The organism is Streptomyces sp. NPDC055632 (assembly GCF_053618675.1).
In genome coordinates, this window is the sequence record NZ_JBSHHY010000020.1 from 1 (window position 1) to 57,671 (window position 57,671).

47 protein-coding genes, 1 tRNA gene, 1 rRNA gene and 2 pseudogenes (1 of these 51 running past the window's edge) are annotated in these 57,671 nt (G+C 73.2%); 29 read left to right on the forward strand and 22 right to left on the reverse strand.

Annotated features, from left to right (window positions below):
• A 5S ribosomal RNA gene (rrf, locus tag ACWGSR_RS23885) occupies positions 1-94 on the forward strand; the annotation flags it as partial.
• Positions 95-98: 4 nt separating this feature from the next.
• Positions 99-174, forward strand: a tRNA-Thr gene (locus tag ACWGSR_RS23890).
• Between the two features lie 96 nt (positions 175-270).
• Here ACWGSR_RS23890 and ACWGSR_RS23895 read toward each other — a convergent pair.
• Positions 271-2,916, reverse strand: coding sequence for a SpoIIE family protein phosphatase (locus ACWGSR_RS23895; protein ID WP_453568816.1), 2,646 nt, complete (start codon positions 2,914-2,916; stop codon positions 271-273).
• A 269-nt stretch (positions 2,917-3,185) separates the two neighbouring features.
• On the opposite strand from ACWGSR_RS23895, the gene ACWGSR_RS23900 reads away from it, so the two are divergent.
• The 10 genes from ACWGSR_RS23900 (at position 3,186) to ACWGSR_RS23945 (ending at position 18,155) form a co-directional block, all read left to right on the forward strand.
• Positions 3,186-8,666 carry a HAMP domain-containing protein gene (locus tag ACWGSR_RS23900; RefSeq protein ID WP_376240859.1) on the forward strand — a complete coding sequence of 1,827 codons (5,481 nt, stop codon included), beginning with the start codon at positions 3,186-3,188 and terminating at the stop codon, positions 8,664-8,666.
• Between the two features lie 332 nt (positions 8,667-8,998).
• On the forward strand, positions 8,999-9,673 hold the full coding sequence (locus ACWGSR_RS23905; RefSeq protein ID WP_366378064.1) for a response regulator: 675 nt from the start codon (positions 8,999-9,001) through the stop codon (positions 9,671-9,673).
• A gap of 136 nt (positions 9,674-9,809) precedes the next feature.
• The gene (locus tag ACWGSR_RS23910; protein ID WP_453568819.1) at positions 9,810-12,620 is read left to right on the forward strand and encodes a DNA translocase FtsK; all 2,811 of its coding nucleotides are present in this window, start codon (positions 9,810-9,812) and stop codon (positions 12,618-12,620) included.
• Positions 12,621-12,904: 284 nt separating this feature from the next.
• Entirely contained in the window at positions 12,905-13,732 is an 828-nt protein-coding gene (locus tag ACWGSR_RS23915; protein WP_376240855.1) for a helix-turn-helix domain-containing protein, read from the forward strand.
• Between the two features lie 91 nt (positions 13,733-13,823).
• Complete coding sequence (gene rimO, locus ACWGSR_RS23920) at positions 13,824-15,317, forward strand: 30S ribosomal protein S12 methylthiotransferase RimO (RefSeq protein ID WP_376240853.1); 1,494 nt, start codon at positions 13,824-13,826, stop codon at positions 15,315-15,317.
• Positions 15,314-15,976 carry a CDP-diacylglycerol--glycerol-3-phosphate 3-phosphatidyltransferase gene (pgsA, locus tag ACWGSR_RS23925; protein WP_453568821.1) on the forward strand — a complete coding sequence of 221 codons (663 nt, stop codon included), beginning with the start codon at positions 15,314-15,316 and terminating at the stop codon, positions 15,974-15,976. The genes rimO and pgsA overlap by 4 nt, the downstream gene beginning before the upstream one ends.
• Positions 15,973-16,674 carry a CinA family protein gene (locus ACWGSR_RS23930; RefSeq protein ID WP_453568823.1) on the forward strand — a complete coding sequence of 234 codons (702 nt, stop codon included), beginning with the start codon at positions 15,973-15,975 and terminating at the stop codon, positions 16,672-16,674. Before pgsA ends, ACWGSR_RS23930 begins: the two co-directional genes overlap by 4 nt.
• Before the next feature lie 94 nt (positions 16,675-16,768).
• The gene (locus ACWGSR_RS23935) at positions 16,769-17,152 is read left to right on the forward strand and encodes a helix-turn-helix domain-containing protein (protein WP_376240847.1); all 384 of its coding nucleotides are present in this window, start codon (positions 16,769-16,771) and stop codon (positions 17,150-17,152) included.
• A gap of 156 nt (positions 17,153-17,308) precedes the next feature.
• Entirely contained in the window at positions 17,309-17,779 is a 471-nt protein-coding gene (locus ACWGSR_RS23940) for a Dps family protein (protein WP_376240845.1), read from the forward strand.
• Between the two features lie 106 nt (positions 17,780-17,885).
• Positions 17,886-18,155: a hypothetical protein gene (locus tag ACWGSR_RS23945; protein WP_453568826.1), complete on the forward strand. Its 270-nt coding sequence runs from the start codon at positions 17,886-17,888 to the stop codon at positions 18,153-18,155.
• A gap of 83 nt (positions 18,156-18,238) precedes the next feature.
• On the opposite strand, the gene ACWGSR_RS23950 is transcribed toward ACWGSR_RS23945, so the two are convergent.
• Positions 18,239-19,054, reverse strand: coding sequence for an Fpg/Nei family DNA glycosylase (locus tag ACWGSR_RS23950; RefSeq protein WP_376240841.1), 816 nt, complete (start codon positions 19,052-19,054; stop codon positions 18,239-18,241).
• Positions 19,055-19,198: 144 nt separating this feature from the next.
• Complete coding sequence (locus ACWGSR_RS23955; RefSeq protein ID WP_453568828.1) at positions 19,199-23,848, reverse strand: Lhr family ATP-dependent helicase; 4,650 nt, start codon at positions 23,846-23,848, stop codon at positions 19,199-19,201.
• Between the two features lie 137 nt (positions 23,849-23,985).
• Here ACWGSR_RS23955 and ACWGSR_RS23960 point away from each other — a divergent pair, with 137 nt between their 5' ends.
• The 3 genes from ACWGSR_RS23960 to ACWGSR_RS23970 all read left to right on the forward strand — a co-directional run bounded on the left by ACWGSR_RS23960 (position 23,986) and on the right by ACWGSR_RS23970 (position 26,046).
• Positions 23,986-24,840, forward strand: a complete 855-nt coding sequence (locus ACWGSR_RS23960) for an AraC family transcriptional regulator (protein WP_453568830.1) — start codon at positions 23,986-23,988, stop codon at positions 24,838-24,840.
• A 145-nt stretch (positions 24,841-24,985) separates the two neighbouring features.
• Positions 24,986-25,741 carry an AzlC family ABC transporter permease gene (locus ACWGSR_RS23965; RefSeq protein WP_453568832.1) on the forward strand — a complete coding sequence of 252 codons (756 nt, stop codon included), beginning with the start codon at positions 24,986-24,988 and terminating at the stop codon, positions 25,739-25,741.
• Positions 25,738-26,046, forward strand: a complete 309-nt coding sequence (locus tag ACWGSR_RS23970) for an AzlD domain-containing protein (protein ID WP_125658941.1) — start codon at positions 25,738-25,740, stop codon at positions 26,044-26,046. The genes ACWGSR_RS23965 and ACWGSR_RS23970 overlap by 4 nt, the downstream gene beginning before the upstream one ends.
• A 35-nt stretch (positions 26,047-26,081) precedes the next feature.
• Here the strand turns inward: ACWGSR_RS23970 and ACWGSR_RS23975 are convergent, their stop codons facing one another.
• Entirely contained in the window at positions 26,082-27,011 is a 930-nt protein-coding gene (locus tag ACWGSR_RS23975) for a hypothetical protein (protein ID WP_453568834.1), read from the reverse strand.
• Positions 27,012-27,090: 79 nt separating this feature from the next.
• On the opposite strand from ACWGSR_RS23975, the gene ACWGSR_RS23980 reads away from it, so the two are divergent.
• Positions 27,091-27,285, forward strand: coding sequence for a DUF3046 domain-containing protein (locus tag ACWGSR_RS23980; RefSeq protein WP_030221389.1), 195 nt, complete (start codon positions 27,091-27,093; stop codon positions 27,283-27,285).
• A gap of 489 nt (positions 27,286-27,774) precedes the next feature.
• A complete protein-coding gene (locus tag ACWGSR_RS23985; RefSeq protein WP_376240867.1) occupies positions 27,775-28,902 on the forward strand; it encodes an AI-2E family transporter in 1,128 nt (375 codons plus the stop codon).
• 97 nt (positions 28,903-28,999) lie between these two features.
• Here the strand turns inward: ACWGSR_RS23985 and ACWGSR_RS23990 are convergent, their stop codons facing one another.
• The 4 genes from ACWGSR_RS23990 to ACWGSR_RS24005 all read right to left on the reverse strand — a co-directional run bounded on the left by ACWGSR_RS23990 (position 29,000) and on the right by ACWGSR_RS24005 (position 33,242).
• Complete coding sequence (locus ACWGSR_RS23990) at positions 29,000-29,779, reverse strand: cytochrome d ubiquinol oxidase subunit II (protein ID WP_453568836.1); 780 nt, start codon at positions 29,777-29,779, stop codon at positions 29,000-29,002.
• Positions 29,780-29,813: 34 nt separating this feature from the next.
• A complete protein-coding gene (locus tag ACWGSR_RS23995) occupies positions 29,814-31,118 on the reverse strand; it encodes a cytochrome ubiquinol oxidase subunit I (protein WP_453568838.1) in 1,305 nt (434 codons plus the stop codon).
• 138 nt (positions 31,119-31,256) lie between these two features.
• Positions 31,257-31,925, reverse strand: a complete 669-nt coding sequence (locus tag ACWGSR_RS24000) for a response regulator (protein ID WP_453568840.1) — start codon at positions 31,923-31,925, stop codon at positions 31,257-31,259.
• A 90-nt stretch (positions 31,926-32,015) separates the two neighbouring features.
• Complete coding sequence (locus ACWGSR_RS24005; RefSeq protein ID WP_453568842.1) at positions 32,016-33,242, reverse strand: sensor histidine kinase; 1,227 nt, start codon at positions 33,240-33,242, stop codon at positions 32,016-32,018.
• 143 nt (positions 33,243-33,385) lie between these two features.
• Between ACWGSR_RS24005 and ACWGSR_RS24010 the strand changes: the two genes are divergently transcribed.
• The gene (locus ACWGSR_RS24010; RefSeq protein WP_376240820.1) at positions 33,386-34,162 is read left to right on the forward strand and encodes an SGNH/GDSL hydrolase family protein; all 777 of its coding nucleotides are present in this window, start codon (positions 33,386-33,388) and stop codon (positions 34,160-34,162) included.
• A gap of 251 nt (positions 34,163-34,413) precedes the next feature.
• Here ACWGSR_RS24010 and ACWGSR_RS24015 read toward each other — a convergent pair.
• Positions 34,414-34,880: pseudogene (locus ACWGSR_RS24015) on the reverse strand (NUDIX hydrolase).
• Between the two features lie 242 nt (positions 34,881-35,122).
• Here ACWGSR_RS24015 and recA point away from each other — a divergent pair.
• Positions 35,123-36,256, forward strand: coding sequence for a recombinase RecA (gene recA / locus ACWGSR_RS24020; RefSeq protein ID WP_376240816.1), 1,134 nt, complete (start codon positions 35,123-35,125; stop codon positions 36,254-36,256).
• Between the two features lie 4 nt (positions 36,257-36,260).
• On the forward strand, positions 36,261-36,827 hold the full coding sequence (gene recX / locus ACWGSR_RS24025) for a recombination regulator RecX (RefSeq protein ID WP_453568844.1): 567 nt from the start codon (positions 36,261-36,263) through the stop codon (positions 36,825-36,827).
• A gap of 137 nt (positions 36,828-36,964) precedes the next feature.
• Here the strand turns inward: recX and ACWGSR_RS24030 are convergent, their stop codons facing one another.
• The 8 genes from ACWGSR_RS24030 to ACWGSR_RS24065 form a co-directional block, all read right to left on the reverse strand.
• Positions 36,965-37,390 carry a rhodanese-like domain-containing protein gene (locus tag ACWGSR_RS24030; RefSeq protein ID WP_453568846.1) on the reverse strand — a complete coding sequence of 142 codons (426 nt, stop codon included), beginning with the start codon at positions 37,388-37,390 and terminating at the stop codon, positions 36,965-36,967.
• 38 nt (positions 37,391-37,428) lie between these two features.
• A complete protein-coding gene (locus tag ACWGSR_RS24035; RefSeq protein WP_376240810.1) occupies positions 37,429-37,986 on the reverse strand; it encodes a cupin domain-containing protein in 558 nt (185 codons plus the stop codon).
• Between the two features lie 115 nt (positions 37,987-38,101).
• The gene (locus ACWGSR_RS24040; protein WP_311307652.1) at positions 38,102-38,188 is read right to left on the reverse strand and encodes a putative leader peptide; all 87 of its coding nucleotides are present in this window, start codon (positions 38,186-38,188) and stop codon (positions 38,102-38,104) included.
• 32 nt (positions 38,189-38,220) lie between these two features.
• Positions 38,221-39,933: an FAD-dependent monooxygenase gene (locus ACWGSR_RS24045; RefSeq protein ID WP_453568848.1), complete on the reverse strand. Its 1,713-nt coding sequence runs from the start codon at positions 39,931-39,933 to the stop codon at positions 38,221-38,223.
• A gap of 394 nt (positions 39,934-40,327) precedes the next feature.
• Positions 40,328-41,218 (reverse strand): amino acid ABC transporter permease, encoded by an 891-nt coding sequence (locus ACWGSR_RS24050; RefSeq protein ID WP_376240806.1) that lies wholly within the window; start codon positions 41,216-41,218, stop codon positions 40,328-40,330.
• A complete protein-coding gene (locus ACWGSR_RS24055; protein WP_376240864.1) occupies positions 41,215-41,889 on the reverse strand; it encodes an amino acid ABC transporter permease in 675 nt (224 codons plus the stop codon). The genes ACWGSR_RS24050 and ACWGSR_RS24055 overlap by 4 nt, the downstream gene beginning before the upstream one ends.
• Positions 41,890-42,009: 120 nt before the next feature.
• Positions 42,010-42,831: a glutamate ABC transporter substrate-binding protein gene (locus ACWGSR_RS24060; protein ID WP_376246077.1), complete on the reverse strand. Its 822-nt coding sequence runs from the start codon at positions 42,829-42,831 to the stop codon at positions 42,010-42,012.
• Between the two features lie 53 nt (positions 42,832-42,884).
• Positions 42,885-43,694 carry an amino acid ABC transporter ATP-binding protein gene (locus ACWGSR_RS24065; protein ID WP_376246081.1) on the reverse strand — a complete coding sequence of 270 codons (810 nt, stop codon included), beginning with the start codon at positions 43,692-43,694 and terminating at the stop codon, positions 42,885-42,887.
• 327 nt (positions 43,695-44,021) lie between these two features.
• Here ACWGSR_RS24065 and ACWGSR_RS24070 point away from each other — a divergent pair, with 327 nt between their 5' ends.
• The gene (locus ACWGSR_RS24070; protein ID WP_366378092.1) at positions 44,022-44,735 is read left to right on the forward strand and encodes a response regulator transcription factor; all 714 of its coding nucleotides are present in this window, start codon (positions 44,022-44,024) and stop codon (positions 44,733-44,735) included.
• Between the two features lie 18 nt (positions 44,736-44,753).
• The gene (locus ACWGSR_RS24075; protein WP_453568852.1) at positions 44,754-46,175 is read left to right on the forward strand and encodes an ATP-binding protein; all 1,422 of its coding nucleotides are present in this window, start codon (positions 44,754-44,756) and stop codon (positions 46,173-46,175) included.
• Here ACWGSR_RS24075 and ACWGSR_RS24080 read toward each other — a convergent pair.
• Entirely contained in the window at positions 46,154-47,152 is a 999-nt protein-coding gene (locus tag ACWGSR_RS24080) for a TAXI family TRAP transporter solute-binding subunit (protein ID WP_376246088.1), read from the reverse strand. The genes ACWGSR_RS24075 and ACWGSR_RS24080 overlap by 22 nt on opposite strands.
• Before the next feature lie 667 nt (positions 47,153-47,819).
• Between ACWGSR_RS24080 and ACWGSR_RS24085 the strand changes: the two genes are divergently transcribed.
• From ACWGSR_RS24085 to ACWGSR_RS24100, 4 genes are all read left to right on the forward strand, one after another.
• Positions 47,820-48,737 carry a TIGR03619 family F420-dependent LLM class oxidoreductase gene (locus ACWGSR_RS24085; protein ID WP_453568854.1) on the forward strand — a complete coding sequence of 306 codons (918 nt, stop codon included), beginning with the start codon at positions 47,820-47,822 and terminating at the stop codon, positions 48,735-48,737.
• A gap of 181 nt (positions 48,738-48,918) precedes the next feature.
• Positions 48,919-49,851, forward strand: a complete 933-nt coding sequence (locus tag ACWGSR_RS24090; RefSeq protein ID WP_453568856.1) for a LysR family transcriptional regulator — start codon at positions 48,919-48,921, stop codon at positions 49,849-49,851.
• 335 nt (positions 49,852-50,186) lie between these two features.
• Entirely contained in the window at positions 50,187-51,095 is a 909-nt protein-coding gene (locus ACWGSR_RS24095; protein ID WP_453568858.1) for a DMT family transporter, read from the forward strand.
• A gap of 75 nt (positions 51,096-51,170) precedes the next feature.
• On the forward strand, positions 51,171-51,743 hold the full coding sequence (locus ACWGSR_RS24100; RefSeq protein WP_453568860.1) for a LuxR C-terminal-related transcriptional regulator: 573 nt from the start codon (positions 51,171-51,173) through the stop codon (positions 51,741-51,743).
• Here ACWGSR_RS24100 and ACWGSR_RS24105 read toward each other — a convergent pair.
• The 4 genes and pseudogenes from ACWGSR_RS24105 to ACWGSR_RS24120 form a co-directional block, all read right to left on the reverse strand.
• The gene (locus ACWGSR_RS24105) at positions 51,728-52,372 is read right to left on the reverse strand and encodes a response regulator (RefSeq protein WP_376246103.1); all 645 of its coding nucleotides are present in this window, start codon (positions 52,370-52,372) and stop codon (positions 51,728-51,730) included. The two genes, ACWGSR_RS24100 and ACWGSR_RS24105, sit on opposite strands and share 16 nt — an antisense overlap.
• A pseudogene (locus tag ACWGSR_RS24110) lies at positions 52,363-53,370 on the reverse strand (sensor histidine kinase); the annotation flags it as partial. The pseudogene ACWGSR_RS24110 and the gene ACWGSR_RS24105, both read right to left, overlap by 10 nt.
• A 106-nt stretch (positions 53,371-53,476) precedes the next feature.
• Complete coding sequence (locus tag ACWGSR_RS24115) at positions 53,477-54,160, reverse strand: DedA family protein (RefSeq protein ID WP_453568862.1); 684 nt, start codon at positions 54,158-54,160, stop codon at positions 53,477-53,479.
• A 350-nt stretch (positions 54,161-54,510) separates the two neighbouring features.
• Entirely contained in the window at positions 54,511-54,918 is a 408-nt protein-coding gene (locus ACWGSR_RS24120; RefSeq protein ID WP_376246106.1) for a nuclear transport factor 2 family protein, read from the reverse strand.
• 151 nt (positions 54,919-55,069) lie between these two features.
• Between ACWGSR_RS24120 and ACWGSR_RS24125 the strand changes: the two genes are divergently transcribed.
• The 3 genes from ACWGSR_RS24125 to ACWGSR_RS24135 all read left to right on the forward strand — a co-directional run.
• The gene (locus ACWGSR_RS24125) at positions 55,070-55,651 is read left to right on the forward strand and encodes a TetR/AcrR family transcriptional regulator (protein WP_376246109.1); all 582 of its coding nucleotides are present in this window, start codon (positions 55,070-55,072) and stop codon (positions 55,649-55,651) included.
• 71 nt (positions 55,652-55,722) lie between these two features.
• Positions 55,723-57,246: a tRNA (N6-isopentenyl adenosine(37)-C2)-methylthiotransferase MiaB gene (gene miaB / locus ACWGSR_RS24130; RefSeq protein ID WP_366378102.1), complete on the forward strand. Its 1,524-nt coding sequence runs from the start codon at positions 55,723-55,725 to the stop codon at positions 57,244-57,246.
• 155 nt (positions 57,247-57,401) lie between these two features.
• Positions 57,402-57,671, forward strand: the beginning of a protein-coding gene (locus ACWGSR_RS24135; protein ID WP_453568865.1) for a class III extradiol dioxygenase subunit B-like domain-containing protein. The gene runs 438 nt beyond the window's last position; the window shows 270 of its 708 coding nt (coding positions 1-270); it begins with the start codon at positions 57,402-57,404; its stop codon lies off the right edge, out of view.

The window sequence follows — 57,671 nt, forward strand, 5'->3', positions numbered from 1 at the left end:
AACGCCCGGTTACATTCCGAACCCGGAAGCTAAGCCTTTCAGCGCCGATGGTACTGCAGGGGGGACCCTGTGGGAGAGTAGGACACCGCCGAACACCTGCCCTTTTAGCTCAGTCGGTAGAGCGTCTCCATGGTAAGGAGAAGGTCAACGGTTCGATTCCGTTAAAGGGCTCCAAAGAAAAGGCCCCCGCCACGTGGCGGGGGCCTTTTTGCGTTCCCTGGAAGAGAGCGTGCGAAAGGCACCTTCCCCGTGAGGGAAGGCGCCGTGCCGTCAGCGGTCGTCCGGCTCGCGGAGGCGCATCGCGAGGATGGCCATGTCGTCGGAGGCCGGGGCCTGGGCGAAGCGTTCGACCGCGCGCAGCACACGGGCCGCGACCGCGCCGGCCGTCAGGCCCGTACAGGTCTTGAGGACGTCGGCGAGGCCGTCGTCGCTCAGCATGCGGGAGCCCTCGCGGCGCTCCGTCACGCCGTCCGTGACGCACAGGAGGACGTCGCCCGGGTCGAGCGTGACCGTCTCCTCGTACAGCTCCAGGTCGTCCATGACGCCCAGGAGCGGCTGCGGTTCGGCCGCGGGGCGGACCGTGCCGTCCGGGCTGAGGCGCAGGGGCAGCGGGTGGCCGGCGCAGACGACCTTGAGGATCGCGGAGCCGTCCTCCTGCGGGCGCATCTCGCCGTAGAGGAGGGTGAGGAAGCGGCTGCGGGCGCCCTCGTCGAGGATCGCCGCGTTCAGGCGCTCCAGGACGGCCGGGCCGCCGAGGCCCTCGCGGGCCAGGAGGCGCAGGGCGTGGCGGGCCAGGCCGGTGACGGCGGCCGCCTCCGGTCCCGTACCGCAGACGTCGCCGATGGCGAACCCGTACGCGCCGTCGCTGATCGGGAAGAGGTCGTAGAAGTCGCCGCCGACCTCGTTGCCCTCGCCGGCCGCGCGGTAGATGACGTCGACCTCGACGCCCGGGATCTCGGGGAGGCCGGGCGGCAGGAGGCTGCGCTGGAGGGACTGGCTGATCGCCACGCGCTCCGAGTAGAGGCGGGCGTTGTCCAGGGCCAGGGCGGCCCGGCGGGACAGGTCCTCGGCGAGCTCCAGGATCTCCTGGCGGAAGTGGTCCTCGGAGGGCCTGCCGAGCGTCAGCATGCCGATGACCCGGTTGCGGGCCACCAGGGGCAGGACGACCGTCTCGCCGGCGACCGTGCTCGCCGTGGCCAGCGTGGTGTCGATGCCCGGCGAGAGCGGGCTCGACGGGTGGTCGAGGGCGTGGACCGAGGCGTTGAGCGCGGCCCGGTGGGCGGCGTCGCCCGGCGCGGTCCAGACCCGGGCGCCGGGCGTCGGCACCGGGTCGGGCGGCGTGATCGAGGAGAGCAGCTCCTTGAGGCCGTCGATGCGGTCCTCGTCCTCGTGGAGCACGTACGAGAGGTACGGGTCGGAGGCCTGGTCGGCGATCGTGTAGACCGCGCACCAGGTCGCGAGGGTGGGGACCGTCATCTGGGCCATCAGGGCCAGGGTCTGGTCGCGGTCGAGGGTGCCGGCCAGGAGGTCGGAGGCCTCGACGAGGAAGCTGAGGGAGCCGCGGCGCAGGCGCTCCAGCTCGCCGAGGCGGGCGGACTCCACGGCCAGGGCGATGCGGTCGGCGGCGAACTGGAGGCGGAGGGCCTCCTCGTTCGAGTAGCGGTTCGCGGCCTCGGCGGCCACGCCCAGGGAACCGGTGAGGCGGCCCTCGACCTTGAGGGGGACGGTGACCACCGAGCGCATGCCGGTGTCCTCCAGGAGCGGGACGGCTCCGGGGACGGCGGCCAGGTCCTCGTGGACGGCGGGCATCCGGGCGGAGCCGTACCGGCTGGCGCCGGTTTCGACCGGTACGCGCGCGAAGCGCTGGCGGGCGGCCGGGAGTCCGGTGGTGGCCCGTACCTCCAGCTCCGTCTCGTCGTCCGTGGCGAGGAGGAGGAAGGCGGCGTCGCCGTCGAGCATGTCGCGGGCGCGCTCGACCGTGCGCTGGAGCAGGCCGTCGAGGTCGTCGGGGGCCGGGGAGCCGATGAAGACCTCGAAGGGGTCGGCGGCGCGGTTCTCGGTGCCCGGCTCGGCCGCGGGACGCTGCGGGGTCTGCAGGACCGCCCGCTCGTGCTCGCGGACCAGGAGGCAGACCGTGGAGGGCTCGCCCTGGGAGTCGCGGACCCGGAGGTGCGAGGCGTAGACGGGGACGACCCGGCCGTCGGCGCAGCGGATGCCGTAGCTGCCCTCCCAGCGGGAGAGGCGCAGTGCCTCGGCGAGGCCGGTGCCGATGCCGGGGGTGTGGGGCCAGGCGGCGAGGTCGCCCAGGGGCTTGCCGGTGACCTGCTCGGAGCCGTACCCGAAGAGTTCCTCGGCGTCCTCGCTCCAGGCGGTGATCGCGCCGTTCCGGTCGATCTGGACGACGGCGACGCGGACGCGGCTGTCGGCGACCGGGAGGAGGGCGTCGGGCAGGACCGGACCGGCCGAGCGGGTGCCGACGGGGCGCTGGGGGAGGTCGAGGTGGAACCAGACGTGCTTGCGCGTGGGGGAGTAGTCGACGCCCCAGCGGTGGGCGAGGGCGGCGCAGAGCAGCAGGCCGCGGCCGTTCTCACGGTCGGGCGAGGCGAGGGTGCGGCCGCTCTGGACCGGGATCTCGCGCTCGGGGTAGCGGTCGGAGACCTCGACGCGGATGCTGTCGTCGGAGCGCAGGCAGAGCACGTCGGCGGCGGTGCCGGCGTGCACGACGGCGTTGGTGACGAGCTCACTGGTGAGGACGACGGCGTCGTCCACCAGTTCGGGGTGTCCCCAGCCCTGGAGGGTGTCCCGTACGAAGGCCCGTGCGGCCGCGACGGACCGCCCGACGGGCTCGAAGCTGGCAGTCGCCCGCGCGGTGATCACAGCACTCCTCGTACGCGTCTCGACGCCCGGCTCTGCCATGCTCGGTCTGTCCTTCCCACTGCCCGGTGGTCGTGTGCGCGCACCACACCGTCCCCGCCGGGCGGACCGGGGCGGCTGGACAGCCGGATGCCAGGTTACTTACCTTCGCTGTCCGAGCGGATGCCGGTCACCGCTGATTCCGTCCCTCGGGGGTAGGGACGCCGTCGAAGCTGCCGAACTGTTATCGCCTGGTTCGGCCACGGTGAAACACTGGGCAGGCTACCGGCAGAGCCGGAGCAGTACGGTCGACCCCTTTCGGGAGGGACACGGTGGAGTCTGGCACGGCGGCGCGACGCGGCGGAGGCAGCGGTACGCGCACGAGGGGCGGGCGTTCCCGTGGGGGGACGGTCCAGGTGGACGCGGCGGCGCTGGAGCGGTTGCTCTCCGCGCTGGTGTCCATGCGGGACGGGAACTTCCGCAGGCGGCTCACGGTGTCCGGCGACGGGGTCATGGCGGAGATCTCCGCCGTGTTCAACGAGGTCGCGGACCGGCAGCTGCACGTGACCGGGGAGCTGTCGCGGGTCCGGCGGGTCGTCGGGCGCGAGGGCAAGCTGTCCGAGCGCCTGGAGTCCGGGGCCAGCGAGGGGGCCTGGGCGGCGGCGATCGAGGCCGCGAACGCGCTCGTCGACGACCTGGCCCGGCCGGTGTCCGAGGTGGGACGGGTGCTCTCGGCGGTGGCCGAGGGCGACCTGGAGCAGCGGATGGACCTGCGGTCGGAGGGCGCCGACGGGGCGGTCAGGCCCCTGCGGGGCGAGTTCCTGAAGGTCGCGCGCACTGCCAACAACCTCGTCGACCAGCTGTCGGTGTTCGCCTCCGAGGTGACCAGGGTCGCCGTCGAGGTGGGGACCGAGGGCAAGCTGGGTGGGCAGGCGCAGGTGCGCGGGGTGTCCGGTTCGTGGAAGGACCTCACGGACTCGGTCAACACCATGGCGAACCGGCTGACGGCCCAGGTGCGTGACATCGCTCTCGTCACGACGGCGGTCGCCGACGGCGACCTGTCGCAGAAGGTCACGGCGAACGTGGCCGGCGAGATGCTGGAGCTGAAGAACACCGTCAACCGGATGGTGGACCAGCTGTCGTCGTTCTCGTCCGAGGTGACCCGGGTCGCCCGCGAGGTGGGCACCGAGGGCGAGCTGGGCGGTCAGGCCGAGGTGGCCGGGGTCGCCGGCGTGTGGAAGGACCTCACCGACTCCGTCAACACGATGGCGGGCAACCTCACCAATCAGGTGAGGGGGATCGCCGAGGTGACGACCGCCGTCGCCAACGGCGACCTGTCGCAGAAGGTCCGGGTCTCGGCGCGCGGCGAGATCGCGCAGCTCGCGGACACGATCAACCAGATGACCGAGACGCTGCGGACCTTCGCCGACGAGGTGACCCGCGTCTCGGGCGAGGTCGGCGCGCAGGGTCTGCTGGGCGGTCAGGCGCAGGTGCCGGGCGCGGCGGGCACCTGGAAGGACCTCACGGACTCCGTGAACACGGTCTTCCGGAACATCACCACGCAGGTGCGTGACATCGCGCAGGTGACGACGGCCGTGGCCAACGGTGATCTGTCGCAGAAGGTCACGGTGGACGTGGCCGGGGAGATGCTGGAGCTGAAGAACACCGTCAACACGATGGTGGACCAGCTCTCCGCCTTCGGTTCCGAGGTGACCCGGGTGGCCCGGGAGGTCGGCGTCGAGGGTCTGCTCGGCGGTCAGGCCGAGGTACCGGGCGCGGCGGGCACCTGGAAGGACCTCACCGACTCGGTGAACACGGCCTTCCGCAACCTGACCGGTCAGGTGCGCGACATCGCGCAGGTGACGACGGCGGTCGCCAACGGTGATCTGTCGCAGAAGGTCACGGTGGACGTGGCCGGGGAGATGCTGGAGCTGAAGAACACCGTCAACACGATGGTGTCGCAGCTGTCGTCCTTCGCGGACCAGGTGACCCGGATGGCCCGGGACGTGGGCACCGAGGGCCGGCTCGGCGGCCAGGCGCGCGTGGACGGCGTCTCCGGGCGCTGGCGGGAGCTCACCGACTCGGTGAACTTCATGGCCGGCAACCTGACCTCCCAGGTGCGGCAGATCGCGCAGGTGACGACGGCCGTGGCGCGCGGCGACCTGTCGCAGAAGATCGACGTGGACGCGCGCGGCGAGATCCTGGAGCTGAAGAACACCATCAACACGATGGTCGACCAGCTCTCCGCGTTCGCGGACCAGGTGACCCGGGTGGCCCGCGAGGTGGGCACCGACGGGCGCCTGGGCGGTCAGGCGCAGGTGCCCGGCGTGGCCGGCGTGTGGCGCGACCTGACCGACTCGGTGAACGGCATGGCCGGCAACCTCACCACCCAGGTCCGCAACATCGCCCAGGTCGCCACGGCGGTCGCGCGCGGCGACCTGTCGCAGAAGATCGACGTGGACGCGCGCGGCGAGATCCTGGAGCTGAAGAACACCCTCAACACGATGGTGGACCAGCTGTCGAACTTCGCCGAGCAGGTGACCCGGGTGGCCCGCGAGGTGGGCACCGAGGGCATCCTCGGCGGCCAGGCCGAGGTGCAGGGCGTCTCGGGCACCTGGAAGGACCTCACCCAGTCGGTGAACGGCATGGCGAACAACCTCACCATCCAGGTGCGGAACATCGCCGAGGTCACGACCGCGGTCGCCATGGGCGACCTGTCGAAGAAGATCACGGTCGACGCCCGGGGCGAGATCCTGGAGCTGGTGACGACCGTCAACACGATGGTCGACCAGCTGTCGAACTTCGCGGACGAGGTCACGCGCGTGGCCCGAGAGGTGGGTACGGAGGGCATCCTCGGCGGCCAGGCACGCGTGCGCGGGGTCACCGGCACCTGGAAGGACCTCAGCGACAACGTCAACCTGATGGCCAACAACCTGACCAGCCAGGTGCGGAACATCTCCCGGGTCTCGGCGGCCGTCGCCAACGGCGACCTGACCAAGAAGGTGACGGTCGAGGCGCGCGGCGAGGTCGCCGAACTCGCCGAGACCGTCAACACGATGGTGACGACCCTGTCGTCGTTCGCGGACGAGGTCACGCGCGTGGCCCGCGAGGTGGGTACGGAGGGCGAGCTGGGCGGCCAGGCCCGGGTGCCGGGGGTCTCCGGCACCTGGAAGGACCTGACCGAGTCGGTGAACTCGATGGCCGACAACCTGACCGGTCAGGTGCGGCAGATCGCCGCCGTCACCACCGCCATCGCCAAGGGCGACCTCACCAAGAAGATCGACATCGACGCGCGCGGCGAGATCCAGGAGCTGAAGAACACCATCAACACGATGGTCGACCAGCTGTCGAACTTCGCCGAGGAGGTCACCCGGGTGGCCCGCGAGGTGGGCACCGACGGGCAGCTGGGCGGCCAGGCCCGGGTCCGGGACGTGGAGGGCACCTGGAGCGACCTCACCGACTCCGTGAACGAGATGGCCGGGAACCTCACCCGGCAGGTGCGGGCCATCGCCGCCGTCGCCACCGCGGTGACCCGCGGCGACCTGAACGTCAAGATCGACGGCGTGGACGCGGCCGGTGAGATCCAGGCGCTCCAGGACAATATCAACACGATGATCGCCAACCTGCGCGACACCACCCTCGCCAACGACGAGCAGGACTGGCTCAAGAGCAACCTGGCCCGCATCTCCGGCCTCATGCAGGGCCGCCGGGACCTCGACGACGTCGCCTCGCTCATCATGAGCGAGCTGACCCCGGTCGTCTCGGCCCAGCACGGCGCCTTCTTCGTGGCGATGCCGACCGGCTCCGCCCACGGCGACGCCGAACTGGTCGGTGAGGGCGACGGCTCGTACGAGCTGCGGATGCGCGGGAGTTACGGGTACTCGCCCGGCTCCATGCCGACCTCGTTCCGGCCCGGCGAGACCCTCATCGGGACGGCGGCCGAGGAGAAGCGGACCATCCAGCTCAACGCGCCGCCCGGCTACCTGAAGATCTCCTCCGGGCTCGGGGAGGCCTCGCCCGCGCACGTGATCGTCCTTCCGGTCCTCTTCGAGGGGAAGGTCCTCGGCGTGATCGAGCTGGCCTCCTTCCAGCCGTTCACCCAGATCCAGCGGGACTTCCTCAACCAGATCGCCGAGCTGATCGCCACCACCGTCAACACGATCAGCGTCAACACCAAGACCGAGGTGCTGCTCCAGCAGTCGCAGGAGCTGACCGAGCAGCTCAAGGAGCGCTCGGCCGAGCTGGAGCACCGGCAGAAGGAGCTCCAGGGCTCCAACCTGGAGCTGGAGGAGAAGGCCGAGCTGCTCGCCCGGCAGAACCGCGACATCGAGGTGAAGAACACCGAGATCGAGGAGGCCCGGCAGGTCCTGGAGGAGCGGGCCGAACAGCTCGCGGTCTCCATGCGGTACAAGTCCGAGTTCCTGGCGAACATGTCGCACGAGCTGCGCACCCCGCTCAACTCGCTGCTCATCCTGGCCAAGCTGCTCGCGGACAACGCCGAGACGAACCTGACGCCGAAGCAGGTCGAGTTCGCCGAGACCATCCACGGGGCCGGTTCGGACCTGCTCCAGCTGATCAACGACATCCTGGACCTGTCGAAGGTCGAGGCGGGCAAGATGGACGTCTCGCCGACCCGGATCGCCCTCGTGCAGCTCGTCGACTACGTGGAGGCGACCTTCCGGCCGCTCACGGCGGAGAAGGGGCTCGACTTCTCGGTGCGGGTCTCGCCGGAGCTGCCGGCCACGCTCCACACCGACGAGCAGCGCCTGCTCCAGGTGCTGCGCAACCTCCTGTCCAACGCGGTGAAGTTCACCGACACGGGCGCGGTGGAGCTGGTGATCCGGCCGGCCGGCACGGACGTGCCGCAGTCGATCCGCGAACAGCTCCTGGAGGCCGGTTCGCTGCGCGATCCGGAGGCCGACCTGATCGCGTTCTCGGTCACCGACACCGGGATCGGGATCGCGGCGAGCAAGATGCGGGTCATCTTCGAGGCCTTCAAGCAGGCCGACGGCACGACCAGCCGGAAGTACGGCGGCACGGGCCTGGGGCTCTCGATCAGCCGGGAGATCGCGCGGCTGCTCGGCGGCGAGATCTTCGCCGCGAGCGAGCCGGGCCGCGGCTCGACGTTCACCCTGTACCTGCCGCTGAACCCGACCGAACTGCCCGCGCCGGGCCACGGCCAGGGCGCGCAGGACGGCGAGGACCCGCAGCAGGGCGCGGAGGAGGGGGCGGCCGGGGCCGTCCACCCGTTCCCGCACTTCCCGCCGGCGCCCGTACGCACGGAGGCGCGTTCCGGGGCCGGGGCGCTGTTCCGGCACCGGCGGAAGGCGGCCGCGGAGGCGACCGGCACGCGGGGCGCGGTGCCGGAGCAGACCGGGCAGCAGCCCGTGCCGGAGCGGGAGGAGCAGGAGCCGGCGCCGCGCCGCACCTTCGGCTTCTCCGGCGAGAAGGTCCTCATCGTCGACGACGACATCCGCAACGTCTTCGCGCTCACCAGCGTCCTGGAACAGCACGGGCTCGCGGTGCTGTACGCGGAGAACGGGCGGGAGGGCATCGAGGTCCTGGAGCAGCACGACGACGCGGCGGTCGTCCTGATGGACATCATGATGCCGGAGATGGACGGGTACGCGACGACGACCGCGATCCGCCGGATGCCGCAGTTCGCCGGTCTTCCGATCATCGCCCTGACGGCGAAGGCGATGAAGGGCGACCGGGAGAAGGCGATCGAGTCGGGCGCCTCGGACTACGTGACCAAGCCGGTCGACCCCGACCACCTGCTGTCCGTCATGGAGCAGTGGATGCGGGGCGAGTGACCCGGGTCGGGGCCGCGCGGCGCGCCGCGCGGCCCCGGGCCTCCGCCCGCGGGTCCCGGAAAGATCTCCCGGGCCCCGGAAAGATCTCCGGCGGGCTGTCGCCACGGGCGTGTGAGAGGTCGGGATACGGGGAACCTTCTGGTCTCCCACCGCGTTTTTCCTCCGTGCACAGTGACATCGCGGTGACAGGGTGTGGCGACGGGCGGGGTGCGGCTACGATGACCGGCACAAGGACGGACGGCGCTAGGGAGTCGTCTTCTGGGGCGGCGCCAGGTGCCTCCCCCGGTTCGGGGGACCGGGCGGAGCCGTCGCAGGGACGAGGAGGACGGGGCATGGTGCAGAAGGCCAAGATCCTCCTGGTCGATGACCGGCCGGAGAATCTGCTGGCGCTGGAGGCCATTCTCTCCGCGCTCGATCAGACGCTGGTGCGGGCATCGTCCGGGGAGGAAGCGCTCAAGGCGCTGTTGACGGACGACTTCGCGGTCATCCTGCTCGACGTCCAGATGCCGGGCATGGACGGTTTCGAGACCGCCGCCCACATCAAGCGGCGCGAGCGGACCCGGGACATCCCGATCATCTTCCTCACCGCCATCAACCACGGCCCCCACCACACCTTCCGGGGGTACGCGGCGGGGGCGGTCGACTACATCTCCAAGCCCTTCGACCCGTGGGTGCTGCGCGCCAAGGTCTCCGTCTTCGTCGAGCTCTACATGAAGAACTGCAAGCTGCGCGAGCAGGCCGCCCTGCTCCGGCTCCAGTTGGAGGGCGGCGGCGAGAGCGGTCACGGCAAGGAGTCCGCCGGTCTGCTCGCCGAGCTCTCCGCCCGCCTCGCGGCCGTCGAGGAGCAGGCGGAGGCGCTGTCGAAGCAGCTCGACGACGACTCGGCCGACGCGGCGGCCGTCGCCACCGCCGCGCATCTGGAGCGCAAGCTCACCGGTCTCCGGCGGGCCCTGGACGCACTGGAGCCGGGCGCCGGCACCGTGCCGACCCTGCCCAGCCAGAGCTGACGCGGCGTCAGAAGCGCCCCGGACCGTCGAGGTCCGGGGCGCTTCGGCATGATGCGGCGTCAGCATCGCGCCTCCGCGCGGACGACACGAACGGGTGAGGCGGACAGCCGGTTCCCACACGGGTAACCTCGGCATCATGGCTTCACCTACGTCCGGCAAGACCCAGGGCACGGCGGGCACCGCAAAGCCGCGCGCCGGCCGTACGGCGGGCGCCGCGAAGAAGGCGGCCCCCGCGAAGTCCCCGGTCAAACCGCCCGCGAAGAACGCCCCGGCGAAGAGGGCCCCGGGCAAGAAGGCCGCGCCCGCCAAGCGCGCGCCCGCGCGGAAGCCCGCGGCGAAGAAGGCCCCGGCCCGCCCCGCGCCGTCCCCGACCGGAGGCGTCTACCGGCTGGTGCGCGGCGCCTGGCTCGGACTCGCCCACGCGGTGGGGGCGGTCTTCCGGGGCATAGGACGCGGCGCCAAGGGACTCGACCCCGTCCACCGCAAGGACGGCCTCGCGCTGCTCCTCCTCGGCCTCGCGCTGATCGTCGCCGTGGGCACCTGGTCCAATCTGCGCGGCCCGGTCGGCGACCTCGTCGAGCTGCTCGTCACCGGGGCCTTCGGACGGCTCGACCTCCTGGTGCCGCTCCTTGTCGGCGGGATGGGCGTGCGCCTGATCCTCTATCCGGAGAGGCCCGAGGCCAACGGCCGGATCGTCATCGGCCTCTCCGCCCTCGCCCTCGGCGTCCTGGGCCAGGTGCACATCGCGTGCGGCTCGCCCGGCCGCGGCGACGGCGCCGACGCCGTGCAGGACGCGGGCGGCCTCATCGGCTGGGCCGCCTCCCAGCCCCTCGTCTTCATGATGGGCGAGGTCCTCGCCGTACCGATGCTGGTGCTGCTCACCGTCTTCGGCCTGCTCGTCGTCACCGCCACCCCGGTCAACGCGATCCCGCAGCGCCTCCGCGCCCTCGGCGTCAGGCTCGGCGTCGTGGAACCGCCGTACGACCCGGCGGAGGCCGGGGAGTACGCGCGCGAGGAGTACGACGAGGAGTGGCGGGACGCGGAGCCGAGGCCCGCGCGGCCCGCCCGCCGGCGGGCCCCCGGCCCGGCGGAGCCGTACGACGTGGACCGGGCCGAGGAGGAGATGCCGGCGCGGCGCGGCCGCTCGGTGCGCCGCCCCTCCCGGCGGACCGGCTCCGAGGCCGGCCTCGACCCGGTGGACGTCGCCGCCGCGGCGGCCGCGGCGCTGGACGGCGCGGTCCTGAACGGCATGCCCCCGTCCCCGATCGTCGCCGACCTGACCAAGGACGTCACCGCCGACCGGAGCGCCGCCGTGGCCGCCTCCGCCGCCGGAGTCCCGGAGAAGGCGACCGCGCCCGTGCCGCCCGCCCGGGGCGAGGACGCGCGCGGCGGAGGCGTACCCGATCTGACCAAGCCCGCGCCCGAGCCGACGGACCTGCCGTCGCGGGCCGAGCAGCTCCAGCTGTCCGGTGACATCACGTACGCGCTGCCGTCGATGGACCTCCTCGAGCGGGGCGGGCCGGGCAAGACGCGCAGCGCGGCGAACGACGCCGTGGTGGCCTCGCTCTCCAACGTCTTCGACGAGTTCAAGGTCGACGCGGCGGTCACCGGCTTCACGCGGGGGCCGACGGTCACGCGGTACGAGGTCGAGCTCGGGCCCGCGGTGAAGGTCGAGAAGATCACGGCCCTGGCCAAGAACATCGCCTACGCGGTGGCCTCCCCGGACGTGCGGATCATCTCGCCGATCCCGGGCAAGTCCGCGGTCGGCATCGAGATCCCGAACAGCGACCGCGAGATGGTCAACCTCGGGGACGTGCTGCGGCTCGCGGACGCGGCCGGGGACGACCATCCGATGCTGGTCGCGCTCGGCAAGGACGTCGAGGGCGGCTACGTGATGGCCAACCTGGCGAAGATGCCGCACATCCTGGTCGCCGGCGCCACCGGCTCCGGCAAGTCCTCGTGCATCAACTGCCTGATCACCTCGGTGATGATAAGGGCGACCCCCGAGGACGTCCGGATGGTCCTTGTCGACCCCAAGCGGGTCGAGCTGACCGCCTACGAGGGCATCCCGCACCTGATCACCCCGATCATCACCAACCCCAAGAAGGCCGCCGAGGCCCTGCAGTGGGTGGTGCGCGAGATGGACCTGCGCTACGACGACCTGGCGGCCTTCGGCTTCCGTCACATCGACGACTTCAACGAGGCCATCCGGGCCGGCAAGGTCAAGCTCCCCGAGGGCAGCGAGCGCGAGCTCAACCCCTACCCGTACCTCCTGGTGATCGTCGACGAGCTCGCCGACCTGATGATGGTCGCGCCCCGGGACGTCGAGGACGCGATCGTGCGCATCACCCAGTTGGCCCGCGCCGCCGGCATCCATCTGGTCCTGGCCACCCAGCGTCCGTCCGTGGACGTCGTCACCGGTCTGATCAAGGCGAACGTGCCCTCCCGGCTCGCCTTCGCCACCTCCTCGCTCGCCGACAGCCGGGTCATCCTCGACCAGCCCGGTGCCGAGAAGCTGATCGGCAAGGGCGACGGGCTGTTCCTGCCGATGGGCGCCAACAAGCCCGTCCGCATGCAGGGCGCCTTCGTCACCGAGCACGAGGTCGCCGCCGTCGTGCAGCACTGCAAGGATCAGATGACGCCCGTCTTCCGGGACGACGTCACCGTGGGCACCAAGCAGAAGAAGGAGATCGACGAGGAGATCGGCGACGACCTCGACCTGCTGTGCCAGGCCGCCGAGCTGGTCGTCTCCACCCAGTTCGGCTCCACCTCGATGCTCCAGCGCAAGCTGCGCGTGGGCTTCGCCAAGGCCGGCCGGCTGATGGACCTGATGGAGTCGCGCAACATCGTCGGCCCCAGCGAGGGCTCCAAGGCGCGCGACGTGCTCGTCAAGCCCGACGAACTCGACGGCGTCCTCGCCGTGATCCGGGGCGAGTCGGGGGAGTAGGCGGGGACCGGACGGGGGCCGGATCCGGGACGCGCGCGGGCTCCGGCACGGGGCCGGGTGTGGGCGCCCGAGGACGGGGTACCCGTTCGAGATCCGGCCGAGACTCACTCGTAAGAAATGGGTGAGCAACCGTTTCCCCTGGCCGTACGTCAAGTTGGACGGAGGGACAGAAGGATGTCCCAGCCTCATGGCGTACAAACAGCACCCGCCCGGTTGCCCCACCCTTTCGTACCACCCATAGACTGAACGTCCAGCAGGTGGTTACACGCTCGAAAGGCCCTCTCGTGTCCATCGGCAACTCCCCCGAAGACGACCGGACCTTCCCGGCAGACGACCGGGAACCGATCGGTCGTGTCCTCCAGCAGGCCCGTATCGCCGCCGGTCTCACCGTCGAAGAGGTCAGTGCCTCCACCCGTGTCCGGATCCCGATCGTGCACGCGATCGAGGAGGACGACTTCTCGCGCTGTGGCGGCGACGTCTACGCCCGCGGCCACATCCGTACCCTCGCGCGCGCCGTCGGCCTCGACCCGGCTCCGCTGATCGAGCGGTTCGACGCCGACCACGGCGGCCGTCCCGCACCCACCCCCGCCGCCCCGCTGTTCGAGGCGGAACGCATCCGCCCCGAGCCGCGCCGGCCCAACTGGACCGCCGCGATGGTCGCGGCCATCGTCGCCGTCGTCGGGTTCGTCGGCTTCACGATGTTCGACGAGAACGACGCCCCGAAGGGCACCACCGCGGCCGACGGCGGCCCGGCGCCCGCCCCGGAGCAGGCGACCTCCGCCGCCAAGCCGAAGCCGGTCAAGCCCGTCGCGCCCAAGCCCACCGAGAGCGCGATCGCCGCGGTCCCGCAGGACAAGGTCACGGTCAAGCTCTCCGCCACCGACGGCAAGAGCTGGATCTCGGCCAAGGCCCACGACGGCAAGATCCTCTTCGACGGGCTGCTCATGGAGGGCGAGTCCAAGACCTTCCAGGACGACGAGCGCGTCGACCTGGTCCTCGGCAACGCCGGTGCCATCGAGCTCTATGTCAACGGCAAGAAGGTCGCCGACAAGTTCGAGTCCGGCCAGGTCGAGCGGCTCACGTACACCAAGGGCGACCCCCAGGCCGGCTGAGCCGGTCCGGTCGCCGCCGTGATGTGACCTCCGTCGCGCGGGTGAACCCTGCGCGACGGGGGAGCGGCCGGGACGAAGTAGTCTTGAGTCCATGCCCGAACGCCGCACCGTCGCCCTTGTCACTCTTGGCTGCGCCCGTAACGAGGTGGACTCGGAGGAGCTCGCAGGCCGCTTGGCAGCGGACGGCTGGGAGCTCGTCGAGAACGCCGAGCAAGCGGACGTCGCCGTCGTCAACACCTGCGGATTCGTCGAGGCCGCCAAGAAGGACTCCGTCGACGCCCTGCTCGAAGCCAATGACCTGAAGGACCACGGCCGGACCCAGGCCGTCGTCGCCGTCGGCTGCATGGCCGAGCGGTACGGCAAGGAGCTCGCCGAAGCCCTCCCGGAGGCCGACGGCGTCCTCGGCTTCGACGACTACGCCGACATCTCCAACCGCCTCCAGACCATCCTCAGCGGTGGCAGCGTCGAGGCCCACACCCCCCGCGACCGGCGCAAGCTGCTGCCGCTCTCGCCCGTGGAGCGCCAGGAGGCCGCGGCCGCCGTCGCCCTGCCGGGACACGGTGACGGAGCCGAGGCCCCCGCCGACGCCCCGGCCGACCTGCCCGAGGGTCTCGCGCCCGCCTCCGGACCGCGCGCGCCGCTCCGCCGGCGCCTGGACGCCAGCCCCGTCGCCTCCGTGAAGCTCGCCTCCGGCTGCGACCGCCGCTGCACCTTCTGCGCCATCCCCTCCTTCCGCGGCTCCTTCGTCTCGCGCCGTCCCTCGGACGTGCTGAACGAGACGCGCTGGCTCGCCGAGCAGGGCGTGAAGGAGATCATGCTGGTCTCCGAGAACAACACCTCCTACGGCAAGGACCTCGGCGACATCCGCCTCCTGGAGGGCCTGCTGCCCGAGCTGGCGGCTGTGGACGGCATCGAGCGCGTCCGCGTCAGCTACCTCCAGCCCGCCGAGATGCGCCCCGGTCTGATCGACGTCCTCACCTCCACCGAGAAGGTCGTCCCGTACTTCGACCTCTCCTTCCAGCACAGCGCCCCCGACGTGCTGCGGTCCATGCGCCGCTTCGGCGACACCGACCGCTTCCTGGAGCTCCTGGAGACCATCCGCTCCAAGGCCCCCACGGCCGGTGCCCGCTCCAACTTCATCGTCGGCTTCCCCGGCGAGACCGAGGCGGACTTCGCCGAGCTGGAACGCTTCATCACCCACGCGCGCCTCGACGCCATCGGCGTCTTCGGCTACTCCGACGAGGACGGCACCGAGGCCGCCACGTACGAGCACAAGCTCGACCAGGAGGTCGTCGACAAGCGGCTCGCCCACCTCTCCCGGCTCGCCGAGGAGCTCACCGCGCAGCGCGCGGAGGAGCGGATCGGAGAGACCCTGGAGGTACTGGTCGAGTCCCTGGACGAGGAGGACGGCTGGATCGGCCGCGCCGCCCACCAGGCCCCCGAGACCGACGGACAGGTGGTCCTCGTCACCGCCGACGGAACGGACCCCGACCTGGCCCCGGGCCGTATGGTCAGGGCGAAGGTCGTCGGGACGGAGGGCGTCGACCTGGTGGCCGAGTGTCTTTTCGAGGAGGCGGGCAGATGACCGGAGTCCCGGCATCCGCGACGGGCGGGACCGGTAGGCCGACGCCCCGCGGCAAGCTGGGCGCGGCGGCCGTCGACCAGGCCAGCCTGTGGAACATCGCGAACATCCTCACCATGATCCGGCTGGTGCTCGTGCCGGCCTTCGTGGTGCTGCTGCTCCAGGACGGCGGGCACGATCCCGCGTGGCGTGCCTGGGCCTGGGCGGCGTTCGCGGTGGCCATGATCACGGACGTCTTCGACGGGCACCTCGCCCGTACGTACAACCTGGTCACCGACTTCGGGAAGATCGCCGACCCGATCGCGGACAAGGCGATCATGGCGGCCGGCCTGGTCTCCCTGTCCGCGCTCGGGGACCTCCCCTGGTGGGTGACCGCGGTCATCCTGGCCCGGGAGCTGGGGATCACCCTGATGCGGTTCTGGGTCATCCGGCACGGGGTCATCCCCGCCAGCCGGGGCGGCAAGATGAAGACCCTGGCCCAGGGCACGGCCGTGGGCATGTACGTGCTGATGCTCACCGGGCCGCTGGCCACCCTCCGCTTCTGGGTGATGACGGTGGCCGTCGTGCTGACGGTCCTCACCGGCCTCGACTACGTGCGCCAGGCCGTCGTGCTGCGGCGCCGGGGCCTCGCCGCCGAGCGGTCGGCGGCGGCGGCACGATGACCGAGGCCGCCAGGGTGCTCGCGCTGCTCGCCGAGCGGGGCCAGACGCTGGCCGTCGCGGAGTCGCTCACGGGCGGCCTGGTGGCCGCCGAGCTCACCGGTGTCCCCGGCGCGTCCGCCTCCTTCCGGGGGTCCGTCACCGCCTACGCCACCGCCCTCAAGCACGAGCTCCTCGGTGTCGACGCGGCCCTGCTCGCGGAGCGCGGCGCGGTCGATCCCGAGGTCGCGTCGCAGATGGCGGCCGGTGTGCGGGCCCGGCTCGGCGCCGACTGGGGCATCGCGACGACCGGGGTCGCGGGCCCGGAGCCGCAGGACGGGCAGCCGGTCGGAACGGTCTACGTGGCGGTCGCGGGCCCGGCCGGGGAGACGGCCCGGACGGGGACTCCAGGATTTCCGGAGGGGGCTTTGGCAGGATCCTCGGAAGGGCCTCCGGCGAGGTCCGCGGGGGAGTCTCCGGGAGTGCCTCCGACGAGGCCTGCGGAGGAGTCTCCGGGAGGGTCTTCGACGAGGTCTCCGGAAGTGCCTCCGGAAGTGGTTCCGGTGGGGAAAGTGGTCCCGTTGAGGTTGAACGGCGATCGTGGGGAAATCCGTAGGGAGAGCGTACGGATCGTGCTCGAACTGCTCCGCGAGGAACTCTCGGGAAATGTGCGGGCACAGGATACGGAACAGAACGGGGGGAATGGATGTTTGCAGCCCTGAGTGAACACGACATCGCTCCCCGCACGGCCGCGGCGCGAGGCGGTACGGTGGGGCGTGAAGGATGCGGCTACGCGGTCCGAGGAGGGAGCCACCGATGATTCTGCTCCGTCGCCTGCTGGGTGACGTGCTGCGTCGGCAGCGCCAGCGCCAGGGCCGTACTCTGCGCGAAGTCTCCTCGTCCGCCCGAGTCTCGCTCGGCTATCTCTCCGAGGTGGAGCGGGGGCAGAAGGAGGCTTCCTCCGAGCTGCTCTCCGCGATCTGCGACGCGTTGGACGTACGGATGTCCGAGCTCATGCGCGAAGTGAGCGACGAGCTGTCGCTGGCCGAACTGGCCGAGTCGACAGCAGCGAGCGAACAGGTGCCGGCACCGGTTCGTCCGATGCTCAATTCGGTGTCGGTGACGTCGGTGGCGGGTGTGCCCACCGAGCGGGTGACCATCAAGGCGCCCGCGGAGGCGGTCGACGTGGTCGCCGCCTGAACCGAGACGAGGGCGAAGCCCCGGTCCGTGTCCCGCGAGGGACGCCGGCCGGGGCTTCGTCCTTTCCGGGATTTCTTTGGGCCGGTTTGTTTGAGATGCCGGGTTCCGGTGAGGCGTGCCATGGTGGGGAAACGTTCGACTGGTTGGAGATTCCGCATGTCTGTCGTGAAGAGCACGCTGTCCGAGACCGACCTCAAGACCGTCGGCGACGCGCTCCAGGGCGCCCTTGTCGACCTGGTGGACCTCTCCCTGGTGGCCAAGCAGGTGCACTGGAACGTCGTCGGACCGCGCTTCCGCTCCGTCCACCTCCAGCTCGACGAGGTGGTGACCACCGCCCGCACGCACTCCGACACCGTGGCCGAGCGGGCCTCCGCCCTGGGCGTCAACCCGGACGGGCGAGCGGCGACCGTCGCGTCCTCGAGCGCGATCTCGACGGTGCCGGAAGGCTGGATCAAGGACGAGGAAGCGGTGCGGATCCTCGTCGCCGCCCTCGGCGCCGTCACCAGCCGGATGCGGGAGCGGATCGACGCGACCGGCGACCCCGACCCGGTCACCCAGGACATCCTGATCGCCCTGACGGGCGAGCTCGAGAAGCACGCGTGGATGTTCCAGGCCGAGAGCGTCTGAGGCGGGCCGGGGCGTGCTGATACGTGCGGCGCGCGCCGGGGCGGGCCCCGGTGCGCCCTCCCGCAGGGTGATCCTGCCGGTCTAGCGTCGACCGCAGGAGGCGGCCATGGTACGGCGACGGTTTCCGCCGGCAACGCTCGCGCTGGTCGCGGTCGGGCTGGTGGCCGGGGGGCTCTGGTGGTGGGCCGTGCTGCGCCTGCTGCTCGTCCCGGGCGAGACCGGGCCGGTCGAGGGAGTGATGGCGGCGGGCGGCTGGGGCCTGAGCCTGCTGCCCGTGCACGTGGCCGCCTCGTCGGGAGGGCCGGGCGCGCTCGCCCGGCGGATCGGCAGGGCGCCGTGGCGCCGGCGGTGGGGCGCCGACTCCGGTCCGGTGTGACGGAGCGGGAGACGACGTGGGACCGCGGTTGTGACGTGCGGTCGCGGTTGTGGGGCCGTGGCCGACGGGTGATCAGCGGGTGATCAGATCGACGGGCTCGTACCGGCTTCCTGCCGGTGCGGGCCCTGCTGGCATTCCGGGCACCAGTACGTGACCCGCTCCCCGAGCTCCGCCTTGCGGATCCGGGCGCCGCAGCGCAGGCAGGGGCGGCCCGCGCGGCCGTAGACGTGGAGCGGGGTGCCGGGGCGGCGCACGGTGGTGACCCGTTGATCCGGGTGGTCCTTGTTGAGGTCGAGCAGGCGGTGGGCGGTCGCCACCAGACGGGCGGGGACGCCAGGCTCCAGCTCGCCCACGGGGAGCCAGGGGGTGACGGCGGCGAGGAACGCCAGCTCCGACTTGTAGATGTTGCCGATGCCGGCCAGGTTGCGCTGGTCGAGGAGGGCCTCCCCGAGCGTCCTCGCCGGATCGGCCGTCAGCCTGCGCACGGCCTCCTCCGGATCCCAGTCGGGGCCGAGCAGGTCCGGCCCGAGGTGGCCCACGACCTGCGACTCCTCGTCGGTGCGGAGGAGCTCCACGATCGGGAGCCGGTAGCCGTACGCGGTGGACTCCGCGTTCCCCAGGACGGCCCGGATCTGGTACTCGGGGCCGCCGCGGGGCCGCTCCCCGGTGGCGTACACCCGCCAGGCGCCGTCCATCCGCAGATGGGAGTGGAGGGTGAGCCCGCCCTCGATCCGGGCGAGCAGGTGCTTGCCGCGCGGGGTGACGTCGAGGAGCGTGCGGCCGGTGAGGTCGGCGGTGGCGAACCGGGGCACCCGCAGGTCCGAACGGGTGAGCACCCGCCCGGCGAGCGCGGCGTGCAGACGGCGGGCCACCTGCCAGACGGTGTCTCCTTCGGGCACGGTCCTCCTCGGGTCACGGTCTTTCGGGCGCGCTGCCAGGGGCGGTGGGCGCCGTTCGGCCGGGTTCCTTCCGGCTTCCTTCCGGGCTTCTTCCCGGACGCGCGTCGCCTATGGCCTGTCCGGTGGATCAGGGGCGGACAGGTCCTAGGCGCGCAGGCGCAGGCCTCTGGGTGTGGCCAGGAAGCCCGCCGCCTCCAGGGGGCGGGCCAGCGGGGAGGTCAGGGCCGGGACGCCGTTGAGCCGCTCCACCGTGACCGTGCCCAGGGCGCCCGCGCGGGCGGACGCGGCCAGGGCCTCGGCCGCCGCCGTCAGGGCCGGGTCGTCCGGGTCGGCGGGCCAGGACAGGAGCGTCTTGCCGCCGCGCTCCACGTAGAGCGTCAGCTCGCCGTCGACCAGGACCACCATCGCGCCCGCCTTGCGCCCCGGCTTGTGCCCGGCGCCGGTCGGCGGCTCGGGCCAGGACAGGGCGGCCCCGTACGCGTTCGCCGGGTCGGCCGCCGCCAGGACGAGGGCGCGCGGACCGGACGCCGCCTCGACGCCCCGGTCGCGCGCGGTCGCCGCGGCCCGCAGCCGGTCCACCGCGCCGTCCATCGCGAACTGGGCCGCGCCGAGACCCTCCACGACATAGCCCCGGCGGGCCTGGCCGCTGTCCTCGAAGGCGGCCAGGATCCGGTACACGGCGGAGAAACCGCCCTCCACGCCCTCGGCGGCCACCGCGCCCCGGGTGACCACGCCGTGCCGGTCGAGCAGGGTGCGGGCCAGGGCGTGCGCCCGGTGCGTCGGCTCCGGTTCGAGCGGCGGCAGCAGCGACCAGCGGCCGGAGACCGTGGGCGGGCCCGTGCGGGACACCGGCCGGGCGGACGCGGTCAGGGTGCCGTACCGGCCGCGGGGGACCGTGCGGCGCGCGCGGTGCGCGGTGGAGCCGGCCGTGCGGCCGGAGCCGAGCAGCGCCCGCAGCGGAGCGAGGGTGTCGTTGGTGAGCCGGCCCGACCAGGCCAGGTCCCAGAGCGCGTCGGCGAGCTGAGGGTCGGTGGCGTCCGGGTGGGTGGTCGCCCGGACCTGGTCGGCGATCTGGCGGAAGAACAGGCCGTACCCGCCGGAGAGGGCGGTGAGCACCGACTCGTGCAGCGCGGACAGCTCCAGCGGGTGCGGCGGGGGCAGGAGCAGCGGGGCCGCGTCCGCGAGGTGGAGCGAGACCCAGCCGTCCTTGCCGGGCAGCGAGCCCGCGCCCGCCCACACCACCTCGCCGGTGGTCGTCAGCTCGTCCAGCATCGCCGGGGAGTAGTCCCGGACCCGGGACGGCAGGACCAGCTTCTCCAGGGCGGAGGCCGGGACGGGCGCGCCCTGGAGCTGCTCGACGGCCCGCGCCAGGCCGTCGATGCCGCGCAGGCTGTTGCTCCCCACGTGCTGCCACTGTGGCAGGAAGGTGGCGAGGGCCGCCGGGGGCACCGGCTCCAGTTCGTGGCGCAGGGCCGCGAGGGAGCGCCGACGCAGCCGGCGCAGGACGGTGGCGTCGCACCACTCCTGGCCGATGCCGGAGGGGTGGAACTCGCCCTGGACGACCCGGCCGGACGCCGCGAGCCGCTGGAGGGCGCCGTCGGTGACGGCCGTGCCCAGGCCGAAGCGCTCACCGGCCCGGGAGGAGGTGAACGGGCCGTGCGTGCGCGCGTACCGGGCGAGGAGGTCGCCCAGCGGGTCCTTGACCGGCTCGGTGAAGGCCTCGGGGACGCCGACCGGCAGGGCCGTGCCCAGGGCGTCCCTGAGCCGGCCCGCGTCCTCGATCGCCGCCCAGTGCTCCCGGCCCCCGATCCGCACCCGGATCGCACGCCGTGCCGCCTCCAGCTCGCCCGCCCAGCCGGCCTCGGCACCGCGCTCGGCCAGCTCGGCGTCGGTGAGCGGACCCAGGACCCGCAGCAGGTCGGCGACGCCCTCCACGTCCTTGATCCGCCGGTCCTCCGTCAGCCACTGGAGCTCCCGCTCCAGCTCCGCCAGGACGTCGGCGTCGAGCAGCTCGCGCAGCTCCGCCTGGCCGAGCAGCTCCGCGAGCAGCCGGGAGTCCAGGGAGAGCGCGGCGGCCCGCCGCTCCGCGAGCGGCGAGTCGCCCTCGTACAGGAACTGCGCCACGTAGCCGAAGAGCAGCGAGCGGGCGAAGGGGGACGGCTCGGGGGTGGTGACCTCGACGAGGCGGACCCGGCGGGCCTCGATGTCGCCCATCAGCTCCGTCAGGCCGGGCAGGTCGAAGACGTCCTGGAGGCACTCGCGGACGGCCTCCAGGACGATGGGGAACGAGCCGAACTCGCTCGCCACCTGGAGGAGCTGGGCCGCGCGCTGCCGCTGCTGCCACAGCGGGGTGCGCTTGCCAGGGTTCCGCTTCGGGAGCAGCAGGGCGCGGGCGGCGCACTCGCGGAAGCGGGAGGCGAACAGCGCGGAGCCGCCCACCTGGTCGGTGACGATCTGCCCGATCTCGCCCTTGTCGAAGAGGGCGTCGGCCGCGCCGACGGGCGCCTTGTCCGCGTCGTACACGGCGTCCGCGTGACGGCCCGGGTCCACCGGCTCGTGGTCGAGGAGGTCCAGGCCCATCTCCAGGCCCATCAGGTCGGCGTCCGGCAGGCGCAGCACGATGCCGTCGTCCGCGTGCATCACCTGCGCGTCCATGCCGTACCGCTCGGCGAGCCGGGCGCCGAGGGCCAGCGCCCACGGGGCGTGCACCTGCGCCCCGAACGGGGAGTGGATGACGACCCGCCAGTCCCCGAGCTCGTCCCGGAAGCGCTCGACCAGGATCGTCCGGTCGTCCGGCACGTGGCCGCAGGCCTCGCGCTGCTCCCCGAGGTACGCGAGGACGTTCTCGGCGGCCCACGCGTCGAGCCCGGCGGCGAGCAGCCGCAGCCGCGCGTCCTCCTCCCCGAGGGCGCCGACCTCGCGGAGGAACGCGCCCACCGCCCGGCCCAGTTCGAGCGGGCGGCCCAGCTGGTCGCCCTTCCAGAACGGCAGTCGGCCCGGCGCGCCGGGCGCGGGGGTGACCAGGACCCGGTCCCGGGTGATGTCCTCGATCCGCCACGAGGTGGTGCCGAGCGTGAACACGTCGCCCACCCGCGACTCGTACACCATCTCCTCGTCGAGCTCCCCGACCCTGCCCCCGCCCTTCTTGGGGTCCGAGCCCGCCAGGAACACGCCGAACAGGCCCCGGTCGGGGATCGTGCCGCCCGAGGTGACGGCGAGCCGCTGCGCGCCCGGCCGGCCCGTGACCGTCCCGGCCACCCGGTCCCAGACCACGCGCGGGCGCAGCTCGGCGAAGGCGTCCGAGGGGTAGCGGCCCGCCAGCATGTCGAGGACGCCCGTGAACGCCGACTCGGGCAGCGAGGCGAACGGCGCCGCCCGGCGCACCACCGCGAGCAGGTCGTCCACCTGCCAGGTGTCGAGCGCGACCATCGCGACCAGCTGCTGCGCGAGCACGTCCAGAGGGTTGGCGGGGATCCGCAGGGACTCGATGGCCCCCGACCGCATCCGCTCGGTGACCACGGCCGCCTGCACCAGGTCGCCCCGGTACTTGGGGAAGACCACGCCCGTCGACACCGCGCCGACCTGGTGTCCGGCGCGGCCCACCCGCTGGAGCCCGGAGGCCACCGAGGGCGGCGACTCGACCTGCACGACCAGGTCGACCGCACCCATGTCGATGCCCAACTCCAGGCTGGAGGTGGCCACCACGGCGGGCAGCCGGCCCGCCTTCAGGTCCTCCTCGACCTGGGCGCGCTGCTCCTTGGACACCGAGCCGTGGTGGGCCCGGGCGAGCAGCGGCGGGGCGCCGTGCGCCGCCCCCGACTGGGCCATGACCTCGGCCGGGGGAGCGCCCTCGGGCAGGGGCTCGCCGGTCGCCCGTTCGTATGCGATCTCGTTGAGCCGGTTGCACAGGCGCTCGGCCAGGCGCCGGGAGTTGGCGAAGACGATCGTGGAGCGGTGGGACTGCACGAGGTCGGCGATCCGCTCCTCGACGTGCGGCCAGATCGACGGCCTGTCACCGCCCTCCTTGCCCTCGGAGGCCGGGGAGCCGCCCAGCTCGCCCATGTCCTCGACGGGGACGACGACGGAGAGGTCGAACTCCTTGCCCGACGGCGGCTGCACGATCTCCACGGCGCGCCCCGGCGACAGGTAGCGGGCCACCTCGTCGACCGGCCGGACCGTGGCGGAGAGGCCGATCCGGCGCGCGGGCCTCGGCAGCAGCTCGTCGAGCCGCTCCAGGGAGAGCGCCAGGTGCGCGCCCCGCTTCGTGCCCGCGACCGCGTGGACCTCGTCCAGGATGACCGTCTCCACGCCCGCGAGGGCGTCACGGGCGGCGGAGGTCAGCATCAGGAACAGCGACTCGGGGGTGGTGATCAGGATGTCCGGCGGCTTCGTCGCGAGCGTCCGGCGCTCGGCGGCCGGGGTGTCGCCGGAGCGGATCCCGACCCGGATGTCCGGCTCGGGCAGCCCTAGCCGCACCGACTCCTGGCGGATGCCGGTCAGCGGGGAGCGCAGGTTCCGCTCGACGTCCACCGCGAGCGCCTTCAGCGGGGACACGTACAGCACGCGGCAGCGCTTTCCCGGCTCGGCGGGCGGGGGCGAGGAAGCCAGCCGGTCCAGGGCGGCGAGGAAGGCCGCCAGCGTCTTGCCCGAACCGGTCGGGGCGACGACCAGCACGTCGGAGCCCGCCCCGATGGCGCTCCAGGCGCCCTCCTGCGCCGCCGTGGGCGCGATGAAGGCCCCGGTGAACCAACCACGGGTCGCGGGGGAGAACGAGTCGAGCGCGGACCTGACCATGCCCCCCATCGTGCACCCGGGCACTGACAACCGCCGGGACCTGTGGAAAACCGCCCGGACAGCGCGGCGGCCCGTCACCCTCCGGTGTGCGCGGACCGCGGCGGCGGGCCCGTGCGCCCCTGGCGCAGAATGGAGGCATGGCGAGCGGGGAACGGGCACGGTACTGGCAGTACCCCGAGCTGCCCGGGGTCGACCTGCTGCACGCCCACTACGTCCGCAAGGCCTTCGCCCGCCACACCCACGAGACCTTCGTCTTCGCCGCGATCACCGAGGGCGTCGAGGCCTTCCACCACCACGACGAGCTGGTGCACGCCGGGCCCGGGCAGATCGCCCTGGTCAACCCCGACACCCCGCACACCGGGCACGCGGGCGTACCCGAGGGCTGGACCTACCGCACGATCTACCCCGACGCGGAGATCGTCCGGTCGATCGCCGCCGACACCCTCGCCCTGCGCGGCTCGGTCGGCTTCACCTCGCCCGTCATCGACGACCCGTACGCCGCACGGCTCGTCGTCGGCGTCCACCGGGCCGCCGAGGAGGGCAACGCGCTCGCCGCCGACAGCCTGCTCCGGCTCGTCACGGCCCGGATGCTGCGCAGCCACGGCGGCCCGATCGCCCCGCTGCCGCCCCGCACGGCGGGCGCCCGGAACGCGGCACGCGCGCGTGAGGTCCTGGAGGGCCGGATGACCGAGCCGCCGACCCTGGAGCGCCTCGCCGCCGAGCTGGACACCAGCCCCTTCGCCCTGCTCCGGGCCTTCCGCGACACGTACGGGATGCCGCCGCACACCTGGCTCACCGACGCGCGCGTACGCCGGGCCCGGCGGCTGCTCGACACCGGCGTCCCTCCGGCGGAGGCGGCCGCCGTCGTCGGCTTCACCGACCAGTCGCACCTCAACCGGCACTTCACCCGCAGCGTGGGGGTGCCGCCGGGGGCCTATCAACGCGCGCGTGGCGGAGCGCGAGGGCTTCGCGGGGCCGGTCGATCCGGTTGACCTGGTTGATTCGGCTGATCCGGCTGATCCGGCTGGTCCGGCTGGTCCGATTGACCCGGTCGACCCGGTCGGCCCGGTCGACCCGGTCGGCCCGGCGCAAGAACGTACAAGACCCGAGGGGTCCGGCAGCCGTAGCGTCCCCGACGTGGCAGAACAGACAGCACTCCCCGTGACACCCGACGACGCCCCGGCCAAGCCCGACGCCGCCGTTGTCCGCGACGCCCTCGGCGTCGGCGTCGCCGTCGGGCTCTCCGGCTTCGCCTTCGGCGTGACCTCGGCGGGCTCCGGGCTCAGCCTCCTCCAGACCTGCGTCCTCAGCCTGCTCGTCTTCACCGGCGCCTCGCAGTTCGCCCTCGTCGGCGCGCTCGCCGCGGGCGGCAACCCCTTCACGGCCGCCGCCGGAGCGTTCTTCCTGGGCACCCGCAACGCCTTCTACGGGCTGCGGCTCTCCCAGCTCCTCGCCCTGCCGAAGGCCGTCAGGCCCCTCGCCGCGCACTGGGTGATCGACGAGACCACGGCGGTCGCCCTCGCCCAGCCGTCCCGCCGGGCCGCCCGCATCGGCTTCACCGTCACCGGGATCACGCTGTACGTCCTGTGGAACGTCACCACGCTCCTCGGGGCGCTCGGCGCCGAGGCGATCGGGGACACCGCGGCCTGGGGTCTCGACGCGGCCGGACCCGCCGTCTTCCTGGCCCTGCTCGCCCCCATGCTCAAGTCCGCGACCGAGCGGGCCACCGCCGGTCTCGCCGTCCTGCTCGGCCTCGGCCTGCTGCCCGTGCTCCCCGCCGGGGTGCCCGTCCTCGCGGCCGCCCTCGCCGCGCCCGTGGTGCTCTGGGTACGGGGCCGGCGCGCCGCGCCCACGACCGACTCCACGACCCGACGAGAGAAGGACTCCCGATGAACGTCTGGATCGCGATCGCCCTCACCGTCGCCGGGTGCTACCTGGTCAAGCTCGTCGGACTGCTCGTCCCCGCCGGAGCGCTGGAACGCCCGCTCGTCCAGCGGCTCGCGGCGCTGCTGCCCGTCGCCCTGCTGGCCGCGCTCACCGCGCAGCAGACGTTCAGCACGGGCGGCGACCTCGTCCTGGACGCCCGCGCCGCCGGACTCGCCGCGGCCGCCGTCGCGCTCGTCCTGCGGGCGCCGTTCCTGGTCGTCGTGGGCGCGGCCGTCGCCGTCACGGCGGGGGTGCGGGCCCTGGGCTGGTGAGACCGGCCCGGAGGCCGTGCGCCCCGCCCGCTCCGTCAGCCGACGGGGCGGCCGTGGGCGCGGAGGGTGCGCAGGGCCTCGACGGTGACGATCGGGCGCCACTCCAGGGCCGAGCCGGGGGCCCAGGCGCGCCAGCGGATCGGCCAGCCGCCGTCCTCCTCCTGGTCGGCCGCGAGCCGGTCGAGCGACCGGGCCATCTCCTCTCCCGTGAACCAGCGCGCGGCCAGCGAGTCCGGCACGCGCGCGTAGTCGTGCGGGAAGTGGTGCTCCCCGGGCGCGTACCCGTCCGCCACCGGCCGGTCCTCCGGCCGGTCCGGGTCGAGGACGGCGAGCCCCTGCTCCCGGACGAGCCGGCCGAGGCGGTCGGCGGCCGCCTCCGCGCGCGGGCGGTCCGGGGCCCCGTCGAGGAAGGCGACGGCGGCCTGCACCTCGTACGGGTGGGACTTCTCCAGGGACTCCACGGCCGACCAGCAGAACTCGGTGGCCCGGAACAGCCACGCGTGCCACACCTGGTTGCGGTGGAGCAGCCCGACCACCGGGCCGGTCGAGAGCAGCGCGCTCGGCGGGGAGTCGACGACCGGGACGAACGGCGCCGAGGGGTAGTCGCGCTGGGAGGGGTGGATCGCCGGGAGGGCCCCGTCGTGCGTGGACACCGTCGTGAGGTAGCGGCAGATCCGCTCGACCCGCGGTCCGCCGCAGCGGCCGACGGAGTCCAGGACCCGCAGCGCGTGCGCGGTGTGCAGCGGCTGGCTGACGGGTCCGCGCAGGTCCGGTTCGAGCGCGTGACCGTAACCGCCGTCCTCGTTGAGGTACGCCGTGAGCGCCGTCTCGACCTGATCCGCGCCGCCGCGCTGGAAGTGGTAGGCGAACCGGCGCTGTTCGAGGACGCGGGCCGTCAGCCAGACGAAGTGCTCGGCGCGGGCCAGGGGAGTCGGGGACGCGGAGGGGAGGGGGTTTTCGGCCATGCTCCGACCGTAGGGCGGAAAGCGGCGCTGACAAGACCCGCGGGGCGGGCTGCACTCTTCGGAGCGGGATACTGGAGTCATGCGGTTGACGATTTTCTGGGAACGGATGGCCGACCACTTCGGTGCCTCGTACGCCGAGTCCTTCGCTAGCGATCATGTGATGGCGGAACTCGGGGGCCGGACCGTGCGGGAGGCGCTGGACGCCGGCTGGGAGGCGAAGGACGTGTGGCGTGCCGTCTGCGCCGCCGTCGACGTGCCCGCCGACAAGCGCTGACCGGTCGCCGGACGATCACCGGACGGTCCGGCGGCCGGGCCGTCCGCGGACCCGGCGGACGGGGGCGCCGCGGGGGACGGGCGGGGGCCCGGGAGGAATGTCCGCGCGGTGCGCGAGACTGGCGGGGTGGCCCCGACTGACGACAGCGACGACACCGACAAGACCCCCGACGACGACGAGACCGGCGACACCGACAGGACGCGCGGTACCGAGGGGACCCGCGACACCGACAGGACTCGCGACACCGACAGGACTCGCGGTACCGACGGGACCCCCGGCCCCGACGGGATCACCGGTGAGCCCGGCGGTACAGGCCGTACAGGCAGGACCGGCCGTAGCGGCAGGACCGGGTCGACCGACGTGACGGTCTCCGCCCCTCCCGCCGCTCCGACTCCGAAGGCTCCGGCCCCGACCGCCGGGGCGGGAGGAGGCGTCGCCGTGGACGTGCCTCCCGCCCCGGCGGCCGGGCCCCCGGACCCCACCGCGCGGATGCCGCGCTGGCTGCCCCGCGCGCTCGTCCTGGCCTTCGCCCTCTACTCCTGTTTCCTGCTGGGCAACTGGGCCTTCCACCAGCTCGTCGGCCTCCTCGTCAACATCCTCCTGGCCTTCTTCCTCGCCCTCGCCATCGAACCGGCGGTCGGGCGCATGGCGGCGCGCGGGATGCGCCGGGGCCTCGCCACCTTCCTGGTCTTCCTCGCCGTCCTCGTCTTCGGCGTCGGCTTCGTCGTCCTCCTGGGGTCGATGCTGGCCGGGCAGATCGTCGACATGGTCGAGAACTTCCCCAAGTACCTCGACTCGCTGATCAAATGGATCAACGACAGCTTCCACACGGACCTGTCGAGGGTCGAGGTCCAGGACAGCCTGCTCAAGTCCGATTGGCTGCAGCGGTACGTGCAGAACAGCGCGTCCGGCGTCCTCGACGTCTCCGCCACCGTCCTCGGCGGCCTATTCCGGCTCCTCACGATCTTCCTGTTCTCGTTCTACTTCGCGGCCGACGGGCCCCGGCTGCGACGCGCGCTCTGCTCCGTCCTGCCGCCCGCCCGGCAGGCCGAGGTGCTGCGGGCATGGGAGATCGCGGTCGACAAGACCGGCGGCTATCTGTATTCGCGCGGTCTGATGGCCCTCATCTCGGGCGCCGCGCACTTCGTGCTCTTCGAGATCCTGGACGTGCCGTACGCCCCGGCGCTCGCCGTGTGGGTCGGTCTGGTCTCGCAGTTCATCCCGACCATCGGCACCTATCTGGCCGGTGCCCTGCCGATGCTGATCGCCTTCACCGTCAACCCCTGGTACGCGGTGTGGGTGCTCGGCTTCGTCGTGGTCTACCAGCAGTTCGAGAACTACGTCCTCCAGCCGAAGCTCACCTCGAAGACCGTGGACATCCACCCGGCGGTGGCCTTCGGTTCCGTCATCGCGGGCACGGCGCTGCTCGGGGCCGTCGGCGCGCTGATCGCGATTCCGGCCGTCGCCACCCTGCAGGCCTTCCTCGGCGCGTACGTGAAGCGGTACGACGTGACGGACGACCCGCGCGTCCACGGCCACCGCAGGTACGGCGAGGCGGTGGTCGCCCGGCTGCAGAAGGCCCTGCACCACAAGAAGGAGTCCGCGCCGGAGGACTGAATCCGCGTCGGAGGACCGATCCACGCCGGAAGGTTGAACCTTGTGGGAGGACCGATCCGCGTCGGGAACACGGGGGTTCGGTCGGGAGCGCGGGGGCTCAGAGGTACGAGGGGCGGGTGACCCGGTGCCGGAAGGCGTACCAGGTCCAGGCCTGGACGGCCACGAGCGGCGGGGTGACGGCGAGGAGGACGGGCACGAGCAGGGCGAGCGTGGCGGGGTCGGCCGCCCGCCCGGCCAGCGGCAGCGCGGTCCCCGCCCAGAGCGGCAGCCCGGCGAGCAGGACGCCGGTGAGGGCGAAGGACTGCCACGGGTGCCCGGTCCGTCCGACGAGCCTGCGGGCCCGCTCGTACGGCGGTCCCGTGAGCCGCAGCGTGGCGAAGCCGAGTCCGTGCGCGGCGAACAGCGCGGCCACGGCGAGGGCGGTGAGGACCGCCGTGGGGCCGGTCGCCGGGGTGTACGGCCGTCCGGTGAGCAGGGCGGCGAGGAGCCATCCCCAGGAGAGCGCGACGGTCCAGCTCCCGCAGGCCACGGCGGCGTCGCAGCCGGCGCGCCGGCGCGGCCCGGCGCCCCGGCCGCGCGACCACAGGCCCGTGTCGCGCACGACCCAGCCGGTGAGGAGGGCCACGAAGACCGGGAACTGACCGCTCAGGAGGTCCCCTTCGAGGGCGGGGAAGCAGCCGACGAACACTCCGGCGGCGGCGACCAGCCAGACCTCGTTGCCCAGGAAGAAGGGGGCGAAGGAGGCGAGGACGAGCCGCCGCTCGCGGTCGCTCCGGCCGAGCCAGGGGGCGAGCATGCCGGTGCCGACGTCCGCCCCGGCGAGGACGAACCAGCCCGCGGTGAAGAAGGCGAGCAGGGCGATGGCCAGGGTCTCCACGGGGACTCCTCTTCCTGGAAGCGGGGGTGGGGGTTCAGTAGCGCGGGGCCGGCAGCGCGTCGGCCGGGTCGGGCGCCCCGCCCGGCCCGTCGTCGGGGCCCGGGCGCTCGTCGTGGCCGAGGCCGGAGTCGACGGGGCCGCGGCGGGCGTGCCGGGCCAGGAGCCGGGCGTCGAGGACGGCGAGCAGGACGAAGAGGGTGGTGAAGACGGCGAGCGAGAGGCGCATGGTGCCGGGGGAGAGGTCCGAGACCGCGTCCTCCGTCCTGAGGAGCCCGTAGACCACCCACGGCTGCCGGCCGGCCTCCCGGAAGACCCAGCCGCTGATCATCGCGAGGTACGGCAGCGGTACGGCCGCCATCAGGACCAGGTGCCAGAGCCGGAACCGGAAGACGGCCTTCTTGAAGCAGGCCAGGACCACCCCGGCGAAGCACAGGTACATCATCAGGGCGAAGCAGACGAGCATCGTCAGGCCGCCGCCCCGGGTCCACGCCTCCGAGGGCACGTAGTCGCCCGGGCCGAAGCGTTCCGCCATCTCCGCCCGGAGGCGCGCGATCTCGGCCGCCCCTCCACTGAGAACGGCCGCCTTCATCGGCTGGAAGGTGGCGAGGGCGCCGAGCTGGAGTCCGCCGAAGACGGCCGCCGCCATCAGCGCGGGCGCCGACAGGAACACCCCGATGCGCAGGCTGCGGCCGAAGAACTCCCACTCGGGGCTGCGGCGGAAGAGGTGGTACGCGCTCACGCCGGCCATGAAGAACCCGGCGGTGAGCAGCGCCCCCGCCAGGACGTGGCCGAAGGCGAGGAGCGCGGAGGGGTTGGTGAGGACGGCGACCGGGTCGTCGAGCACGAGCCCGCCGTCCTCGGAGCCGTATCCCACGGGGTGGTTGAGGAAGCCGTTGGAGACGAGGATCCAGTACGCCGACAGATAGGCGGTCAGGACGACGATCCAGATCGCGGCCAGGTGGGCCCAGCGGTTGAGCCGGTGCCAGCCGAAGATCCACAGGCCGAGGAAGGTCGACTCGACGAAGAACGCCACGACCGTCTCGACGGCGAGCGAGGCCCCCAGGACGTTGCCCGCCTCGTGCGTGAGCCCGCTCCACGCCATGCCGAACTGGAACTCCATCACGAGGCCGGTGACGATCCCGACCGCGTAGTTGATCACGTACAACTGGCCCCAGAAGCGCACCATGCGCGCGTGGAGCGGGTTCCGGCCGAACGTCGCCCGCGTCTGGAGCACCGCCACGACCGTCGCGAGGCCGAGGGTGAGGGCGACGAAGAGGAAGTGGCCGCCGGCGGTGAGGGCGAACTGCAGCCGCGCGAGATCGAGTACGTCCTGGTTCACCCGTTCAGCGTCGGCGTACGGCCGGGGGCCCGGCGTCGGCCCGGGGAGGACACCGGCCGTACCCCGGTGGTCGTACCGGTCCACGCGCGCGTACCCCGTGGGTTGTTCCCGTGGGGTTCCGCCCCCTAGGGGGAGGGGTCAGGCCAGCCAGCCCGGCGTGATCATCCCGGACTCGTACGCCAGGATCACCAGCTGCGCCCGGTCCCGCACGGCCAGCTTGGTCATGATCCGGCTGACGTGGGTCTTGGCGGTGGCGGGGGAGAGGACCAGGCGGCCGGCGATCTCGTCGTTGGAGAGCCCCGCGCCCACCAGGCCGAGGACCTCGCGCTCCCGTTCGGTGAGGGCGTTGAGACGGGGGCTCGGGTCCGGCTGCCGGTCGGCGCGCCCCGCGAACTCGGCGATCAGACGGCGGGTCACGGCCGGTGAGATCAGGGCGTCACCGCGCGCCACGACCCGCACCGCGTGCAGCAGTTCCATCGGCTCGGTGTCCTTGACGAGGAAGCCCGACGCGCCGGCGCGCAGCGCCCCGTACACGTGGTCGTCCGCGTCGAAGGTGGTCAGGACGATCACCCGGACCCCTTCGAGCCGCTCGTCGGCGGTGATCCGGCGGGTGGCTTCGAGCCCGTCGAGCACCGGCATGCGGATGTCCATCAGGACCACGTCCGGGCGCAGTTCGCGGGCGAGACCGATCGCCCGCTCCCCGTCGCCCGCCTCCCCGACGACCTCGATGTCCTCCTCGTCGGAGAGGATCGACCGGAAACCGGCCCGGACCAGGGTCTGGTCGTCGGCCAGCACGACACGGATCATCGGGCACCCTCCTGGGAGCTTTCCTCGGGTACGACGCCGGTCATGGGATGTCCTCCCGAGGCCTTTCCCCGGCCTCGGGTACGACGCCGGTCATCGGGTGTCCTCCCGGGGGCTTTCCCCGGGTACGGCGTACGGCAGCCGGGCGTCCACCAGGAAGCCGCCGCCCTCCCCATTCTCGGCGGTCAGTTCGCCGCCGAGCGCACGGGCCCGCTCGGCCATGCCCCGGATGCCGCTGCCCGGCGGCCGGCCCTCCGGCGCGCCCTCGCCGTCGTCCGCGATCCGCAGCCGCACGGCGTCCGCGCCCCAGTCGAGGCCGATGTCCACGGTCCTCGCGCCCGCGTGCCGGGCGATGTTCGTCAGCGACTCCTGCACGATCCGGTACGCGGCGAGGTCGACGGGCGGCGGCAGCGGTACGGGGGCGCCCGTGACGCCCGTACGCACGTCGAGGCCGGCGCTCCGGGCCCGCCCGACGAGGTCGCCGAGGAGCGCGAGGCCGGAGGAGGCCGGGGTCGTCGGGGTGGCCTCGCCGGCCCGGCGCAGCACCCCGAGGGTCGCCCGCAGCTCGCGCAGCGCGTCCTTGCTGGTGGCCTTCACCGCCTCCAGGGCCTCGGTCGCGGTGGCGAGCCCGGCCTCGGGGGCCGGCTTCTTGCCGAGCCGGTGCAGCGCGGCCCCGGACTGCACGTTGATCAGCGAGATGCTGTGGCCGAGGACGTCGTGGACCTCGCGGGCGATCCGCAGCCGCTCCTCGGTGGCGCTCTGCCGGGCCCGGGCCTCCTGCTCGCGTTCGGCGGCCAGCGCCCGCTGTTCCACCTCGTGGAGGTAGGCGGCCCGGGTCCGCTGGGCGCGGCCCACGGCGACCAGGCTGATCAGCCAGCCGGCCAGCATGGCGAGCGAGGTGTCGTCGATCTGCCGGTGTCCGGGCCGCTGCCGGACCTCGCCGGCGCCGACCGCGAGCAGGGTGACGGCGGCGAGCGCGACGGCGGCGGCGAAGCGCCCTTCGGCGGCGGTCGTGTAGAGCGCGAGCGCGAAGGTGATCATGAGCGGGCCGTCCTGGGCGGACAGCGGGTAGTAGACGGCGCAGGCGAGCAGCGTGACGACGGCGACCGCGACCGGCTGCCGCCGCCGGAAGTACAGGGCCCCGCAGCCGACCAGGACGAGCGCCCAGCCGAGCACCGCGCGGAGTGCGGGCTCGTCCGTGCGGCGCCCCGCGACGAGTGCCCAGACCACCACGACCAGCAGGACGGCGCCCGCCACGAGGGCGTCGACGGCGCGCGGGGACGGGCGGCCGCCGCCGGGGGCGCGGTGGGGGAGGGGCATGCGTCGAAGGATAGGGCGGAGGGTAGGGCAAGCGGTTGGTCGTATCGTTGTGTAGTAAATAAAGTGAGTATGGTGAGGGAGGGCGGGCACGCGCGCGGGTGCGTCCGCTCGCCGGGTCGGTCGTGAGGGAAGGCGGAGGTCCGATGACGGACGGCACGTTTCTGCGGTACGTCGCGCTGGGGGACAGCCAGACGGAGGGGGTCGGCGACGGCGACGACACCGGCGGCCTGCGCGGCTGGGCGGACCGGCTCGCCGAGCTGCTCGCCCGCGAGAGCCCGGGCATGCTCTACGCCAACCTGGCCGTGCGGGGCCGCCTCGCCGGGCAGGTGCGCGCCGAACAGCTGGCCCCCGCCCTCGCGCTCGAACCGGACTTCGCCACGGTCGTCGCGGGCTTCAACGACCTGCTGCGGCCCGGTTTCGACGCGGACGCGACGGCCGGGCACCTGGAGGAGATGTTCGCCGCGCTGACCGGGCGGGGTGCGCGCGTGGCGACCCTGACCTTCCCCGACGTCGGCCGCATCACCCCGCTGGCCCGGCCGCTCGTCCCGCGCGTGCAGGCCCTCAACGCGCGCATCCGGGAGGTCTCGGGCCGGTACGGCGTCGTCGTCGTGGAGACCGGCCACCACCCGGTCGTCACCGATCCCCGGCTGTGGAGCCCCGACCGGCTGCACGCCGGTCCGCTGGGCCACGCGCGCATCGCGGCCGCCGTCGCCCAGTCCCTCGGCCTGTCCGGCGCCGACGACTCCTGGACCCGTCCGCTGCCGCCGCCGGACGTTCCCCTCCCCGTGGGGATCGGTGCCGAGCTGCGCTGGGCCGGCGCCTTCCTGGGGCCCTGGCTGGGCCGGCGGCTGCGCGGCCGGTCGTCCGGCGACGGCCGCGCGGCCAAGCGGCCGGAGCTGCTGCCGGTGGTACGGGGCTGAAGCGGTTCGCGGCGCCGCCCGTGTCCGGTCTACTGGGATGGTGCCGGTGCGGTTTCCGGTGTCGTCCGCGCCCGCTTTCGGGACGGGGCTGACGCGGCCCCCCGGCGCCGTCCGCATCCGTTCCCGGGGCCGGTCCACCGGGTGCGCGTCCTGGATTCGACGCGCGCGGGCTCGGGACTCGTGACGGCCACCTCGCCAGGGCCGCGCCGGCCCGGGCGACGGAGGTTCCGGCGGCCGGGCGGGCCGCGTTCTCAGTGCCGGATCAGGCCGCCGGCCGGGACCGGGGCGACGTGGCCGGTCGGCGGCAGGGAGCGGGCCAGGGCCAGGCCGACGTCGACCAGGGACGACCGGCGCAGGCGGCGACGGCGGGGAGCGGGGTCCAGACCGATTCCGCGGTCTCGCCGTTCGGTTCGGGGCGCAGCCGGCCGGGGGCGAGGCGGACCCGGTAGAAGACGCCCACGTTCTGGTGCTCGACACCGGCACGGGCCTCGGCGGCGGGGATCGTCCGCGAGTCCAAGCCCAGCAGGCGCTCGGCCACCGCGTCGCGGCCGGTCTCCTCGGCGACCTCCCGGACCACCGCGTCGAACGGGTCCTCCCCGTGCTCGACCCCGCCGCCCGGGAGCGTCCAGGTGGACTCGCCCTCCGGCGACACGTGGCGGGCGAGCGGCACCCGCCCGTCCTCGACGCACACGGCGTACGCCGCCAGGCGGAAACTCATCCCGCTGCCTCCTGAGGAGTCGGGTCCAGCCGCCGGGGGGCCTCCCGACGAGGCGGTCCCGGGCCACGTGGCGTGCTTGACACTAAAATCGAACATCCATTCTCATGGAGGTCCGGCCCTGGAATCGCGGGGTTGCCGCGGGGTTTTCCACAGGGCGGGCGGGACGCCGGGGCCCATTGTCAGTGGCAGGGGTTAGCGTCTTTCACATGAAGCGATCGACTCAAGCAAACCGGGTGGAACCCATGGCAGGAACCGACCGCGAGAAGGCGCTCGACGCCGCGCTCGCACAGATTGAACGCCAATTCGGCAAGGGCGCCGTGATGCGCATGGGCGACCGCACCCAGGAGCCGATCGAGGTGATCTCCACCGGCTCGACCGCCCTGGACGTCGCCCTCGGCGTCGGCGGCCTGCCGCGCGGCCGCGTCGTCGAGATCTACGGACCGGAGTCCTCCGGCAAGACGACCCTGACCCTGCACGCCGTCGCCAACGCCCAGAAGGCCGGCGGCCAGGTCGCCTTCGTCGACGCCGAGCACGCCCTCGACCCCGAGTACGCCAAGAAGCTCGGCGTCGACATCGACAACCTCATCCTGTCCCAGCCGGACAACGGCGAGCAGGCCCTCGAGATCGTCGACATGCTGGTCCGCTCCGGCGCCCTCGACCTGATCGTCATCGACTCCGTCGCCGCGCTCGTCCCGCGCGCGGAGATCGAGGGCGAGATGGGCGACTCGCACGTGGGTCTCCAGGCCCGTCTGATGAGCCAGGCCCTCCGGAAGATCACCAGCGCGCTCAACCAGTCCAAGACCACCGCGATCTTCATCAACCAGCTCCGCGAGAAGATCGGCGTGATGTTCGGCTCGCCGGAGACCACGACCGGTGGCCGCGCCCTGAAGTTCTACGCCTCGGTGCGCCTCGACATCCGCCGCATCGAGACCCTCAAGGACGGCACGGACGCGGTCGGCAACCGCACCCGCGTCAAGGTCGTCAAGAACAAGGTCGCGCCGCCCTTCAAGCAGGCGGAGTTCGACATCCTCTACGGCCAGGGCATCAGCCGCGAGGGCGGCCTGATCGACATGGGCGTCGAGCACGGCTTCGTCCGCAAGGCCGGTGCCTGGTACACCTACGAGGGTGACCAGCTCGGCCAGGGCAAGGAGAACGCCCGCAACTTCCTGAAGGACAACCCCGACCTCGCCAACGAGATCGAGAAGAAGATCAAGGAGAAGCTGGGCGTCGGCGTCCGTCCCGAGGCCCTGTCGGCCGAGCCGGGCGCGGACGCGGCGGCCGCGGACGCGACCGGTGCGGACGACGCCAAGAGCGTCCCGGCGCCCGCCGCGGCCAAGACCGCCAAGACGACCAAGGCCACCGCGGTCAAGAGCTGAACCGGTGACCGGTCGTACCGAATGGCCGGGTGACAGCCCCGACTCGTCGAGGGCCGAGAAGGAGCTGTCACCCCAGGATCCGGCTGAGCGGGCGCGGGCGATCTGCCTGCGCCTGCTCACCGGGACCCCCCGCACGCGCAAGCAGTTGGCCGACGCGCTGCGCAAGCGGGAGATCCCCGACGAGGTGGCGGAGGAGGTCCTCTCCCGTTTCGAGGACGTCGGGCTCATCGACGACGCCGCCTTCGCGGGGGCCTGGGTGGAGTCCCGCCACCACGGCCGGGGCCTCGCCCGCCGCGCCCTCGCCCGGGAGCTGCGCACCAAGGGCGTCGAGCCCACCCTGATCCAGGAGGCGGTGGACCAGCTCGACTCCGAGCGGGAGGAGGCCACGGCGCGCGAACTCGTGGCCCGCAAGCTGCGTGCCACTCGCGGCCTGGACCGCGACCGCCGCCTGCGGCGGCTCGCCGGCATGCTCGCCCGCAAGGGCTATCCCGAGGGCATGGCCCTCCGCGTCGTCCGCCAGGCGCTGGAGGCGGAGGGCGAGGACACGGAGGGGCTGGACGAGCCCTTCTGATCCGGGACCCTTTCGACCAGGGGCAGGCTTCTGCCCAAGGGGCGCCCTTCTGACCACGGGGGACAGAAGGGCACTGAGCAGAAGGGCACGGGGCAGAAGGAACAGAAGGGCCCGTCCGGTCCCGGTCGGTCGTCGGGTCAGCCCCGGGCCGCCGGGAGGAGGACTGGAAGGCCGGCGGCCTTCCAGGCCTGGAAGCCGCCGATGAGGTCGGTCGCCCGGTGCAGGCCCAGGCGGCGCAGGGACTCGGCCGCGAGGGAGGAGGCGTAGCCCTCGTTGCAGAGGACCACCACCCGCAGGTCGTGGCTGTCGGCCTCCGCCGCGCGGTGGCTGCCCAGCGGGTCGAGCCGCCACTCCAGCTCGTTGCGCTCCACGATCAGCGCGCCCGGGATCAGCCCGTCCCGTTCCCGCAGGGCCGCGTAGCGCGTGTCCACCAGGAGCGCGTCACCCGCTTCGTACGCCTCGTAGGCGGCCCGGGGTTCGATCCGGTCGAGGCCCGACCTGACCTGCTCCAGGAGTTCGTCGATGCCCACGCGTCCCGTCACCGGCTCCACCTGTTCCGTCACTCGCTCCACCCCTTCCCTCGGCTCTTCCCGCTCCTCGCTCACTGCCAGTCCTCCGGGCGTTCGACCTGTTCGAGACGGAGCACCGCGCCCGTCCGGCTGAAGCGCCGGATCAGCGGGAGCGGCGGATAGTAGGCGTGCACCGACACCGCGTGGGTGTCCTCGGACTCGTTGAGCACCTCGTGCACGTGGTGGCGGCCGAAGGCCCGGCCCACGCCCTCTCCCAGCCGGCGGGACCGGTCGACCCCGTCGGCCAGCTCCAGGGTCTTCCAGCCGCTCGCCGGCAGCCGGACCGCGAGCGCGTGCTCGGTCAGCGTCCCGCGCGCGGTCGCGAAGGCGCCCTGCGACTCGGCGTGGTCGTGCCAGCCGGTCCCGGTGCCGGGCGGCCAGCCGATGAGCCAGGCCTCGCTGCCGCCGGGGCCGTCGAGCCGTACCCAGGTGCGGCCCTCGGGGTCGAGCGGCAGGGAGGCGATCAGCTCCCGGTCGGCGGCCGTGCGGCGGACGAAGTCGAGCAGTTCGGTGGCCGTCGGGGCGGCCGGAGGAGGCGCGGCGGCCGGGGCGGCGGCGGTGGGTGGAAGGGGGATGGCGTGCTGGGACACGGGTGACCGTCCTGGGGTTCGCGAAGAGCGCGCGACGGCACACGGCACACACGGATCCGCGTCGGCGGACGCGGAAGGGAGGCGGGGCGGCGGGGCGCGCGGGAAAGGGGCGAGATCAGCAGGACGGGCGACACACGCAGCCCGCATAGCGGAGGAGGTCCATATGGACCCTCCGCCACAGGCGCACATCGGTGTCGGTCACGCTCCGGAGTACACCACGCGTCCCCGGCCGAATCAATGCATGTCCGCCGTGCGGTCACTCTCCACGGACACCTCGGAGGACGTACCGGAGGACTTTCCGGAGGGCTTTCCGGAGGAGATCTCGGCGGGTTCCCGGTCGGTGAGGGAGCCGCCGCGGACCGCGTCCGCCGCCGCGTGCAGCTCCTCGGGGCGCACCCCGGAGAACGCGGCGACGAGGTGCCCGTCGGGCCGTACGAGCAGGACGGCATGGGCCGGAGCGCCCGGGTAGGACTCCGAGACCAGGACCTCGGACCGCACCGGGAGGGCGCGCACGGCCTCTTCGAGACGGGGCATCACACCGGCGGTCCGCCAGTGGCGCCGGTCCCACACCCCCGTGCCGGGTGCGATCAGGAGGACCAGGAGGCGGCCCCGGCCGAGCCGGTCCCGGAGCCGTACGGTCGTGCCGTCGGGAGCGGTCACGCGGACGTCCTCGACGGGGGCGCCCGGCGGGGTGCCGACCGGGATCTGCCCGTCGGCGTACGGAGGTGCGAGGGGGGAGTGCGGGTACGCGGGGGGCGCGCCCAGCGGGCCGCGCCCCACGTGGCCGTCGGTCAGCAGGGCGTCGTGACCGCGCGCGGCCCCGGGCAGGTACGTCCGCAGGCCCCCGCCGCCGCGCAGCACCGGCAGCGACTGGTCCGCCGCGCGCAGCCGGGTGGCCACGGCCGCCCGCCGCTCGCTCTGGTAGCTGTCGAGCAGCCGTTCCGAGCCGCCGTGGTGCCAGGTGAGGGCGAGCTTCCAGGCGAGGTTGTCCACGTCCCGCAGGCCCTCGTCGAGCCCCTGGGTGCCGACCGCGCCGAGCAGGTGCGCCGCGTCCCCGGCGAGGAGGACGCGGTCGACCCGCCAGCGCCGGGCGAGCCGGTGGTGCAGCGTGTGCACCCCGGTGTCGATGAGCTCGTACGGGGGCGTCGTCCCGTCGCACCAGCCGGCCAGCGTCTCGCGGATGCGGGCGATCAGCGCGTCCGGAGTGACCAGGTCGCCGCGCGGCGGGAGCAGCCAGTCGATCCGCCACACCCCGTCCGGCAGCGGCCGGGCGCCGATCTCCTCGGCGGCGCCGCGCCACGGCGGCTGACGGTGCAGCAGGGCCTCGCCGGGCCAGGGGAGTTCGGTGCGCAGCGCGGCGACGGCGTGCCGCTCCACCGCCGTGCGGCCGGGGAAGCGGATCCCGAGCAGCTTGCGCACCGTCGAACGGGCGCCGTCGCAGCCCACGAGGTGACTGCCGCGCCACCAGGTGCCCGCCGGGCCCCGGGTGTGGGCGACGACCCCGTCCCGGTCCTGCTCGACGGTGTCGAGCCGGGCCTCGGGGACGAGTTCGATCAGCTTCTGCCCGGCGATGGCCTCGCGCAGGCCACGGGCCAGGGCGTGCTGGGGGATGTGCAGCGGGGCGGCCGGGGCGGCGGGCGCGGCGGGGTCCTCGGACCACTCCTCCGTACCGCCGAGGCCCAGGTCGAGCTCCAGCCGGCGCACCACCTGGCGGCGGCGCATGCCGCGCCAGCCGACCCAGCGGACGCCCTCGTCACGGAGGGTCGTGCAGCCGAGGCGCTCGACCATCGCGGCCATGTCGGCGCGCAGGACGACGCTCCTCGCCGGGCGGGGCTCCTCCTTGCCGGAGCCCTCGTCGAGGACGACGCTGGGCACGCCCTGCGCGGCGAGCGCGAGGGAGAGCGCGAGACCGACCGGTCCCGCGCCTACGATGATCACCGGGTCCACGGCGCGGCTCCTGAAGGCCGGACGGTCATGAGGGCAGCACGGTCGAGTGTGGCACGGGCCCGGTGGTTGATCACAGACCGTATGCAACCCACTGAGGGTGCTTGCGTCAAGCGACGGGGTGGGCGCGGTGCGGCCGACCTGGAACCGGTGCCGCGAACGGCGGCGGGGGCGCGCCGCCGGGCCCTCGTCGGTGGACCCGGGAGGCTGTGATCCTGGAGGCTGTGACTCAGGACGCCATGACCCGGGACGCCGTGTCCCAGGAGACCGCGACCCGGGACGGTGGTGCCACGTGCGAAGGGGCGGGCGGTGCGGCCGACCTCGTGTCGGTGCCGCTCCGCCCGCCCCCGTCGTTCCGGGTCCCTCGTACCCCCGTCGTTCCGGGCCCTCCGAGGGGTCACGTGCCGCTGACGGCCTCCGCCGGGGCCTCGCCGGTCTTCGTGACCGCGCTCTCCGTCACGCCGGCCGTCTTCCGGCCCTGCCGCAGCCGCCGCTCCAGCCAGCCCGCCAGGGTGGTCAGGGCGAAGTTGAGGGCGATGAAGATCAGCGCGATGACCGCGAAGGTGGCGATCGTGTTGGCGCCGTAGTTGGCGGTGATCTGCCGGTTCTGGCTGAGCAGCTCGGGGAAGCCGAGCAGGGCGCCGCCGAGCGCGGTGTCCTTGACGATCACGACGAGCTGGCTGACCAGGGCCGGGAGCATGACGGTCACGGCCTGCGGAAGCAGCACGTACAGCATGGTCTGGCCCTTGCGCATGCCGAGCGCGACGGCCGCGTCGCCCTGGCCCCGGGGCAGCGAGAGGACGCCGGCCCGGACGACCTCGGCGATGACCGAGGCGTTGTAGAGGACCAGGCCGGTGACGACCGCGTACAGCGGACGGAAGTCGGAGCTGACGGGCGTGAACTCCCGGTAGACCGCGCTCGCGAACATCATCAGGAGCAGGACCGGGATGGCGCGGAAGAACTCCACGACCGTGCCGACGGGCACCCGCACCCAGCGGTGGTCCGAGAGCCGGCCGATGCCGAGGAGGGCGCCGAGCGGCAGCGCGATCAGGATGGAGAGCGCGGCGGCCTTGAGGGTCTCGACCAGACCCGGCAGCAGGTACGTCGTCCAGACCCGGACGTCGGTGACGAACGGGCTCCACTTGTCGGCGTCCAGCTGGCCCTTGTCGGCGAGCGCGGAGAGCACCCACCAGGCCAGCACGGCGAGGACCGCGAGGAAGCCGGCCGTGTAGAGGACGTTGCGCCGCTTGGCGCGCGGGCCGGGGTTGTCGTACAGGACGGAGCTCATCGCTTCACCGCCAGTCGCTTGGCCGCCCAGCCCAGGACGAGGCCGGTGGGGAGGGTCAGGACGATGAAGCCGAAGGCGAAGACCGCGAAGACCGCGAAGAGCGAATCCGCCTCGTTCTCGATCATCTCCTTCATCAGGAACGCCGCCTCGGCGGCGCTGATGGCCGCCGCCACGGTGGTGTTCTTGGTGAGGGCGATGAGGACGTTGGCGAGCGGGGTCACCGCGGCGCGGAAGGCCTGCGGGAGCACCACCAGGGTGAGCACCTGGAAGAAGCTCAGACCGAGCGCGCGGGCGGCCTCGGCCTGGCCCGACGGCACCGTGTTGATGCCGGAGCGCAGCGCCTCGCAGACGAACGTGCCGGTGTACGCGACCAGTCCGAGGATCGCGAGGCGGAAGCCGATCGCCTCGGAGTCGTCGGCGCCGAGCGTGATCCCGAGGGTCTGGTCGAGGCCCAGCGAGCAGGCCACGATGACCACGGTCAGCGGGGTGTTCCGGACGAGGTTGACGTACGCGGTGCCGAAGGACCGCATGAGCGGGACCGGGCTGACCCGCATGGCGGCCAGGGCGGTGCCCCAGACCAGCGAGCCGATCGCCGAGTAGAAGGCGAGTTGCGCCGTCACCCAGAAGGCGCCGAGCAGGTCGTACTGCCCGGAATCAAGAAAGTCGAACACGATGCCCCGCGCTCTCCCCTGGTGGTCGGTCGGTGTGGAGGCCGCCGTGTGGACGGTGGCCGGTGCCGCGGTGACGGCCGTCCCGTACGGGGACGGCCGTCACCGCGGAGGCGGGGTGGATCAGCCCTCGACCTTCGGCGCGGGCTCGTACTTGTAGCCGGACGGGCCGAAGTGCTCCTTGACGAGCTTGTCCCAGGTGCCGTCGGAGACCATCTTCTCCAGCGCCTTGTTGATCTTGCCGCGCAGCTCGTCGTCGCCCTTCTTGACGCCGATGCCGTACTTCTCGTCGCTCATCCGCAGGCCGACGAGCTTGAACTTGCCCTGGTGCTCCTTCTGCGAGGCGTAGCCCGCGAGGATGGAGTCGTCGGTGGTGAGGGCGTCGACGGCCTTGTTCTCCAGACCGGTCAGGCACTCGGAGTAGCCGCCGAGCTGGCGCAGGTCGGCCTTGGGGGCGAGCTTGTCGCGGACGTTCTGCGCGGAGGTCGAGCCGGTGACCGAGCAGAGCTTCTTGGCATTGAGGTCCTCGACCTTGGTGATCGAGCTGTCGTCGGCGCGCACGAGCAGGTCCTGGTGGGCCAGGAAGTACGGACCGGCGAAGTCGACCTCCTTCTTGCGCTTGTCGTTGATCGAGTAGCTGGCGACGATGAACTTCACGTCGCCGTTCTTGATCAGGTTCTCGCGCTCGGCGCTCGGCGCCTGCTTGAAGTTGATCTTGTCCTCGGCGTAGCCGAGCTCCTTGGCCACGTAACGGGCGACGTCGACGTCGAAGCCGGCGTACTTGCCGTCCGGGGTCTTCAGGCCCAGGCCGGGCTGGTCGAACTTGATGCCGACGGTGATCTTGTCACCGTTGCTCCCGGAGTCGGACCCGCCCCCACAGGCCGTCGCGGTCAGGGCGAGCAGGACGACGGCCGCAGCGGCGGCGGAGGTGTTGCGAAGCTTCATCGAGGAAAGTCCCTTGGCTAGGCGTGAGTCGGGAAGAATAGGTCCGAACTCGCTCAGTGGTGAAGGATCTTGGAGAGGAAGTCCTTGGCGCGGTCGCTGCGCGGGTTGCTGAAGAACTCCTCGGGCGAGGCCTGTTCGACGATCTTCCCGTCCGCCATGAAGACGACCCGGTTGGCGGCGGAGCGCGCGAAGCCCATCTCGTGGGTCACGACCACCATCGTCATGCCGTCCCGGGCCAGCTGCTGCATGACCTCCAGGACCTCGTTGATCATCTCGGGGTCGAGGGCCGAGGTCGGCTCGTCGAAGAGCATGACCTTCGGGTCCATCGCGAGCGCGCGGGCGATCGCCACGCGCTGCTGCTGACCGCCGGAGAGCTGCGCCGGGTACTTGTCCGCCTGCGTGCCCACGCCCACCCGGTCGAGCAGCGCGCGCGCCTTCTCCTCGGCGGCCTTCTTCTCCGTCCTGCGGACCTTGATCTGCCCCAGCATCACGTTCTCGAGCACCGTCTTGTGCGAGAACAGGTTGAACGACTGGAAGACCATGCCGACGTCGGACCGCAGCCGGGCGAGCTCCTTGCCCTCCTCCGGCAGCGGCTTGCCGTCGATGGTGATGGTGCCGGAGTCGATGCTCTCCAGCCGGTTGATCGTGCGGCACAGCGTCGACTTGCCGGACCCCGAGGGCCCGATGACGACCACGACCTCGCCGCGGGTGATCGTCAGATCGATGTCCTGGAGGACATGCAGTGCGCCGAAGTGCTTGTTCACGTCGGACAGTACGACCAGGTCGTCCGCGGCACGCGGGGTGTCCTGCGAACCCTTGGACAGGGCGTCCTTCGGTTCCTTGGACACTGACTCTCCGCTCATCGGCCTCTTGCTCCGTCCTCCTCGGTTGGGGAGGACACTAGAGACCCGATGTGACGAGCGTCATCACATCTGAGCGGAAATTGAGGATAACGATCCGGCCGCAACCGGACACACTGCGTGAAGGCGACACCGGGTGCCGTACCAGGTGCATCACGGAAACGCCCGCGTAACGGGAGGACACTTGACTGTGACGCCGATGTCCGGTGTTCATGCTCTGGTGCCACCTGGTACACAGAGACCCGGCACGGGCGCCCGGCGCCCGGCGCGAGCGCCGCGGGAACGGCGCGAACAGCGCGAACGACACGGAAGATCACGGAGGAGGTACGCATGCGACTGCTGCTCGTGGAGGACGACGACCACGTCGCCGCCGCCCTCTCCGCGATTCTCGCGAAGCACGGCTTCGCCGTCACCCACGCCCGCAACGGCGAGGAGGCGCTCCAGGCCGTCCTGCCCACCGCGCACGGCGAGCGCCCCTCCTACGGGGTGATCCTGCTCGACCTCGGCCTGCCCGACCAGGACGGCTACCAGGTCTGCGGCCGCATCCGGAAGCTCACCACCACCCCGGTGATCATGGTGACCGCGCGCGGCGACGTGCGCTCCCGCATCCACGGCCTCAACCTCGGCGCCGACGACTACGTCGTCAAGCCCTACGACCCCGGCGAGCTCCTCGCCCGCATCCACGCCGTCAGCCGGCGCAGCACCGGCCCCGAGGAGACCGGCGGGACCGCCGGGACCGCCGACGGGACCCGGCTGCGGCTCGGCTCCGTCACCATCGAGCTGCCCACCCGCCGGGTCAGCGTCGAGGGCGAGAGCGTCCAGCTGACCCGCAAGGAGTTCGACCTGCTCGCCCTCCTCGCCCAGCGGCCCGGCGTCGTCTTCCGCCGCGAGCAGATCATCAGCGAGGTCTGGCACACCAGTTGGGAGGGGACCGGCCGCACCCTGGAGGTGCACGTGGCCTCCCTGCGCTCCAAGCTGCGGATGCCCGCCCTGATCGAGACCGTGCGGGGCGTCGGCTACCGCCTGGTCGCCCCCGCCGCGTAACCGCCCGGCGGTCCCTCCGTGCGCACCCGACTCCTTCCGCTGCTCATCGTCCTCATGGCCGGCGTGCTGCTCGCCCTCGGCTTCCCGCTCGCCGCCAGCCTCGCCGCCTCCGAGCAGCAGCGGGTCGTCGTCGACCGGCTCGATGACGCCGCGCGCTTCGCCGCCCTCGCCCAGTTCGTCGGCGAGGGCAGCTTCGGCACCGACGAGCGGGGCGCCACGCTCAGCGGCGAACTCGCCAGCTACCACGACGTGTACGGCATCCGGACCGGGATCTTCTACCGCGACAACCGTGCCATGGCCGCCGCCCCCGAGGACTGGGCCGTCCCGTACGAGGGAGAGGGCAGGCGCGCCTTCAACGAGGCGCTGCTCGGGCGCCGCAGCCACGACCCGCCCCAGGTGTGGCCCTGGCAGCCCGACGCGCGGCTCACCATCGCCTCCCCGGTCGTCCGGGACGGCGACGTCGTCGCCGTCGTCGTCACCGACTCGCCCACCGGCCAGCTCCGCTCCCGCATCCTGCGCGGCTGGCTGCTGATCTTCGCGGGCGAGTCCGCCGCGATGCTGCTCGCCGTCGGCGCGGCCTTCCGGCTCACCGGCTGGGTGCTGCGGCCGGTCCGCGTCCTCGACGCCGTCACCCACGACATCGCCACCGGCCGGATGAACTCCCGGGTCGCCGCCACCGGAGGACCGCCCGAGCTGCGGCGCCTCGCGCACTCCTTCAACGAGATGGCCGACAACGTCGAGGAGGCCCTCGAACAGCAGCGGGCCTTCGTCGCCGACGCCTCCCACCAGCTGCGCAACCCGCTCGCCGCGCTGCTCCTGAGGATCGAGCTGCTCGCCCTGGAGCTGCCCGAGGGGAACGAGGAGATCGCCTCCGTGCGGACCGAGGGCAAGCGCCTCGCCCAGGTCCTCGACGACCTCCTCGACCTGGCGCTCGCCGAGCACGCGGCGGCCGAGCTGAGGCTCACCGACGTCGGCGCGCTCACCGCCGAGCGGGTCGCGTCCTGGCGGCCGGTCGCCGAGGACAAGGGCGTCGCCCTGGCCGGGGAGTGCGGGGCGGTCACGGCCTGGGCGGACCCGGTGGCCCTCTCCAGCGCCCTCGACGCGGTGATCGACAACGCGCTGAAGTTCACCCCGGCCGGGGAGGAGGTCACGGTCACGGTCGTCCCGGAGGGGGCGAGCGTCGCCGTCGTCGTCGCCGACCACGGGCCCGGCCTCACGGAGGAGGAGCTGGGCCGGGTCGGGGACCGCTTCTGGCGCGCGGGCCGGCACCAGAACGTCAAGGGCTCGGGCCTCGGCCTCTCCATCGCGCGCGTCCTGCTGACGGCGGGCGGGGGCGGGGTGGCCTTCACTCCGAACGAACCGCACGGCCTGCGGGTCACCGTCACCGTTCCCCGGCACGCGCCCGCGGAGGCGCAGGGTCAGGGCTTCACCGAGCGGTAGTAGCGGCGGGCGCCCTCGTGGAGCTCCAGGGGCTCCGTGTAGACGGCGGTGCGCAGGTCCACCAGCTGGGCCGGGTGGACCTGGCGGCCGATCCCGTCCCTGCTCCTGATCACCGTACGGGTGAAGCCCTCCACCAGGTCCGCGTCGGCCTCCTCCGTGGTGACCAGGAGGTTCGCCACGGCCAGCGTCTCGACCCGCTGCCCGCCCTGCGCCTTCGCGTACGCCTCGGCCGGTATCACCGCCGAACGGTAGTGGCGGGTCGACCCGCCGACGTCGTGCAGCTGGTCGACCAGCTCCGCGTCCAGCGGGATCAGCCGGACCGAGGCGCGCTCGGACAGTGCCTGCACCGCCTTGGTGGGCAGCCCGCCCGACCAGAAGAAGGCGTCCAGCTCGCCGCGCTCCAGGAGCCCCGGCATCGTGTCGATGCCCGCCGAGACCGCCCGAACGTCCCGCACGGGGGCCAGGCCCGCCGCCGCGAGGACCCGGTCCGCGATCAGCCGCACGCCGGACCCGTCCTGGCCCACGCCGACCCGCAGGCCCTTCAGGTCCTCCACCCTCCGCAGCGACGACCCCTTGCGGACCACGAGCTGTACGTAGTCGTCGTACAACCGGGCGCAGCCGCGCAGCCGCTCGAAACCGGGCTTGCGCTCCCGCTGGTACTGGGCCACCGCGTCGGCCGTGGCGATGGTGAAGTCCGCCTCGCCCGACGCCACCCGGGCCAGGTTCTGCTGGGAGCCCTCGCTGTCCGTGAGCCCTATCGACACCTCGGGCAGGTCCTGGGCCAGGGCGTGCTTGAGGAGCTCCCCGTACTGCTGGTACACGCCGGTGGGGACGCCCGTGCTGAAGGTGATCGAGCCGCTGGGGACGGGGGAGCCGAAGGGGGCCAGCCACCACGCCAGCATCCCGCAGACCGCGAGCAGCGCGGCCGCGGCCACCAGGGCACGGCGGCGGGCGGCGCGGGAGAGGGAGGCGAACATGGAGTCGATCCTGCCAGCCCACCGACGCTCCTGGCCAGGGACGGCCGGGGCCGGCCCGCGCTCCCGGGGCCGGAGGCGACTGGGGACGGCCGGGGACGGCCGGGGACGGCCTGAGGCGGCCAGAGGCCGACCGGGGACGGCTGGGGACGGCCAGGGGCCAGCCGGGGACGGACCGGGACGGCCGGGGCCGCCCCGCGCTCCCGGGTCCTGAGTGCGCTCCGCCGAAGCGGTGAGCGCTCCCGGCGGCGCGGGCCGCGCCGTGTGTCCTGCCGGGGCGGTGGTGCCCCGGCGGTTAGCGTCGGAAGGCGTTCGGTGATCTTGAGGACAGTCCCCTGTCCGCCCCTGGCGTCCCCCTCCGAACGCACCGTTCCCGTCCGTCCCCGTCCCGCCTCACCCCGCCGCGGCGGTGAGGCGGCGTAACACCCCGGTCCGGATCGGGGCGCGCGCGACGGCGGACGGGGCCCGGCCCGGGGACGCGGGGCTTCGGGATCCCGAACCCTCTTCCGTGCCGCGGGCCGCGGGCGGGACGGCCGGTCGGTAGCGTCCCGAGGACCCTCTCGTACGAGGGCCGTGGCGTTCCGAGGGCCCTCTTCGTACGAGGACCGTTCCGTACGGCCGTCGGGGCGCCCGCGCGGTCGCGGCCGGGCCCCGGGAAAGGACCGCCCCCGTGAAGTTCGGCGTCAACCTGCCCAACTACGGGCCCGAAGCCACCCCCGACGCCCTCGCCGGCTGGGCGCTGCGGGTGGAGGCGATGGGGTACCACTACGTCATGGTCTCCGACCACGTGGCGCTCACCCCGGACGTGCAGCACCTCTTCCCCGCCCCGTTCTACGACCCCTTCGCGACCCTCGCCTGGCTCGCCGGCGTCACCGGGACCGTGGGCCTCGGCACCACGGTCGCGATCCTCCCGTACCGGCACCCCGTGCACACGGCCAGGGTCGCCGCCAACATCGACCGGTTCAGCGGCGGGCGCCTCGTCTTCGGCGCTGCGGCCGGCTGGGCCGCCGGGGAGTTCGCCGCCCTCGGCGTCCCGTACCGCGAGCGCGGCGCGATCAGCGACGAGTACCTCGCCGCCGTCAAGGCCTGCTGGCGCGACGAGGTCGCCTCCTTCGACGGCGTCCACGTCTCCTTCCGCGAGGTGCGCACCGGGCCGCTGCCCGTGCAGCGCCCCGGACCGCCCGTCTGGGTCGGCGGCCACAGCCGCGGCGCGCTGCGCCGGGCCGTCCGCCTCGGGGACGCCTGGCACCCCACCTCCGTCTCCGGCGACTGGCTCCTCGGCACGGGGCTGCCCGCGCTCCGCCGGGTCGCGGAGGAGCACGAGCTGCCGGTGCCCGGCGTCTGCCCCCGCATCAAGCTCCGGGTCACCCCGAGACCGCTGGGACCCGGACGGCTGCTCGGCGAGGGCACCCCGGCCCAGATCGCCGACGACCTCGGACTGCTCCAGGACCTCGGCGCGCGGGCCGTCGTCCTCGACCCCACCTACCCGGGCGACCGGCGGGAGGCGGGGCGCACGGCGCGGGACCTCGACGTCCTGGAGACCCTGGCGAAGGAGGTCGTCGACGTGGACGCGGGGTCGGTGCGGTGACCGGTCGGACGTGACGCCGGGCCGCGTGCGGGCGGCGGCCCCGTATCCCCGTATTTATGTACTTCCGTACCCACGTACTTCCGTACCCGCGTACTCCCCGTACCGACGACGACTTCGTACGATGAGCGAGGGGCGGTCGGCCGCCGGGGCGCCCCTCCGGAGGCGGGAGGGGGAGCGGGACGTGGCCGATCCGGACCTGCGGAAGCTCCGCGTGCTGAGGGAGCTCAGCGAGCGCGGCACCGTCAGCGCGGCCGCCCGGGCGCTCCACCTCACCCCGCAGGCCGTCTCGCAGCAGATCAGCGCCCTGGGACGGGAGTTGGGCGTCCCGCTCACCGAACCCTCCGGGCGCCGGCTGCGGCTCACGGGGGCGGCGCGGATCGTGCTCCGGCACGCCGACGCCGTCTTCACCCAGATCGAGCAGATGCGCGCGGACCTCGCCGCGCACCGGAGCGGCGAGCACGGCGAGGTGGCCGTGGCCGGCTTCTCCACCACCCTCTCGGCGCTCGTCCTGCCCGCCGTGGCCCGGCTGCGGGAGACCCGGCCGCTGCTGCGCACCTCGCTGGCCGAGGTCGACCCGCCGGAGAGCTTCTCCCTGCTGCACCGCGGCGAGACCGACGTCGTCATCTCCGCCGACACCGCCCGGAACCCGGGCCCGGTCGGCGACGACGGCCGCCCCGACGGGCGCTTCCACCGGATCCCGCTCTGCGAGGACCCCTTCGACATCGCCCTCCCCGAGGGCCACCGGCTCCTCGGAAGCCCCCGGCTGCTCCTCGCCGACCTCGCCGAGGAGACCTGGATCTTCGCCACCACCGGCATGTGCCACGACATCGGCGTGGCCGCGTGCACGGCCGCCGGGTTCACCCCGCAGGCCTCCCACGCCATCGGCGACTGGGACGCCACGCTCGCGGCGGTGCGGCTCGGCCTCGGGGTCGCGCTCGTCCCGCGCCTGGCCGGGCCGGCCCCGCGGCCCGAGGTGACGATCCGCGCGTTCAGCGAGCGGGCCCCTTCCCGGACGGTCTTCGCGGCCGTACGGGAGGGCAGCCAGACCTCCCCGGAGATCGCGGCCGTCCTGGACGCGCTGCGCACTGTCGCCAGGGCGGCCGTGACGGCCTGACCGGCCGTCGGACAGACGATCCGGGGACCTCGTCGTCGGTCCGGCCCCCGCCCCGGCGACCCTGCCGTCCGTCCGGCTTCCGCCCCGCCGGCCTTGCCGCCTGTCCGGCTTCCGACCCGCCAGTCCTGCCGTCCGTCCGGCCTCCGGCCCGTCGGTGCGCGACCCTCCACGGCTCGTGGAAGGTACCGTCCAGCAGACGTTGCTGGATCCCGCCCGGACGCCGGTGCGAGGCTCGTCGCCGTACCGCGGACCGTTCCGCGCGTCGCCCTCTTCTTCTCTTCTCCTCCTCCTCTTTCTTGTCCCCTGGCGAGCCCTTCCGGAGAGCGGGAACACCCATGTCCCAAGCCACCTGCGCGCGACTGGCCGCGCTGAGCCTCGTCTGGGGCTCCGTCTTCCTGTGGATCAAGATCGCCGGGTACGGCTTCTCACCCGTGCAGATGGTCCTGGCGCGGCTCGCGCTCGGCGCCGTCGCCCTCCTCGCCATCGGATACGCGAGGGGCCTGCGGCTGCCGAAGGAGAAGGCCGTCTGGGGCCACCTGACCGTGGCCGCGCTCCTCGGCAACGCGATCCCCTGGACCCTGTACGCGGAGGGGGAGGTCGAGGGCTCCAGCAGCGTCGCCGCCGTCGTCAACGGCAGCGCCCCGATCTGGACCCTGGCCACCGCGCTGCTGCTCGGCCGGGAGAAGCGGGTCTCCGGCTTCGAGGCGGGCGGCGTCCTGCTCGGCCTCGGCGGCACCGCGCTCATCGCCTCCCCGTGGAACTCCGCATCGACCGGCAGCGGCTGGAGCGTCCTCTGCTTCGTCCTCGGCTCGATCAGCTTCGGCGCGGGCTTCGCGTACACGGGCAGGTTCCTGGTGGGGAGGGGCATTCCGCCCCTGACGCTCGCGGGCGGCCAGCTCGGCGCGGCCACCGTGCTGCTCCTGGCCGCCTTCCCGTTCCTGGGCCTCCAGGACGTCACCTGGCGCACCGACTCGGTGGTCTCGGTCCTCGTCCTCGGCGTGGTCTGCACCGGCTTCGCCGCGCTGCTCAACTTCGAGCTGATCGTCAAGGACGGCGCCACGGTCGCCTCCACCGTCACCTACCTGATGACCGCCGTGGCCGTGGTGCTCGGCGCCGTGGTGCTGCGCGAACCGCTCGGCCCGGCCGTGTGGCTGGGCGCGGCGGCGGTCCTCGCGGCCACCGTCCTGCTCCGGCGCAGGCCGTCCCCGGAGAGGCGGACGCAGACCGTCGGAGCCATCGACTAGGGCGTGTCCGGCGGATCATGCCCCAGACCTCGGCACCGCCATCGGAAGGACCGGACCCCGTGGGAGAGGACGCGCGTGGCTTTCATCGTCGAACTCGTCTTCCGCGAGGAAGGGGGGAAGGACCGGCTGGGTTTCGCGGAAGCCCACCGGGCCTACTGGAAGAGGATGGCCGCGCGCGGTCTCCTGCTCGGGGGCGGGCCCTGGCGGAACGGCGCGGGGGAACTCCTGCTCTGCGAGGCCCGGGACCGCCGCACGCTCCTCCGCGTGCTCCACGCCGACCCGTACGCGCGGGCGAAGGTCGTCGGGGAACCGAGGATCCGGGAATGGAACGCGGTCATGGGACACGTGGTGCTCACCGGCCCGGAGCCGGTTCCGCCGGTTGCCCTGCCGGACGTACGCGAGGAACCCCCCGTGCGCGAGGAGCTGACCGCCCACGAGCGGCGCATCGCCGCGATGGTGCTCGAAGGCCTGACCAACAGGCAGATCGCCGAGGCCCTCGCCGTGTCGACCCGGGCCGTGGAGCTGCACATCACCCGTATCTACCGCAAACTGGGCATCCGCCGGCGTGCGCAACTGGCCGCCGCCGTCGACCGGTCGAAGGCCGCGCCGAGACGGCCCCTCGCGCCCCCGGCCTACGACTCCAGGTAGCGGAGCACCGCCAGGATCCGCCGGCTGTAGCCGTTCGCGCGGTCGAGCTCCAGCTTGTCGAAGACGGAGTTGAGGTGCTTCTCCACCGAACTCAGCGAGAGGTGCAGCTTCTGCCCGATCGCCGTGTTCGTGTGGCCCTGCGCGAGCGCCTCCAGGACCGCCCGTTCCCGGGGCGTGAGCCGCGACAGCGGATCCCCGCGCGTGGTCCGCACGACCAGCCGCCGTACGACCTCCGGATCGATCACCGCCCCGCCGGCGTGGACCCGGTCGAGGGCGTCGAGGAACTCCTCGACCTGGGCCACCCGGTCCTTCAGGAGGTAGCCGACCCGCTCGGCGCCCGTCGCCAGGAGCTCGGCCGTGTAGGCGCGCTCGACGTACTGGGAGAGGACGAGCACTCCGGTCCCGGGCCACCGCTCCCGGATCGCGACGGCCGCCCGCAGCCCCTCGTCGGTGTGCGTCGGGGGCATCCGGACGTCCACGACCACGACGTCCGGCCGCCGCTCACCGACCTCCTCGACCAGCGTCGACGCGTCCCCGAACGCCGCCAGGACCTCGTGGCCCTCCTCGACGAGCAGTCTGACCAGACCCTCGCGCAGCAGGGTCGAGTCCTCGGCCAGGATCAGGCGCACGGCAGCTCCGCGGTGACGGTGGTCGGTCCCCCGAGGGGGCTGTGGACGTGCAGGGAGCCGTCGAGCGCGGCCACCCGGCTGCGAAGCCCCGTGAGCCCGCCGCCGGCCGGGTCCGCGCCGCCCGTGCCGTCGTCCTCGACCCGGACGGCGAGCCGGGGGCCGTCGAGCGCCACCGTCACCGAGACCGCCGAGGCCGAGGAGTGCTTGGCGGCGTTCGTCACGCACTCCGACACCACGAAGTACGCGGCGGCCTCCACCGGCCGGGGCAGTGGAACGCCGACCTCGAACCGGATCCGCAGCGGAAGGGAGCACCGCTCGGCGACCCCGCCGAGCGCCTCTTCGAGCCCGAGGCCGTCCAGCGCCGACGGGTACACCCGCCAGGCCACCTCGCGCAGTTCGGCCAGGACGCCCCGGGACTCCTCGTGCGCCTGGAGCAGCAGCGCGGCGGCCCGCTCCGGGTCGTGGCCCCGGCGGGCCCGCCCGATCAGCACGGCGAGCGCCACCAGGCGCTGCTGGATGCCGTCGTGCAGATCGCGCTCGATGCGCCGCCGCTCGGCGTCCACGGCCTCGACGACCGCGGCCCGGCTGGCGGCGAGTTCGTCGATGCGCCGCCGGAGCAGCTCCCCCTCGGAGGGGCCGAAGCACGCGCGGGCGGTACGGGCGTCCAGCGCGGCCAGCGAGTACAGGCCCTGGACGTCGAGGAAGAGGAGCACGCCGCCGAGCAGGACCTGGCCGAGCAGTTCGTCCCAGCCCAGGGTGCCCCGGACCGCTCCGGCGGCCAGCAGCCAGGCCAGGAACGCGCCGAAGCCGAGCAGGCCGACGACCACCGCGCAGACCAGCCCGGTGCCGACGCGGACCGCCAGGTACCGCAGGACCTTCCGGTCGGAGGCCTCGTACCGCTCGGGGAAGCGGTCGCCGAAGAAGACGGAGCGGCGGGCCCGTTCGAGGGCGGCCAGCCGTCGGGCGCCGGCCGTCAGGGCCCTCAGGGCGCGGGGCCGTCTGTCCGTACAGGGTCGCCCGCCCGTACAGGACCGTCCGCCCCGACAGGATCGCTCCTCCGTACAGCGTTGCCGGGACCGGGCAGGAAGCGGGGCCGTACCGGGATCACGAGGCGCGCCGGTGCCGGGCCCCGCGTCCGCGCAGCCGGACCGTCACGTAGGCCGCGAAGGCGGCCAGGACGACGACCAGGACGGCCTTCGACAGGACGCCGACGTACCCCTCCACGAGGTCCCACCGGTCGCCCAGCCAGTAACCGGCCGTCACGAGGGCGCTGTTCCAGACGAGGCTGCCGAGCGTGGTGAGCGCGACGAAGCGGGGCACCGGCATCCGTTCGACGCCCGCGGGCACCGAGACCAGACTGCGGAAGATCGGCACCATCCGGCCGAGCAGGACGGCCTTGGTGCCGTGCCGGGCGAACCACTCCTCGGTGCGGACCAGGTCCGAGGCCTTCACCAGGGGCAGCCTCGCCCAGATCGCGTGCATCCGCTCCCGGCCGAAGAGCGCCCCGATCCAGTAGAGCGCCACCGCCCCGGCCGCCGAGCCGAGCGTCGTCCAGAACAGCGCCGACGCCAGGCTCAGCACTCCCTGCCCGGCGGCGAAGCCGGTCAGGGGCAGGACGACCTCGCTGGGCAGCGGCGGAAAGAGGTTCTCCAGGGCGATGGCGAGCCCGGCCCCGGGACCGCCCATCGTGTCGACGAGCCCGGCGGCCCAGCCGGCGAAACCGCCCGCGGGCTCCCCGTCGAGGGCGAGGGGGAGGGGTGTGGAGTGGGCAGGGAAGGCGATCGGCACGGCAGGACTCCCAGGAGGTGGTCGGGATCCCGGGGACCCTCGCCCCGGCACCCCTTCACGCTAGGAATCCGGCCTCCGCGCCGGTACGGGGCTTCCCGCCCGACCACCCCGCGGAAAACCGCGGGGTACGGGGGATCGCCGGGCCCCGGCAGGGCGGTGCGCCGTTCGGCGCGTACCGCACGCGTGTCGGGACGGCCGCGCCCCGGTCACGGTGCGGTCGGAACCCACCCGGCACCCGGCTCCGTACGTGGACGCGCGCCCGTACGACCCGCTCCCGCAGGAGCCGTACGAGACCACCGGCGCCCCCTGAACGAGCCGCCCCGTCCCGTCCCGCCCCGTCCCCCTCCGGCTCAGGCCGTGAAGGCGGCGGCGATCGCGTGGCTGTCCTCGTGCATGTGATAGCCGGTGATCCGCCCGTCGACGACGGTGAAGTGCAGGGCGAACGGGTTGGTGAACGTCTTCCCGGTGGCGACGACCCCGAAGCGGCTGCGCCCGGTGACGACCGCGTGGACGCCGTCGACGACGGTGGCGGTGACCGTGAACTCCTCGGCCGGGGTGAGGACGGTGCCCAGGACGGTGAAGAACCCGGCGATCTCGTCACGGCCGGAACGGGTGCCGGTCCAGGGGACGCCGGGGGAGCCGGGGACGTCGAAGTCGACGGTGTCCGCGAACAGTTCGAGCAGGCCGGGCAGGTCCCCGGCGCCGAAGCGCTCGAAGAAGGCGTCGACGGTACGGAGGGTCTCGGGAGTGCGGGGCATGGTGGCGGATCCCTTGCTTCGTGACGGGCGTCGGGGCGTGCGGAACGGTGCCGTGCGGAGGGGAGGCCGGTAAATCCAACCATCCGGTTGGAGTCTGGCACGCGCCCGGTCCGAAGTCCAACCATTCGGTTGGACCCGGTTAGGGTGAGGCATGGCCTGGGACACAGCACGCACCAAACGCCTCCTGCTGGACGCCGCCGTGGAGGAGTTCGCCGCATTCGGCCCCGAGGGAGCCCGGGTGGCCCGGGTGGCGACCCGGGCGGGCGTCAACAAGGAGCGGATCTACCAGTACTTCGGCAACAAGGAGAAGCTGTTCGCGGCGGTCCTGGAGTCCGAGCTGGGCAAGATCGCGGCCGCCGTGCCGCTGACCGCCGAGCACGCCGCCGACCTGGGCGCGTACGCGGGCCGGGTCTTCGACTACCACCGCGCCCATCCGCACTTCGTGCGCCTGCTGGCCTGGGAGGGACTCCAGGGCGCGGACCGCGTGGCGGCCGAGGACGAGCGCGCGGGGCACTACGACGAGAAGATCGCCGCCGTCGCCCGCGCCCAGCGGGACGGCACCCTCACCGACGAGGTCGCCGCCGGGCGGCTGATCCACGCGGTCATCGCCCTGACCGCCTCCTGGTTCATGCTGCCGCAGCTCAGCCGCATGCTCGTGCCCGACCTCGCCGAGGCGGGCCCCGACGCCCAGCGCGAGGCCCTCGTCACCCTGGTCCGCCGCCTGACCGCCTGACCGTCCGGCGGGGGACGCGGGCGGCCCGGCCGCCGGGACGGCGGCCGCCCCGGACCGCCTACCCTTGACGCATGACGAGCAGCAGCGACCGGAGCACCGCAGTGAGCGTTGACGGCACCAAGACCTATGAGATCCGCACCTACGGGTGCCAGATGAACGTCCACGACTCCGAGCGGCTCTCCGGTCTGCTGGAGGAGGCGGGTTACGTGCGGGCCCCCAAGGGCGCCGACGGCGACGCCGACGTCGTCGTCTTCAACACGTGCGCGGTCCGCGAGAACGCCGACAACAAGCTGTACGGCAACCTCGGCCGGCTCGCCCCGATGAAGACCACCCGTCCGGGCATGCAGATCGCCGTCGGCGGCTGTCTCGCCCAGAAGGACCGCGACACCATCGTCAAGAAGGCCCCGTGGGTCGACGTGGTCTTCGGCACGCACAACATCGGCAAGCTGCCGGTCCTCCTGGAGCGCGCCCGCGTCCAGGAGGAGGCGCAGATCGAGATCGCCGAGTCCCTGGAGGCCTTCCCCTCCACGCTGCCGACCCGCCGCGAGTCCGCGTACGCCGCCTGGGTCTCGATCTCCGTCGGCTGCAACAACACCTGCACCTTCTGCATCGTCCCGGCCCTGCGCGGCAAGGAGGAGGACCGCCGTCCCGGCGACATCCTCGCCGAGATCGAGGCGCTGGTCGCCGAGGGCGTCTCCGAGATCACCCTGCTCGGCCAGAACGTCAACGCGTACGGCTCGGATCTCGGTGACCGCGAGGCCTTCTCCAAGCTGCTGCGCGCCTGCGGGCAGATCGAGGGCCTGGAGCGGGTCCGCTTCACCTCCCCGCACCCCCGCGACTTCACCGACGACGTGATCGCGGCGATGGCCGAGACCCCGAACGTCATGCCGCAGCTCCACATGCCGCTCCAGTCCGGCTCGGACACGGTCCTCCGGGCGATGCGCCGCTCGTACCGCCAGGAGCGCTTCCTCGGCATCATCGAGAAGGTCCGCGCGGCCATCCCGCACGCGGCCATCTCCACCGACATCATCGTGGGCTTCCCCGGCGAGACCGAGGAGGACTTCCAGCAGACGATGCACACCGTCCGCGAGGCCCGCTTCGCGAACGCCTTCACCTTCCAGTACTCCAAGCGCCCCGGGACCCCGGCGGCCGAGATGGAGGGGCAGATCCCCAAGGAGGTCGTGCAGGACCGCTACATGCGGCTCGTCGCGCTCCAGGAGGAGATCTCCTGGGAGGAGAACAAGAAGCAGGTCGGCCGCGTCCTGGAGGTCATGGTCGCCGAGGGCGAGGGCCGCAAGGACGGCGCCACCGACCGCCTCTCGGGCCGCGCCCCCGACAACCGGCTCGTCCACTTCACCAAGCCGGACGGGGACGTGCGCCCCGGCGACGTCGTGACCGTCGAGATCACCTACGCCGCCCCGCACCACCTCCTCGCCGAGGGCCCGGTCGCGTCGGTGCGCCGCACCCGCGCGGGCGACGCCTGGGAGAAGCGCACCGCCGAGAAGCCGAAGGGCGTCCTGCTCGGCCTCCCCAAGATCGGCGTCCCGGCCCCGCTCCCGGCGGCCGACGTCCCGGCCTGCGGGGCGAGCCACTGATCTGAGGTCCGGTGGTCCCGGGGCCCGGGACCACCGGGTTCCGGGGCCGTGCCGGTCGGGGGTCCGCCGGGCTCCGGCCGGCACCGGGAGGCGTCCCCGGCCGTACCAGGTGCCGTCCCCGGACGGCACCGGCCCGGCGCAGTAAGGTGCGGATCATGCTTGTCGCCGCAGCCGTCTGCCCCTGCCCGCCGCTCCTCGTGCCCGAGGTCGCGACCGGCGCCGCCCCCGAGCTGGACGCCGTGCGGGCCGCCTGCGCGGACGCCGTCGGGCTGCTCGCCGCCGCCCGCCCGGACCGGCTGTACGTCGTCGGGCCCGCGGCCGAAGGCGCCGACGGGGTCTTCCCGGCCGGTGCCACGGGCTCCTTCGCAGGATTCGGCGTCGACCTCTCCGTACGCCTCGGCGACGGCCCGGCCGGCGAACGCCCC

Coding starts and splice junctions, on each gene's coding strand:
- ACWGSR_RS23895 (WP_453568816.1), bottom strand. CDS start 2,916: ATGGCAGAGCCGGGCGTCGAGACGCGTACGAGGAGTGCTGTGATCACC.
- ACWGSR_RS23905 (WP_366378064.1), top strand. CDS start 8,999: ATGGTGCAGAAGGCCAAGATCCTCCTGGTCGATGACCGGCCGGAGAAT.
- ACWGSR_RS23910 (WP_453568819.1), top strand. CDS start 9,810: ATGGCTTCACCTACGTCCGGCAAGACCCAGGGCACGGCGGGCACCGCA.
- rimO (WP_376240853.1), top strand. CDS start 13,824: ATGCCCGAACGCCGCACCGTCGCCCTTGTCACTCTTGGCTGCGCCCGT.
- pgsA (WP_453568821.1), top strand. CDS start 15,314: ATGACCGGAGTCCCGGCATCCGCGACGGGCGGGACCGGTAGGCCGACG.
- ACWGSR_RS23930 (WP_453568823.1), top strand. CDS start 15,973: ATGACCGAGGCCGCCAGGGTGCTCGCGCTGCTCGCCGAGCGGGGCCAG.
- ACWGSR_RS23935 (WP_376240847.1), top strand. CDS start 16,769: ATGATTCTGCTCCGTCGCCTGCTGGGTGACGTGCTGCGTCGGCAGCGC.
- ACWGSR_RS23940 (WP_376240845.1), top strand. CDS start 17,309: ATGTCTGTCGTGAAGAGCACGCTGTCCGAGACCGACCTCAAGACCGTC.
- ACWGSR_RS23945 (WP_453568826.1), top strand. CDS start 17,886: ATGGTACGGCGACGGTTTCCGCCGGCAACGCTCGCGCTGGTCGCGGTC.
- ACWGSR_RS23955 (WP_453568828.1), bottom strand. CDS start 23,848: ATGGTCAGGTCCGCGCTCGACTCGTTCTCCCCCGCGACCCGTGGTTGG.
- ACWGSR_RS23960 (WP_453568830.1), top strand. CDS start 23,986: ATGGCGAGCGGGGAACGGGCACGGTACTGGCAGTACCCCGAGCTGCCC.
- ACWGSR_RS23970 (WP_125658941.1), top strand. CDS start 25,738: ATGAACGTCTGGATCGCGATCGCCCTCACCGTCGCCGGGTGCTACCTG.
- ACWGSR_RS23975 (WP_453568834.1), bottom strand. CDS start 27,011: ATGGCCGAAAACCCCCTCCCCTCCGCGTCCCCGACTCCCCTGGCCCGC.
- ACWGSR_RS23980 (WP_030221389.1), top strand. CDS start 27,091: ATGCGGTTGACGATTTTCTGGGAACGGATGGCCGACCACTTCGGTGCC.
- ACWGSR_RS23985 (WP_376240867.1), top strand. CDS start 27,775: ATGCCGCGCTGGCTGCCCCGCGCGCTCGTCCTGGCCTTCGCCCTCTAC.
- ACWGSR_RS24000 (WP_453568840.1), bottom strand. CDS start 31,925: ATGATCCGTGTCGTGCTGGCCGACGACCAGACCCTGGTCCGGGCCGGT.
- ACWGSR_RS24005 (WP_453568842.1), bottom strand. CDS start 33,242: ATGCCCCTCCCCCACCGCGCCCCCGGCGGCGGCCGCCCGTCCCCGCGC.
- ACWGSR_RS24010 (WP_376240820.1), top strand. CDS start 33,386: ATGACGGACGGCACGTTTCTGCGGTACGTCGCGCTGGGGGACAGCCAG.
- recA (WP_376240816.1), top strand. CDS start 35,123: ATGGCAGGAACCGACCGCGAGAAGGCGCTCGACGCCGCGCTCGCACAG.
- ACWGSR_RS24050 (WP_376240806.1), bottom strand. CDS start 41,218: ATGAGCTCCGTCCTGTACGACAACCCCGGCCCGCGCGCCAAGCGGCGC.
- ACWGSR_RS24060 (WP_376246077.1), bottom strand. CDS start 42,831: ATGAAGCTTCGCAACACCTCCGCCGCCGCTGCGGCCGTCGTCCTGCTC.
- ACWGSR_RS24065 (WP_376246081.1), bottom strand. CDS start 43,694: ATGAGCGGAGAGTCAGTGTCCAAGGAACCGAAGGACGCCCTGTCCAAG.
- ACWGSR_RS24070 (WP_366378092.1), top strand. CDS start 44,022: ATGCGACTGCTGCTCGTGGAGGACGACGACCACGTCGCCGCCGCCCTC.
- ACWGSR_RS24080 (WP_376246088.1), bottom strand. CDS start 47,152: ATGTTCGCCTCCCTCTCCCGCGCCGCCCGCCGCCGTGCCCTGGTGGCC.
- ACWGSR_RS24095 (WP_453568858.1), top strand. CDS start 50,187: ATGTCCCAAGCCACCTGCGCGCGACTGGCCGCGCTGAGCCTCGTCTGG.
- ACWGSR_RS24120 (WP_376246106.1), bottom strand. CDS start 54,918: ATGCCCCGCACTCCCGAGACCCTCCGTACCGTCGACGCCTTCTTCGAG.
- ACWGSR_RS24125 (WP_376246109.1), top strand. CDS start 55,070: ATGGCCTGGGACACAGCACGCACCAAACGCCTCCTGCTGGACGCCGCC.
- miaB (WP_366378102.1), top strand. CDS start 55,723: ATGACGAGCAGCAGCGACCGGAGCACCGCAGTGAGCGTTGACGGCACC.